The following is a 57,671-nucleotide window of genomic DNA, read 5'->3' as shown; positions in this document are numbered from 1 at the left end:
TGCCGCTATCGTAACCGCAGCGGCAGGCGATCGCATCCAGCGTTTCGGTCGTTTCCCGAAGTAAGCGCTTTACTTCGGCGAGCCGCAGGCGGGTGGCGTATTCGACGGGAGCAACCCCGTAGGCGAGACGGAATCGACGGGTCAATTCGGAGGGCTTGATGCCAAGCTCCGAGGCGATCCCCTGCATGTTCAGCTCGCCGAACAGCTGGCGGTGGATCCGGCCGGCGGCACGCTGCATCAGGGGATCGGATATTTTAGTGCGGCTCGAAGCGTATTGCCTTTCCAATTCGCACATGTACAGCAGGTCCATCAGCAGATGGCCGGTCAGATCGAACCGTCTGGTGTTGGCGCCGAAATCGCGCCACGATTTGCGCAAGTTCGCGTAGGTCGAGGACAGCCTGCTGACATCGGTGACGGATATTTTTCCGATCGGAAGCTTGTCGAGCAAGGTCGCCTCCGCCGGCGGGGAGAAGTAGAATACATGAAAGGCGATTTCACCAAGCGATTTGCGTCTAAAGACCTCGTCGGGAGGGGCCAAGACGAGATCGCCGAAGGAAGCCCGGCCTGTTTGTTGTCCGATGCCGAAGTCGAACGAGCCGGACTCGACCCCGATCAGTACATACAGCGGCAATGATTCCTCCGCCTTCATGAATCCGGGCTGCGGTCCTGCACACGTATACGTTTGCAAATTCATCGCGCAATTGCACATGCGGTTCACCTCGTTGTCCGTCATCAGACGCTGCGTCGGCAAGCGCCAACCGGAACAGCTTTTTCATCTGCTCTGTTTAGAGCGTATCATATCCAATACGGATGTAAAGACGCACCTCACCAAAAAAAGTGCCTATAATAACTGAAATCCGTGCATTACGTTCCCCGGCGCGCGAGTGTATGCTATAAATGTAAGCGGTTCCGAGCGAGCGGGCATAGGCTTTTTTCGCCGGACGAAGGAGCGGGGGAGCGCTTACCCGGCAAGTCATCGACTGTTATTCGCATACCAAAAAAAAGGGGGAATGAATTTGACGCCAAAGCAAGGATATTGGTTTGCCGGACTGGGCTTGACGGTTGTTTTGCTCGCGTCATGCAACAACGGCCGCGATCCGGCCGGGGAGGGGAGCGGTTCCGCACAGGCACAGGCACAGGCACAGGCGCCGGCGGATATAACCGCGATACCGGCCGAGCTGACGTTTTACAACTCGACGGCGCCGAGCGAATCGGAAGAGCTGTTCATGGCCAAGTACGGGAACGCGATTGCCAAAAAATTTCCGAACTACAAAATCAAATACCATCAAAATACGGGAAAAGGGGCTTCGCTCGCCGATCTGATCGCATCCGGACAGCTGAATATCGACATCGACATTTCGGCCGCCGACATTACGTACAACAGTCTCATTCAATTCGGCTTGCAGGACGACATCAGCGATCTGATCAAAAAGTACAAGTTCGATCTGAACCGGCTGGAGCCGAATGCGGTAGAGGTGCAGCGGAAGTTCGCAAACGGCGGCATTTACGGCATTCCGTTTTCGGTCTCAACGCCGATCTTGTTCTATAACAAGCAAATATTCGATTTGTTCGCCCAGCCGTACCCGAAGGACGGGATGACGTGGGACGACGTATATTCGCTCGCGAAAGCGCTGACCCGGTCGCAGGGCGGTATTCAGTATCGGGGATTTGCCTCGTCGTTCGTCCATGTGCTGCGCTTCAACCAATCGTCCGCGCCGCTCGTCGACCTGAAGACGAACAAATCGCTGATTACGGCCGACAAGTTCAAGCGGGAATTTGACAATATGCTTCAGATGTACCGGATTCCCGGCAATGAAGTGCCCGACATCTCCTTGTCGACGCAAGTCAGCCTGTTCGAGAAAGAACGGACCGCGGCGATGATGGTGCATATTACGCGCTACGCTCCCGCATTATGGACCAAGGTGCAGGATTTCAAGGACTGGGATATGGCGCAAATGCCGCAGTGGAAAGATATGCCGGGGGTCGGTTCGCAGGTGTCCCCGTACTACTTTTACCAGTTTAAAACGAGCAAATCGCGCGAAGCCGCGTTCCAGGTGCTTATGTTCATCGCTTCCGACGAGTTCCAGCAGCATATTATGCGGCAAGGCTACATGTCGTCGTTGAAGGACCCGAGCCATTTGATGAAATATTTGGCCGAGGGCGAGCCGCTGGCCAAAACGCAAAATCTGAAGGCGCTGCTGCCGGCCAAGTATGCGCCGTCCGCAGATATTTACCGATATTCGAACCTCGTGGAAAAAGAACTGACCGGCGCGGCAATCGAGGTATTGAAGAATGGCACCGATACCAATACGGCGTTAAGGACCGCGTCCGATCGGGCGGATAAAGCGGTCGCCGACGAACTGGCCAAGCAAGGCAAATAACCGATAGAGACGTAGAGAACCCATATTCGGACAGGAGTGAAGCCATATGAGTACCATGCAGCAGGATCAGCAAAATACGCCGGATGCAGCTTCGATTAGGAAACGTTCGATTATCGATTGCGATCTTCACCTCGCTCCGCTGCGAGGCGGATACAATGCGCTCAAGCCGTATTTGCCGCGCTTTTACCGCGAGCAGGTGGAAACGTGGGGAGCGCGCGTGCCGGGGCAAAACGCGATGTACAACAACGGCGGCATCAACGGCTCGATGCAGGGCCGCAAAGTGCCGCCGGGAGACGAAGCGGTCATGCTCGATTTTTTGCGGGCCGACCTGCTCGACAAGTACAATATCGAGCACGGCATTATAACCGGGATGGATTACGGGATCAATACGACCCCGGATACGGAATATGCCGCGGCGATCTGTTCGGCCTGCAACGATTACACGATCGAGCACATACTCGACAAAGAGCCGCGATTCAAGGCATCGATCATGATTCCGAAGCAGGACCCGGTCAAATCGGCGCGGGAAATCGATCGCGTCGGCTCGCATCCCGGCTATGTTCAGGTAATCGTGTCGAACGGAGCGGATAAGCCTTACGGGCATCGCCACTATTATCCGATCTACGAAGCATGCGTCAGGCACAATATGCCCTTCGGCATTCACGTCAGCATGGAGGGGATCGGCATCAATCCGCCGCCGACCGGAGCCGGTTACGTGTCGCACTATGCGGAGTATCGGCTGGCCCGCGCGGGCATTATGATGACGCATCTGGCCAGCTTCATCTATGAAGGGGTATTCGAGCTGTTCCCGACGCTAAAGGTCGTCATGATCGAAGCCGGCACGCTATGGATCGCTCCGGCGATCTGGAGAATGGACGAGGACTGGAAGGCGCTGCGCCACCATACGCCGTGGGTAAAGAAGCGCCCGAGCGAATATTACCGCGAGCATGTGCGCGTCACGTCCCAGCCGATCGAAATGCCGCACAAGAAGGACATGTTTTTGCCGATGCTTGAAGCGATCCATGCCGACGAGTGTCTGATGTTTTCCAGCGATTACCCGCATTGGGACTTCGATTCTCCGGTGCAAGCTTTTCCGAAGCTGCCCGACGAGCTGCGCGAGCGCATTTTTTATCAGAACGCCGCCGAACTGTACGGCTTGCCGCAAAGGGCCGATAACGTCGACGGAGGGCAAGGCTGATGGCTGATTACGCGGTTGGTCACGTATCGGAAATACCGCCGGGTTCGAGCAAGGTAATCGAGGCGGACAGACGGAGCATCGGCGTATTCAACATCGCGGGGCAGTTTTACGCGATACGCAATCTGTGTCCCCATCAAGGCGCCGCTTTATGCGACGGGCTCGTTACGTCGTATGTCACCTCCGACCGGCCCGGGGAGTTCGCCTATGAGAAGGAAGGCGAAATTATTCGTTGTCCGTGGCATTTCTGGGAGTTCGACATCAAGACCGGCTGCATGATCGTCGATCCGAAGACGAGAACGAAGACATACGACGTAACCGTGGAGAGATACGATGTGACGGTCGACGAGGAGATTGTGATCGTGCATGTCTAGAAAACTGGTGGGAAGCGTGGCCTTCCGGCTAGGCTACACTTGATGGATGCGGCGGTACTGAGAGGGACTCATCTTCATCGCTTTGGAGAACACGCGGCTCAAGTAGTAGGCGTTCTGGTAGCCGCTCTGGTGCGCGATTTTTTCCAAAGAATCGTCCGTTTCGACCAGCAGCGCCGCTATTTTCTCAAGACGAAGCCCGGCAATGTACCCGCTTGGCGAGGTTCCCATCTCTTTCTGGAATTTGCGGGTAAATTGAGACTGGTACATCCCGACGTGATCGGCTGCGGACTTTGTCGATACTTCGTCGAAGACATGCTGATGAATAAAGCGGACCGCTTCTGCCATGGCAGGATCGGTCGCTTTTTTTTGTTTTTGCCGGATTGTTTTTTCCCGAACGATCTGATATAGCGCGTCGTTCAGCAGATGCTCCGTGTAGCTTTCTGAAATGAGCTCGCGCGAGCTTTTCAGCTTCTCGGCAAAAACAAGGAACTGGGACATTTGGGGAAACGAGTGTTTTCCGTAATACGGGAACGGTATTTCTTTCTCCTCTGAAAAGGAGCGCAGCTCAAATATGGCAAATTGAAAGGAAACGATTGTTAGCGCATTGCGGTGAAGAACTTCTCCGGGCGGACAGAGCACGATATCTCCCGCCCGCGCTTCTCCGGACCGGTTCCCGACACGATATTCGACCAAGCCGTCCTCGCAGATCAGCATGGTCCAATCGTCGTAAGGCGCATCCGGGCTGTATACGAAAGCGTTCCGTTGGGCCAGATGGATATATCTCTTGAGTTTTGTCGCACAGGACGTGAACGGGGGGACGGCACTCATTCGGCTCGATTCTCCTTCTCTTGTTTTCATCGATCATTCGGCGGGATTTTCTGCATGAAAGTATATCTATATTGATATAGTATTGCATTGTATTCCAAAATGGCAAGTTATATCATAGAACCGACAGATGCGGATGCTGCTTGTGAAGTGCGATATTATCAATATTTTTAAAGTTCGAGTTGTTATGTCTCGGCTGTCGGGAGAAGAAGCGAGGAGGTGCGCACGAGAAGGGGACGTGACGATTATTCTGCATAATTATACATGGTTGTTTGTTTGCGCTTGATCATTTGGCGGAGGAGCAGAAAGATGAGAGAAAACGATGCGATCTACGAAGCGGCGGAGATAATCGCAGCGCCGGTTCTGGCGTTGCCGGAACAGAAAAGAGTCCCGCGGGGCTGGTCGGCCGTTCCGATCGGCGTGACCGGCAACGAACTGAAGCTGAAGTGGAGCGGCTTGAGCCTGCAGCCCTTTCTGGACAATCCCGGGATGTCGGCGAGACTGCGGGTTTCAATCGCCGTGGAGATCAGGGAAGCGCTGCGCGTTGAAGCTTGCTTGCTTGACTCCGGTCGGCGTCTCGGCATATTCGACATCCGTTACGCTTACGTATTCGAGCCATTCGAGCTGCCGTTGAGTCTTGCGCAAGTCAAAGCGGCGATTCAGGAAGGAATCGGTTTAAACATTGTTGACGCAGAGGCGGCCCTGTGGGTATTCGACGATTTGGCCAAAGACGACGCTCGCCGTTTCTTCACTCCCCACCTCATGCTGGCGGAGGAAGGCGGGCGAACGGAGCAATTTCGAAAGCGCCTGCTCTCTCTCGACAGTCTGCAGCCATTCGGCTGGTTTGAGGGATGTGTACTCGACGGGCTGTACGATATGAGGCCAATTGCGGAACCGGGACATGCGGATCAAGCGTTGTCCGGCCATTTGCGGCAATATTTCGATGATGAAGGGAAGCTTCGCTACGAGGATCTGATGGGAAGGCCGGCGGACGGTCGATTTTCCGGCATGGAAAGCACATTGCCGGTCGCGGTCGTGGCGAAACGGCAGCCCGATCATCCGGTCGTAGACCAGTTGATTTCCTATTGGGATGCCAATCTCAGCGCGGAGAAAGGCACGCTATCCAGAGAGTCCGCGATTACGGCGGAAGGCGCCTATACGATGGGATACCCGATGGCGGTGATTGCCTCGAAACGCCAAAATGAGCAGCTGGCCCGGATGGCGGTGCGGCAAGCGCTTGTCCGTCGGGACAAATTGACGGATGGCCGCGACCTGTATGGCATTGTCAGAGAGAGCGGCCAGCGGGAAATGCGCAACTGGGCGCGATCCTATACGTGGTATATGCTCGGGCTGGTGCGTACGTGGATTCAACTCCGTGCTTCGCGGCAGTATGCCGAACTTCCCGGCGTGCGGGAGATAGAGGAGGAAATCAAACGTATTTCCGAGGTCGCACTATCCCGGCGGGAAGCAGGCGGGCTGTGGTCCTGCTTTCTCGGCGAACCCGAAACCGGCATCGAGACTTCCGGATCGGCGGGGATTGCCGCCGCCCTGGCCTTGGGGGCGCGGCACGGCTTGCTGCCGCAAGCTTCGTTTGATATCGCGAGGGAAGCGCTTCAAGCGCTGGAGCGATATTTGACGCCGGACGGGATTTTGGCGGGCGTCTGCCAGCACAATTGCGGCGGTCTCCAGCTGCAGCGAGGCGGATACAGAGTGTTGTCGCAGATGGGGATGGGATTGATGGCGCAGCTTTATGCGGCGATACATTCCGAGCGGTAGCGTAAAGGCTTTCGAGGATCGAGGCGAATCGCCTTGCGGGAGGCGGAAGAGCGGATCAACAATTAGATCGCCGCGGAGATGGGCAAGCAGGCGGAACGGACTTTGCAACGCGCTGTTCCGGTCCGGCTTCGGAAGTTTGTATCGGGACTTGCTTTTCGGTATACTACAGGTGGAACGAGATTCCATCGTGCAACCGAAGGAGGCAAGACAGTCGTGTATCAAACGATGTACGTCATTCATGTTCTTTCCGCGCTAGCCCTTATTTTCTACATTCTGCTTCCGTTTTTGGCGGGAGGGGCGACCAACCGTTCCACGGCCATCGCGCTGAGCAGAGGGAACCGGATCGGACAGTACGTGTTGGTGTTGGCTTTTCTGTCGGGGGGGTACATGGTCAGCAAGGCGGACTATTCGGTTATTTGGATGGTGCTGGCCGTCGTGCTCATTCTCGTCATGTTCGCCATGACGGGGATGGCTTCGAAGCCTTTCAAGAAGCTGATTGCCGGAGATAACGGGGGAGGCGCGCTGCGCAAGCTGCGGACATTTACCCTGATCTCGGGACTGAGCTACGTTCTGCTTATGGCTATGATGCTCGGACCTAAATAACGGAAAAAAAGGAAACCGGACTGTCCTTCAAGGACAGTCCGGTTTTTTGAATGGCCGAACGTTAGACGCTCAGACGTTGTCCGATTCGTTCAATTCGTCCAGCGTCTTCTCGAAGCTCGGGGCGAGGTGCTGCAGGAAGTAGCGGATTTCCGGCATATCGAGCTTCTCGATCGATTGCTCGATCTGTTTTTTGGCGACCGTAAATTCGCGGTTGCCGGCCGAAAGCTCCGAGACGCATTTCAAATATGCGTCCAGCAGATCGGCGGCTTTGATATAGCGGCTGTGCTCGGGGTTCGTTTTCTTCGCTTCGATGAGCGGCCGGTACACCGGCTGGAGCTCGTCCGGCACCATATTGACGAGCCGCTCCGCGGCGATCTGCTCGATCTCGCGGAAGTTGCGCAAAATGTTCGGATTGTGATGCTTGACCGGCGTCGGGATATCTCCCGTAAACACCTCGGTCGTATCGTGGAACAGCGCTTCGGTTACGATCGTCTCCGTAGGGAGCTCGCGGCCGTATACGGTGTTGGCGATCGTGCACAGCGCGTGAGTGAGCAGCGAGACGTGGAACGAATGCTCTGCGACGTTTTCCTTCAATACGTTGCGCATCAGGCTCCAGCGCTCGATATAGCGAAGCCGGTACAAATAGGCGAAAAAATGGCTTTCCATGGGCGGACTCCCCTCGGGTTACGGGATAACGGAAGTTATGGCGCGGTAATTTGAATACGCCTTTTTATCGTCTCGTGCAGCACTTCCGGCGAAATGTTCGGATTTCCCGCGTTGATTCGCGGAATTTGCAGCGGATTGACGTTCCGCTTCGCCATCTCCGGCACGATCGTGAACGCGTACCGGATTCCGGCGGCATGGACGAGCTGTGCCGAAGCTTTATCGAAAACCCCGTACGGGTAAGCCATGGCGTTTACTATCTCCGGACCTAGCGGACTCATGCTGCGGATACAGGCCTCCGTGTCAGCGACAATTCTGGCGCGGTATTGCTCCTCCGTCTCCTGAACGCCGTCGACGATAATGCGGTTCGTCATGTAGGGCGTTACCGGATCGTTATGCATGCCGTTCGTATGGCATTGCGCGCTGATCATGCCCGGATGGGCCGAGGTCATCGTCTTGATTTGTTCGACGCTCATGAACGGCGGCGCATAGGCTTGCGGATCGCTGTGCTTGTCCGTAATGACGAAGCTGGTCGCTGGAATGCGAAGCTTCTCCAACACCGGGTATGCGTGAGTATAGAAGCTTTCGTAGCCGTCGTCGAACGTGACGAATACGGCATTGTCCGGCACGTCCGCTCCTTGCATAAAGCTTTCGAACTGCCCGAGCGATATGAAATGATAGCCGTTGTTTTGCAAATAAACAAGCTGATCCTCGAACAGCTTCGTCGAAATGGTAGAGGAGCTCGTGTCCTCGTCATGCACGTGATGGTACATGAGAACGGCGACTTGGTCGGAGTACAGCGCTTTTCCGTCCGAGGCGCTTAATGCGGGAAGCAGAAGCGTGACGCCTATCAAGAACAGGAGCATCGCGCTCGCGATCGGTTTGTTCAAGTTGTTCTACTCCTTGCTTGTTTGAAAATAATCCGGCGCGTGAACGATAAGGTATTCGCGAATGTTGTCGGAAATCCTTCCCGATCGTTGTAAACAATTATTCTAAAGTGGTATGATCGGGGTAGAGCATTCATTATAGCATTTTTACGTCCGAAAGGAGCAACAACCCCGTATGCAGCAGTTTCGAGAAAGCATGTATAAACTGATCGTAGAGACATCCACCAATTTGCCCGCCGACGTTCGCCGGGCGATTCAGCGCGCTCAGGAGCAGGAAGACGAGGGCACTCGCGCGGCATTGTCGCTGTCCACCATTTCCGAGAACATTACGATGGCGGAATGCAACGTCTCGCCGATCTGCCAGGATACCGGCATGCCTACGTTCATCATTCATTGTCCCGTAGGAGCCAACCAAATCGAGATGAAGAAACACATCGTGGAAGCGGTCCGCCAAGCGACGAAGGACAGCAAGCTGCGCCCGAACTCGGTCGATTCGCTGACCGGCGCGAACAGCGGCGACAATATCGGTCCCGGCGTTCCGGTCATCCATTTCGAGCAGTGGGAGAAGGACGACATCGACGTCCGGCTCATTTTGAAGGGCGGCGGCTGCGAGAACAAAAACATTCAATACAGCCTTCCGGCCGAGCTTGAAGGCGTAGGCAAAGCCGGCCGCGACCTCGACGGCATCCGCAAATGCATCATGCATGCGGTATATCAGGCGCAGGGGCAAGGCTGCAGCGCGGGCTTCATCGGCGTCGGCATCGGCGGCGACCGTACTACGGGTTATGAATTGGCCAAGCATCAGCTGTTCCGCCAATCGGACGATGTCAATCCGAATCCGGAGCTGCAGAAGCTCGAGGAATACGTGCTCGCGAATGCGAACAAGCTCGGCATCGGCACGATGGGCTTCGGCGGTCAGGTAACGCTGCTGGGCTGCAAGGTCGGTGTCATGGACCGATTGCCGGCAAGCTTTTTCGTATCGGTCGCTTACAACTGTTGGGCGTTCCGCCGTCAAGGCGTCGTGCTTGATTCCGCTACCGGCGCAATCAAGGATTGGGTGTACGAGGGCGGCAGCAACGTGGCGATGGCCGACCCGGCCGAGAAGAAGAAAGACGACAGCCGCCGCGAGGTCGTCCTGCAGGCTCCGATTACGGAGGAGCAGATCCGCGAGCTTCGCGTGGGCGACGTCGTCGTTATCAACGGTGCCATGCATACCGGCCGCGATGCGCTGCACAAATATTTGATGGATCACGACGCGCCGATCGATTTGAACGGGCATGTCATCTACCACTGCGGTCCCGTCATGTCGAAGGACGAGAGCGGGGAGTGGCACGTCCGCGCGGCCGGACCGACTACGAGCATCCGCGAGGAGCCGTACCAGGGCGATATTTTGAAGAAATTCGGTCTTCGCGCCGTTATCGGCAAAGGCGGCATGGGTCCGAAGACGCTCGCCGCGCTGAAGGAGCATGGCGGCGTCTACTTGAATGCGATAGGCGGCGCCGCGCAATACTATGCGGAATGCATCAAGAAGGTGGACAGCGTACATTTCATGGAGTTCGGCATTCCCGAGGCCATGTGGCACCTGCAGGTGGAAGGGTTCGCGGCGATCGTCACGATGGATTCGCACGGCAACAGCCTCCACGCCGAGGTGGACAAGAGCTCGCTCGAGAAGCTGGCCGAATTCAAAGAGCCTGTGTTCAAATAAGCGAAACGGACGGGAAACGATAATGGAAACGACCAGCGCTAAACCGTTCGGCCTCCGCTTCAGCGATTGGTTTGAGGCGAAAATGTTCGTCATTACCCCGGTATCGATGATACTCGGGTTTTTCTTTTACAAGTGGCTGGAGGATGCGGCCGTTCTTGTCCCTTACTTGTTCGCGTATATAACGTTCGTGATGGCGCTCGGCTGCAATCCGCGGCAAATGCGCGGCGCGCTCGGGATGCCGCTGCCGATTATGATGACACTGGCACTGGTCCACTTCGTGGCTCCCCTGGTCGCTTACGCGACCGGAACGCTGCTGTTCGGGGCAGGCTCCCCTTACATCGTGGGACTCGTGCTGTTCGCCGTTATTCCGTTGGGGGTTTCTTCCGTAATCTGGGTAGGGCTGTCGGGAGGCAACGTTCCGCTCGTCTTGGCGATGATCGTCATCGACTCGCTGATCAGTCCGTTCGTCGTTCCGTTAGCCGTCGATTTCTTGTTCGGGGCGGACATTCATTTCAATCATTGGAAGGTCATGCGCGATTTGCTCGTCATCATTTTCATACCGACGGTGCTGGGCGTAGCGGTCAACGCATGGAGCAGAGGCAGGGCAAAGCTTTGGTCGGCACCGTATTCGATGCCGATTTCGAAGCTCGCTTTCGCCGCCGTCATCCTGATCAATGCGGCCGCCATTGCTCCTCATGTGTTCGCGATGAAGGGGGAGCTGTTCAAGCTCGTGCCGACGGTGCTCCTGTTCGTCGCCTTTTGCTACGCGCTCGGCTGGTTCGGAGCCTTGCCGTTCCGCAATCGCGAAGTAACGGTGACGATCACGTACAGCTCGGGGATGCGCAACATTTCGCTCGGCATCGTCATCGCCCTGCAATATTTCGAGCCGGCGGCCGCCATTCCCGTCGTCATGGGCATCCTGATCCAGCAGCCGATGGCCACGCTGCAAAACCATTTACAAAAACTTTACTGGAAAAAGCGGGAGGCCCAAGTTACGATATCATAACTGGCATGGGAGCCGACGAAGCCGGACTGGATTTTCCCATATACTCTCGATAGAGGAACTGGGCTTACGAATCGCATCAGTCGCGTATAGTTGAACAAATGCACGACCCTAATAGCGAAAGTTCGTGTGCGGATTAAACAGCGCTTTGATAGCCCGACAAGGATCGCGAAGGAGTGAACGTTAGTTCCATGAATAAATTTCGGACACGGCTGGCACTGCTGTTTATCGTCCTGATCGGCTGCTCGGTGCTGTCCGCGGGCGTGCTTGTCGCTTTCCTGCTGGAGCGGTCGTATTTGAACGCCCTTCAGGACAGCATGAAGCGGGAAATCCAGATTATGCTGGCAACGATACAAGGAAGCAAAGAGCAATACGAGCGCCGCAACAGCCCGTTTTTCTCCGAGCAGGCCCGTTATTTGAAGCAATCCGCCGACGCCCGGGTCACGTTTATTACGGCGGACGGGGTCGTGCTGGGCGATTCCGATCTCGATCCGCAGCAAATGGACAACCATTTGACAAGAGAGGAAGTACGGGAAGCTGCCGCGGACGGGGTCGGCTACTCGAAGCGGTACAGCGACTCCACCGGCGGGAACATGCTGTATGTGGCTATGGCGGTCCGTAACGGTCCGGATGTCATAGGCTATTTGCGGTTGTCGATGGGGCTCGGGGAAATCGAAACGACGGTCCGCCATTTATGGTGGGGACTGCTCGGCGGGCTTCTTGTCGTCTTCATAATAGCGGGGCTGATCAGCTACCGGGTCGCCTACCAGCTGACGCGGCCGATCGAGAAAATTACGCGGGTAGCGCGGCAAATAACGAAGATGAATTACAAATCGCGGGTGTACTTGCGCAACCGAGACGAAATCGGCGAGCTCGGACAGGCGATCAATACGATGGCGGACAGCCTGCAGCAGCAGATGCATCGCATTCTGGAAAACGAGAGCCAGTTGTCCGGCGTACTGGACAATATGGTGAGCGGCGTAGTCATGATCGACGAGGAAGGCCGCATCGTGCTGTTGAACCGGTCGGCGGAGGAAATATTGGGCTTCGTGTCCAAAGATTTGATCGGCAAAAAGTACGACGGCGCGAAGCATCCGTTCGAGCTGATTCAGCTGATCAAGCAATGCATCGACCGGGGGGAGCATATCCGCGATGAAATCATGTTTTACTTCCCGGAGGAACGCATTCTCGAGGTCAACCTGGTGCCGATGAAGGCGGTCGAGGAAGAATGGCTCGGCATGGTCATCGTGCTTCACGATATAACGGCGATCCGCCGCCTCGAGAAGGTGCGAAGCGAATTCGTCGCCAACGTTTCCCACGAGCTGAAAACGCCGATAGCGGCGGTAAAAGGCTTCGCCGAGACGCTGCTTGCCGGGGCAATGAACGATACGGAAACCGCGAAGTCGTTTCTGCAAATCATATATGACGAGAGCGAGCGGCTGAATCGGCTCATCGGCGACATCCTGGAGCTGTCCAAGGTCGAATCGAAGCGGGTTCCGCTGCAGTTCTCGCCCGTCCATCTGAGCAGCTTCGTCGGCAAGACGCTGGATATGATGCGTTCGTCGGCGGACAAGAAAGAAATCGAGCTGGAGATGAGAGTAGACGAAGAGCTGTACATGGAGGCGGACGAGGACCGGCTGCGTCAAATCATGTTCAACCTGCTCTCCAACGGGATCAATTATACGCCGGAAGGCGGCAAGGTGAAGGTCGATGTCGAGGAGGTGCCGGCCGAGGGAGAAGGTGAAGTCGAGAAAATTCGCATCGTCATTTCCGATACGGGCATCGGCATTCCGAAGAAGGATTTGCCGCGCATTTTCGAACGGTTTTACCGCGTAGACAAGGCCCGATCCCGCAGTTCGGGCGGCACGGGACTCGGTCTCTCGATCGTCAAGCATCTGGTCGATCTGCACAAAGGCTCCATTCGCGTGGAAAGCGATCTGGGGTTCGGTTCGCGGTTTATTTTGGAGCTGCCGGTTATTCAAAGCTGACTTCAACAAAGGGCAGGCGGCGCAATAGTCCCTATCCGGAGCAGAGTTCCGATAGCCGGGGTGGCGCTTCGGTTTGAAATACCTATCATCCCACGCCTTCAGGCGTTGTGGAACGTCCACAACTTGTGTTAAGCTTGGGTAGCGCGGACAAATTACGATGCGCAGGGGGAAGACAATGCCGAAACACATACTCGTTGTCGAAGACGAACCGACACTAGCCAGACTTCTATCGTACAACTTGTCGCAGGAAGGATACCAGACGAAGCTGGTCGATCACGGGGGGGAAGGGCTGCAAGCCGCCCAGCAAGGCTCGTTCGATCTGATCATCCTCGATATTATGCTTCCCGGCATGAACGGGTTCGAGGTGTTGGCGAAGCTGCGCCAGAAGGGCGACAAGACGCCTGTTATTATTTTAACGGCAAGAAATGCGGAGGAAGAAGTCGTGCAAGGCTTGAAGGCGGGAGCCGACGACTATATTACGAAACCGTTCGGGGTCGCCGAATTGCTGGCCCGCGTATCGGCAGTCATGCGTAGATCCGGAGCCGAGAGCGCGCCAATCGCCGATGAGCCGGATTCGGGTAAAGTGATCCAGGCGGCCGATTTGAAAATATATCCCGAAAAATACGAAGTCGTCCTGAACGGCGAACAAATCCAGCTCCGTCCGAAGGAATTCGAGGTGCTGCTGTATTTGGTGCAGAGACCGGGCGTCGTCGTATCGAGAGACGACTTGATGAACGTCGTTTGGGGCTTCGATTATGTCGGAGGACAGCGTACGGTGGACGTCCACGTCAGCTCGCTCCGCAAAAAGCTGGAAATGAATCAGGAAACGGTCCAAATCGACTCCATTCGCGGCTTGGGCTATAAACTGGTCATTCATACGAACAAAAAATGACATTTCCCGGGAAATGCGGGCGATGGAAGTAGGTCGGACGGCACGCGTCCGGCTTTTTTTGCGTTTGCGCGCCTATCCGAACCGGGTATAACGAGCCGGTACGAGTCCCGCCAGGCAAGCGCCCAGTCGCCTCGCGGATGTCAGGCAACTGGCGGGGAGCCTTAAATGACCGTTTGAATCGAGAATAAGTGCTGCAGATCACCTTTATTCGATTGTTCCGACTATGCAAAGCGCGAATCACGCATGAAGCGATTCAGCCCGCGCTGTCATTCAAAGCTCCGCAGTTGCCGCATGAACGCTTCCGCGATCCTCCGGTCGATGCCAGGCTTGAAGCCGCCCTTCAGCCCGTACTCCAAGGCGGATTCCGACGCCTCGTATCCGCCTTCCGCGATAATACTGTCATCGGGAATGTAGGCGGTTGAATCCATATAACCGACAAAGATCAGGCGCCCGACGCCGAGCGCGGCTTCCAGCTTTTTCTTGACTTCATAACAGGGCTCGCCGCCCATCCAGGCCATATAACGCCCCTCCGCCAGACGGACAAGACCTGCGGGAAGCAATGCTTCATCCGGCAAGCGTTCGTACTGCTCGAGTACTTTGGACGCGATGCGCCGTGTGCCGGGGAAGCATTTGTCGTCCAAGGCGATCCGTTCAATATGCGCTTTGGAGAAAGGCTCTATCTCGATCGGGATCTGAAATTGTCTGGCCTCAAGCTGCAAGGCGAGTGGAGAGAATACATGGCAGGCGTGAAGGGCGTCCTTGATCCGCTGCGCGATGGAAAGGGACAGTTCGTTCATGTCTCCATAGGTGCATGTCGCGAATTCGCTGCCTTTGGCGGTAATCTTCGGCCGGGCATTGCCCCCCGCTCCCTGGAAAAATATCGCCGTACTGCCGAACAGCTCCGCCTCCAGAAGGTGGCAAACTCTCGCCGGGAAATCCCCGGAGATGTACATCGTGTCCCGTACGGTAACCGGATGGCAGGCATAATGAACCAAAATGGCTTTGGTGTCCCCGACTCGATTGCGTATCCGCAGCAAATGCAGCCCGTCGTCCTTCTCTCCGTCCGGATTCGGCTTGTTCTCGATTTTGCCGCCTACCATCCTGCGGCGGTTAATATTCCAGTCGCCTTCGATGGCTCCGTGTTCGATCGTGCCCTCGAACAGGTTTACCATAGCCCGGTTGATGCTGCTGCATATTCGCTGCAGCAGGAAAGCTTCATATGGCTCCGAATGCTGGCTGGAGTCATCGTAGCCTCTCACGGCAGGGCCGCCGTGCGTATGGCTGTAGGACAAGAACACGTAATCGGGGTCAATGGCGAATTTCTCCCGGGCATAATCTTTGACTGTTTCCGTCAGGGCATAATCATGAAACAACAAATCCAGGGATATCATGAGCATACGGTTTACTCCATCATCCAGCAGAAGCGTCCGCACGTACAGGTCGTCATGGATGCCCTGAAAGCAGTTGTCGAAAAACGATCCGTACCCGCCCATATGCGTCAACAAATCCGGCGTGATCAAATCTTTGGCAACTCCGAATTTCATCCGTATTTCCTCCTGACGTTCCGTTCAACATATTTGGCTGCATAGGTTTCGTTCTTTTGTTAAAATAAACACAATCGATTGTTCCATTCTCATTTCAATTTCGACTTGTATATCATGCGGCAAGGAGCGAACCCAACGATGCAGCGCTTCCATCTACAGGTGACGATCGGAGCCTTGCGCTTTGACATCAGTCTGGACGACGGCTTCAACCGGGCAATGTACCGCAGTACCGACAAGCACAACCACTCCGTATACGAAATTCATTTCATTACCGGCGGCTCCGGCACGCTGCTAATAAATAACGCCGAGCTGACCGTCGGCCAAAATACGTGGTATGCGGTCGGCCCGGGCGTTTACCATGCGATCAAACCGAACGGCGAAGACCCGCTGACCCGTTGTTATTTGCAATTTACATTCGATGAGCCGTCTGCTCGCGACCGCGGTCATTGCGCTGAACCGAGCGAGACGGAGCATATACGGAGCGTTTTGAAGCAATTGTCTTTTTTTCGAAAAGACACCGGTGCCATTCCGATTGAAACGATCGGCGCCATTCATCGGGAAATCAAGTGCCGCCCTGTCGGTTTCTACTCGAGAATTCAAGCGCTGTTCACGTTATTGCTGACCGATCTGATCCGCGAGATGATCCCGGAAACGACCGCCGATTATACGATGCCGGCGGCTATTCGAGACGATATGAGAAGCAGCCTGATCGACGCTTTCTTCGACAGGTACGACGAACAGCTGACCATCGCCGAGCTGGCCAAGCAATTGCATTTGAGCACCAAACAGACAGGTCGTGTCATTGAAGAGTTATACAAGACGACGTTCAAGCAGAAGCTGCTGGACACGCGCATTGAAGTCGCGAAGGACTTGCTGGTCAGGACGCCCCTTGCCGTTGGCGACATTGCGGAGAGGGTAGGGTATTCCCTGCAGCGCAACTTCGGACAAGTCTTTCGCAACAAAACCGGGTTTTCTCCGTCCGCCTACAGAAGAAGCGCCCGGAACGGATTCGGGGGACAGCGTTGAAAGCCCGGCGTTAACGGCCATCACGCCAGAAGCGAAATGGCCGCATTCCCGTGGCATAAGCCCAGGCGAATCAGTGACCGGAGTCATTCGACGGGCTTTCTAACGATGGATCGGCTGGAGCTTGGCCGGTCTGTCGGGCCAATTGGCCACGCAAATGTATTCAAGCGGCTCCACGGAATTGCATGTTACCTGATGAAACGTATTTCTTGGAATGTAGACCATGTCCCCCGCCTGAACCTCTCTTATCCGATCGGCCAGCATGATCGTTCCCTTCCCGCCAGTGACAACATAAACTTCTTCTTCGTCGTCATGGTATCCCGCCGAAGTGGATTGTCCGCGCTGGACCCGAACGTAGTTTGCGGACAGCGTCTCTGCATCCGCCTCTTCCAAAAACGTGACGCCTTCCTTCTCATACCCTTCCATCTCGGAAATTCGCTTAACGAACGGCTGTATCCCTGACATGCAATCTCCTCCTGTATAGTTGCTTTGTTTTTGCTGCATCGCCATTGTAGCATCGCAGAGTTCGGCTCCGACATCACCGAACGAGACCAGTTGGGAGGTCGGAATGTCCGTTTTCGAGAAGTCGGCATCTTAAGGCGGTGCTGGCCGATGGAACCGATATGGGCGGATGCGAATATAGATGTGAGTATAAAGTATCGGCAGGGAGGAACTGCGAATGTATTGGGTGAACCCGTATTGGGTGCGGGCCGAGTTTATGCCTATATGGGCAACGAGCTTGCCGCAGGCGCTGGAGATGATCAAGGAAGCGGTACAGGGTGAGCGGAACGACGAACTGTTTTACGATGAACTGATCAAGCTGGCTCCTTCGCAAGAGCAGGCGAAGATTATCGAATCGATCCGCAACGACGAACGCGGTCATAACAAGATGTTTCGCGAGATGTACAGAGCTTTGACCGGCCACGAGATTACGGGAATAAGCAACGAGCAGTATACGAAGGTTCAATCTTACCCGGAAGGCTTGCAGCGGGCGCTGCAAGGAGAGCTTTCGGCGGTGGAGAAATACCGGAACATCTGGTTCGGCTTGCCTGCCGGTATTTACAAGGATACGGTCTATGGCATTATTTTGGATGAGTTGAAGCATGCAAGCAAATACAACTACTTGCTGACAATGAACATGGCCAAAGGCTAGACTGAATTGTGAAGGAGGGGGCTTGACGGCATCCCTCCGCTTCACTGTCGGCAACCAACAAATTTCGGACTGAAAAGGATCGTTCCAAGACATACTAACTTACGGCGGGCTGCCTGATTCTGGCATGTAGGAGAGTGTTGCTTATGCATGAATACATAAATATTTTGTTCCGTACGATCGTTTCGTTCTTCGCGCTTCTCGTCATCGCCAGAATATTGGGCAAGCAGGTTTTATCCAACATGACGTTCCACGACTTCGTAACGGGGATTACATTAGGCGCCATAGCGGCCAACCTGGCGTTCAACCCCAAAATCGAATCTCCGTATTTGTTTTTGTCGCTCATCGTGTTCACCGCCACTTCGTTCGCGATCTCGGTCGTATCGATCCGGAACAGAAAGGTGAGGAAGTGGATTACGGGTTCGCCTACCGTATTGATCGAGAACGGAAAAATTCTCGAGCAAAATATGAAGCACGTAAAATACTCTTTGGATTCGCTTATCCAGTCACTGAGGGAGAAAGATATATTCGATCTGGAAGAAGTCGAGTATGCGATTTTGGAAAATAACGGGAAACTATCGGTGTTGAAAAAGCCGCCTTACCGGAACTTAACCCAAAAGGACATGCACATAAAAGGACAAGGCGCGGTCGATTTTCCGATCGAACTGATCATGGACGGGCAACTGATCGAAAACAACTTGAACAATAACGACGTATCGAGACGTTGGCTCGAAGCGGAATTGGAGAAGAGGGAGAAGAACATTGCGGATGTGTTCTATGCCGTAAAGAGCACGAACGGCAAATTGATGCTCGACTTTTACGAGGACGGATTGAAGCGGCCTATTGATAAGGAAAGTTAGATGGTTGCAGCATTTATTCCCGCTTGTTGGCGGAAGTGGTGCCGCCGATGTGAAGCTCGCCCTGAATGCGGATATGCTCATACGGAAGGGCCGGGTTGGCGATGCGCCATAGCATCCGGTCGGCGGCTCTATAGCCGGTTTCGCGGATTGCGAGAAGCGGCATCGTGAAAGGGGGCAGCGAGTCGGGTTGTTCATTCAGCAGGCCGATCATGGAAATGTCGTCCGGGATGCGCAGCCCGAGCTGCAAGCATAGCTGATAGACGCTCGGCACCTCCCCATCGATTCCGCATATAATCGCTGTCGGGGTATAACGGACAAGCTTCTCCGATAAATCTTCCAGCCACGCGGGACGGGCTGTTCGTACGATCGAATGAGCAGCCTGGTCGACAGGGGCGCCGAATTCGTTCATGGCGTGAAGAAACGCCTGCCAGCGCAAAATATACCCTCGTTGTTGACGAGTGTCTCCCACATACATGATATTGGTGTGACCGAGCGACCGCAAGTAGGCGACAGCTTGAAACGTCGCTTCGTATATGTCCCATATCACGCTGTCCACTTTCGTACCAAGCGGGGGATAGCTCAGCAAAATTTTCGGCAGCGGCAGGCGAAGCAGCTTCGGTTCCCACTCTCTCGGGGTAATGCTGGGCGCGATGAACAAGCCGTCCGCATAGGCGAGGCCGCGCCGCTCGATCCATTCGTCCATCGCTTTTTCCTTGACCGGGTCGGGCAGCATGACTACCTCGATATGATGGCCGAAGGAAGCGAAGCGCTCGTAAAGCCCTGCCAACAATAGCCGATAGTAGCTGACGGATTGCGTCGTCTGGATAAGCAGAAACCTTTTCCGCTCGAGCGGATATGGAATGATATGCTCCGCCTTCAAGCTGCGAATTTGCTCTTTCGTGAAATAGCCCAGCCTCTCCGCCGTCTGAACGATCTGCTGGCGGGTCATCTCGGACATCCCCGGCCGGCCCTTCAAAGCTTTGGATACGGTTTGGACGGTCAGTCCGAGCTCGTTTGCTATCGTGCGAAGCGTAATCGGTTTGATAACGGGCATGGAACCACCTCGGCATGAAAAATCGTATACCGTCATCGTACCATTGATTCCTTGCCCGGGAAAGCGTTAAACCTGTTTAAAAAACCGCGATCCAAAAGCTTTTTTCGTTAAACTAAAATGAAACTGGAAGCGTTCCGGAAGACGCTTATAATGAGTAACAGATGAAATTCACCATGTCCTCGCATCATACATGCAAAGAGGAGGGGCTTGGTATGACGGCAAAATGGGGAAAAGCCGCTGCATGCTTTCTGGTATCGGCTGCAATTGTAAGCGGTTGCGGAAAAGGGGGTGACGGAGGCTCGGGAGCACAGAAGGAGACAGCGGAAGCGAAGCCGGCCAAGCCGGTTACACTGACGCTGTACAATGCGCAGCCGGGGGCGCTGGATTTCGAGAAAGCGGGCATCGTCGAGGCCGTTAAGCAGAAATATCCTCATATTACGCTTAATTTGTTCAAAAGAGAGAAAGGGATGGAATACGCGGACTGGGTCACCGGGCAAACCCCGGTGGACATCATTTACGAATCGACCGCCTTCACGGTGAGCTCGATCAAGCAGTTCGGCTTGCATGTCGACTTGCAGGAGCAGATCAAGCTTCACGGCTTCAAGCCGGAAACTTTCGAGCCGAATGTGCTTGCCCACGCCTACTCGACCAACAGCGAGCGCAAGCTGTACGGTCTTCCGTTTACGATGAACCGGTATGCGCTTTACTACAACAAAAATTTGTTCGACCGGTTCGGAGCGGCTTATCCGAAAGACGGCCTGACCTGGGACGAAACGTACGAGCTGGCGAAAAAGATGACGCGGGCAGACGCCGGTGCGGCTTATAACGGGTTTACGGCGTTGCCCAACAACATTCTGCTCAACAACCAGCTTTCGCTGAACCCGCTCAATGCCAAGGAAGACAAGGCGGCGATGAACACGGACGAATGGAAGCTGTTGTTTAACAATTTGCGCAGGTTCGGCGAAATTCCGAACAATAAATTCGTTCCCGTCACGGATTCCGTCAAAGGCACCGTTGCAATGATTCTCGATTCGGGATCGATCAGCCAAGCGGGTGCGGAGCTCGACTGGGACCTCGTCTCGGTGCCCGAATTGCCGCAAAAGCCGAAGACGGGGTTCAAGCCGGCCTCGCTCTCCTTGTTCCTCTCCGCAACGTCGGAACATAAGGAGGAAGCCTTCAAGGTAATGGCCTTTCTCGTATCCGCGGAATTCCAAACGAAGCTGACCAAGCAGGCGGTCGGTACGCCCCTTGCCGATCCGGAGGTACGCAAAGCGTTCGGCCAAGACTTGCCGCAGTGGAAGGGCAAAAACGTTAAAGCGCTTTACTACTACCCGGATGCGCCGGCAATACCACCGCGGGCCGAGCATCTGACGAACGTAGCCGTCAATTTCTCCAAGCTGTTCACGAGCGAGGCCGATTCGAACACGATCTTGCGTGACTTCGACGAGGAAATCAATAAAGCGATCCAAACCGAGAAGATGAAAACGCAGACCAAATAAAAGAGAAGATGAGTTCGGAGAGGAAAGCGGTTTACCGGCCGGTTTGATCATTTCGGAAAAGAAGAGATAAACCATTCTGTACTAGGAAGGTGTGTCAACTATGAATAAGCAGGCAGATTTGATCGTATACGGAGGAACGCCCGCCGGTATCGGAGCGGCCATCGCGGCGGCGAGGCGCGGGAAGCGCGTACTCATGGTGGAGCCATCCGCTTTTATCGGCGGTTTGATGACAAGCGGTCTCGGAGAGACGGATATTCGCTCCGTCGATACATCGGGGTCGATATTCGGCGAATTTCTCGCCCATGTTTACGAGCATTACGTTTCCGTATATGGGGAGAACTCGAAGCAGACGAAGGAGTGCAACGGGGGATTGCGATTCGAGCCATCCGTGGCGAGAACGGTGATGCACAAGCTGCTCGGCAGCGAGCCCGGTATCGAGGCAGTTTGCCTTAGGGAGATCGTCTCCGTGCAGATGGATGACGATAGAATCGTAAGCATCGAAGTCGAGGATGTGCAGACCGGAGCGAAAGCGGTCTACGGCGCGCAACAGTTTATCGATGCCATGTACGAAGGGGATTTGGCCGCCATGGCCGGCGTCCCTTACCGGCTCGGGCGCGAATCCCGGGACGAATGGAACGAGGAGTTCGCCGGGAAGCTGTATTGCGAGTATCGTACCAAGGAAGTGCTGCCGGGAAGTACCGGCGAAGGCGACGATCTGCTGCAGGCATACAATTTCCGGCTGTGCATGACCGATAATCCGGACAACCGCGTGCCGTTCGCCAAGCCCGACAACTACAATCGCGGCGATTATACGAGCCTGTTGGACGATATAGCGGCAGGCCGGCTGTCCTCCTTCGGCGAAATCGTCAAGCTGTCGAGGATCCCGAACGGCAAAACCGATACGAACAACCATCACAACTGTTCATGCTCGACCGACCTGCCCGGCGAAAATCTCGAATACCCGGAGGGCAAGCGCGAGGTGCGGGAGCGGATCGCCCGGCGCCACAAGGAATATATTCAGGGGCTGCTCTGGTTTTTGCAAGAGGACGAAGCGCTGCCGGACAAGATTCGGTTGGAGGCGAGCCGCTGGGGCTTTGCGGCGGACGAATTTCCGGAAACCGATCACTTCCCTCCGCAAATTTACGTAAGGGAAGCGCGGCGAATCATAGGCCGGTATGTGTTCACGGAAAACGACGCGAGGCTCGCACCCGGCACGCAGCGGTCGCCGATACATTTCGACAGTATCGCCACGGGTGATTACGCCATTGATTCCCACGCGACGCGCAAACGGGAGGAAATCGGGCAAAACCGCGCATTGGAAGGCTTCCTCGGGTTCGGTGCGCTGACGGAGGTTTATCAAATTCCGTTTGGCGTGATTTTGCCGGAAACGGTGAGCAATTTGCTCGTTCCGGTAGCCGTCTCGGCTACTCATATGGGCTTCGGCACGATCCGCATGGAACCGTTCTGGATGCAGCTCGGCTTTGCGGCGGGAGTTGCGGCGGATATGTCCCAATCGTCCGCGATACCGGTCCAACAGTTGTGCGTCGACCGTCTGCAAGACGAATTGATCGAGGCGCGTCAGATCATTACGTATTTCCGCGATGTGAAAGCCGATCATGAAGCGCACCAAGCCATGCAATATTTCGGGACGAAGTCGGTTTTCACCAGTTATGAAGCGAATCCGGACGCAGCCTGCACCGTCGCCGACGCCTCGATGTGGCTAAACATGGCCAGAGCGCTGCCGGGCGGGGCCAGATTGCCGGCGCTGCCCGCGACGGATCGGATCGCCCCTGCGGGAGTGGATATCGGTCCGAGAAAGCTGGCGAAAGAGCAGCCGTACCGGTTGTACTGGGCCGAGAAGCCCGAATTGTCCCGCGCGATGGCCGTTCGTTGGTTGGACGCAACCTGCCGCTCGCTCGGAGTCGAGTATCGCGGCCGGTTCGCGGATGGAAGCGGGCATTCGGTAACCCGGGGCGAATTTGTAACGGCGCTGTACAAGCTGCTGAAGCTTTCGCGCAGGAAGCGGTAACGGTGCCTCACGGCGCCGATCATAATTTTTAACATTTTGCTAACAATTCGTCTTCATTCGATCATAGTTTCCTCATCTTTCCCTTGTATACTGAACCTTGTCAGACGCTTCGGCGTTCGGCATGCCAGTATTCCGAAAGCATATGCTTTCGAACAAACTTCGCTTATGCGAAGTCTCGGGAGGAAATGGTATGATGAGGAAAAAGTGGTCCTTGGCTCTTCTAATCGGTGTTTTCGGTGCAGCGATGTTGACGGGGTGTTCAGGGGGGGCCGAACCGACGATGCAGAACGACTCGGGCGGCAAGAAAGTGGAAACGCCGTCTTCCGGCAGTACGGGCGGAAGCACATCAGGCGGCTCGACCGGCGGCAGCACCGGTTCGGATTCTTCTAAAGGCAGTTCCGGTTCTACCGGGTCCGGTTCCAGCGGCTCGACAGGATCTTCCGGAACATCCGGAACTCCGGGGTCTTCCGGAACATCGGGATCTTCCGGTTCTTCGGGTTCATCCGGCACTTCCGCCGACAAATCTACCGATAGCGGAAAAACGTCCGGTTCCTCGAGTACGGGAACTTCGGGCTCGGGCACGTCGGGCGCCGACAAATCGCCTTCCGGTTCGGACGCGTCAAGCAAATCTGATACGACGACAGGCGGAAGTACCGGCAGCAGCGGCGCTTCTACGAAATAATAATTTCCGATAGGCAGCGGTTCGAATCGCTTATACAAGCGATCGAGCCGCTGTTTTTTATGGAAAAAATCTATAAAACTTATATTTTGTCTCCTTTTTTAATACAATGGTAGGGAGGTGATCAAAAGCGATGAACCGTTTGAAAGTGCTCGTAGCCGATGATGATCCAAACGTTAGGGAAATTTTGCGAATCTTTTTCCAGAGCCACCAGTACGATTTGATAGAAGCTCAGAACGGCGCGGAAGCTGTGGAGCTAGTGGAGAGGGAAGCTCCGGATGTCGTCATACTCGATGTGATGATGCCGGTTATGGACGGATTTACGGCATGCCGGGAAATTTTGAAGAAACGCGACATTCCGATCATCATGCTGTCCGCCAAGGGCGAAGAATTCGACCGGGTGCTCGGCTTGGAGCTGGGAGCCGACGACTATGTGACCAAGCCGTTCAGTCCGAGGGAGCTGATGTCGCGGATCAAAGCGATTTTCCGCCGTATTCAGCGAAAACCGGTGCCGGAGGAGGAGAACGGGACGGTATACGATTTCGGGGAGCTGTCGATCCATTTGGAACGGCGGGAAGTACTCGTAAACGGGGAAAAAAGCGTCTTCCGACCGAAGGAATTCGACTTGCTGGCGCATTTGGCCAAATCGCCGGGAACGGTCTATTCCCGGGAACAGCTGCTCGAACAGGTGTGGGGCTACGATTTCTATGGCGATATTCGCACGGTGGACGTGCATATCAAGAAGCTGAGGGAAAAGCTTGCAATTTTGAAGCATCCATATATTCAGACGATCTGGGGGGTTGGATACAAATTCGAGGCGGTGACGGGCGATGCTGAGAACGATTAACAAAAGCATATTCCGCCGACTGCTGTTCAGTTATTTGTTGACGGTGCTGCTCGGACTCGGGGTTGTCGGCTTGCTGATCTCGTTTTTTGCCAAAGGATATATTTACGACAGCAAAAAGGAAGAGCTGCTGCGCAAGGCGAAAAAAGTGAATCTCGCCATCCAGGAGACGCAAAGCATCGACTCGTCGGTGGAGTCGATGCTCGTATTTTTCGATCAGACGTTCGATTCCAGAATATGGATTTTCGATAGCAACGGCAAAATTATCGCGACGTCGACGAAGGACGAGGTATTCATTGGAAAGTCCGTCGCGATGTCCATCGCCAAAAAAGTGGCGAGAGGCGAAACGGCGGTGAGCGAGTTGTCGTTCGAAGGACTGACGCAGCCGATGCTGTCGGTTACCGTCCCTTGGGGCAAAGACAATCGGATTTACGGGGGAATCGTACTGCATGCTCCTGTCAATGGCATTAATGAAACGGTCAGCAATATCCGCGAGACGATTTTGTGGGGAACGTTAATCGGCGTCCTCATTTCCACGGCGATGGTTTCTTATTTATCTTGGTCGATCTCCCGGCCTCTGCAGGCGATAGACCGCGCCGCTTCGGAAATCGGCTTGGGCAACTATACGAAGCGGATTGAAATCGACTCGGCCGACGAAATCGGAGATTTGGCGCAGACGATCAATTCGATGGCCGGCAAGCTGGAGCTGACCGAGCGCGAGCGAAGCAAATCGGAGCAGATCCGAAACGATTTTTTGGCCAACGTATCGCATGAGCTGCGGACTCCGCTCACGGCCATGCAAGGATTTTTGGAGGCGCTGCAGGACGGCTTGATCGACGAGGACCGGCGTCAATCGTATTACGACATCATGGTGCAGGAGACGCTGCACATGAATCGGCTGCTCGACGATATTACGATGCTGGATAAGCTTAAGAATGATGAAATCGCGCTTTCGCGGCATCCGGTGGACGTCTGTTCGTTTTTGCGCAATATAGCGCTGAAATTCGAGGCTATTGCGCTGTCCAAGCGGCTGGAGTTCCGAGTCGAATGCGCCGAAGGGTTGCCCCCGGCATTCGCGGATCTGGATCGGCTGGAGCAAATTATAAGCAATGTGGTGAATAATGCGATCAAATTTACAGAGCGGGGGCATGTTCGCATTTCTGCCCGGCGGGACGACGCTTTCATCGAGTTTGTCGTGACCGACACCGGAATCGGCATATCCCAATCTGACCGGGAATTGATCTGGGAACGATTTTTCAAAGCCGATCGAGGGCGGGCGAAAAATCAGAAGGGCACCGGACTCGGGCTTGCGATCGTCAAGGAGCTGGTCGAGCTGCATGGCGGGACGATCGACGTCGAGAGCGAGCCGGACCAGGGGGCGGCGTTCCGAATCCGCCTTCCGGTGCAACCATCTTAAAATGGGTTTCTTGATCTTTATTTCGGATAACCCGGAAGCAATAATGTAGTTGCTGCATCCGAAAACCCGGACATATGGCGGCTTCCCCGCACCTGCTATGCTGATGACGAATCACCATATCAGCGTATCAAGGGGAGGAAGCAAGATGAAGAAGAGATGGGTTGCCCTCATGCTCGGCACCGCGATCGCGGTCACGGCAGGCTGCGGAGGAGCGGCGACGGGGACGAAGGAAGAGGCCGGCTCGGCGAACGGGGACAAGAAAGGGACCGCAGAGCCGGCGGCTGGCTTGGACAAAATCGACAAGCCGGTAACGCTGGTCGTGTTCGATACGACCGGCAATTGGACGAAGGACAATTTCGCCGAAGCGTTCAGCGGCAGCAACATTATGCAGAAGTTTCCGAACGTCACTTTGAAATTCATGCCGTTCCATAAAACGCGGGGCGGGCTTACGACCGACGAGATGATTGCCGCCGGCGAACAGATCGATCTGATCGTCGGTTCTCCCGGTACGGTCGGCGCGGGCATGTACAACCAGAAGCTCGAGGCGGACATAGCCCCGCTCGTCAAAACGTTGGGCTTCGATCTGTCGCGCCTGAACCCCGGAGCGGTATCGATCGTCAAAGAAGTCGGCAACGGCACGCTGCACGGCATTCCGTTCGCCATGAGCCATACCGCGATGATGTACAACAAAGACATATTCGACAAGTTCGGGGTGGCGTACCCGAAGGACGGAATGACTTGGGACGATACGTATGAGCTGGCCAAGAAGCTGACCCGTACCGACGGGGGCAAAGCCTATTACGGCATGTTCGTCTCGTTCTATCATGCCGCTCTGCGCAATCAGTCTAGCCTCAACCTGTTCGATCCGAATTCCGGGAAGTCTGCGTTCGACAGTGCCGCTTGGAAATCGTTCTACGGCAATTTCTCCCGCTTCTACGATTTGTACGATTTGAACGCTACGCAGGTCGTAGCCGCCCAACAGAAAAAAATGTGGGACGAGGAGCAAGTCGTGGCGATGTATATGCCGGGCTCCGGCGATCCGGCGGTCAAAGGGCTGAAAAATTACGATTACGTACAATCACCCGTATTCAAGGAAAAGCCCGGCGTCGGTCCGCAAGCGTATCCGTTTACGATGTACATCTCGCAGACGAGCAAGCATAAGGAAGAAGCGCTGAAGGTGATCAACTACCTCGTATCGGACGAGTACCAGAAGGCGAAAGCGGAGGAAGGCACGTTTATCCCCGCGCTGAAGGACAACAAGTATTTGGACGTGTTCGGCAAATCGAACCCGAGCTATCAGGGCAAAAACGTCAAGGCGCTGCTGCCGGCCGTTCATGCCGATTCGAGCAAATGGAACGCATTTACGGGCACGTACGCCAAGGAAGCGCTTAATGCTTTCATCGACATCGCGATTAAGACGAAGGATGCCAACACGGCGCTGCGCGAAGGCGTGGAGCGGGCGGACAAGGCGGTACAGACTTCCACGTTCAAATAAATCGGCGAAAAATGGCTTCCCCGCGGTGTACCTGCAGGGAAGCCATTTTTTTAAACGATAAGAAGGATTACGGTTTTCTTGCCAGTTTGCCTATGAGGATTGCGGGGGAGAGATATACCCCGAAAGGTACAAGGGTGTGCCTGGCTACGAGTATCGGTCTAGGTCTAGGACCGGTTAAAGCGGGTTGAAGTCGAAGGCAGCCCGTAGGAGTTCAAAGGGAATGGGTATTGGAGCCCAATATCCATTCCCTCCATAGACCCGGGAACATGCCGGGAGTCGAAAGGGCGAGCGCTAAAGGTCGGGCTTGCGCACGATAGGACCGTCAGGGTGCAGTTCCTGACGTTTTTTTCTACAGTGTAATTCGCGTACAGGAGTGCGTGTACCGCATGATCGGTAAAGGCGGGCTTCCTATGTCGGCGCCTTGCGGGAACGCAGATCCAACAAATACCGGAACTGGAGTACGCTATTGACCCGAGTACTCGTGTCGATTTCAAAATAACGGAGAATCGTTCCTTTATTCAGTAGTTCACGATCATTTTCACCCCGAAAGCTCGATATAGCGGAAGCCTGTTCCGTTATCTTCAAATGGGCAACGGAATTGGGGATAATAACGGAATACAGTTCCTCTATTTACGGGCAACGTCATGTCATGCCGATCAAAAAAGCCTCCGGGCTGTATGCGGATCAGGCGTCGTAGTTTTTTTTACGGAACGGCTCCGAGCATAGGGCTCAAATAAGGATTGGCCGTAAACTGGTCGGCCTGATAGACGAAAATGCCGTCTACGCCCCGGGCCGTATAAGCATCGATCGCTTCGGCCAGCTGTTTCGGGGTATGGTGCATCGTCATCGCCCCGATACGGGGATCAGACGACAGGAAGGCGGTCCAGCCGTCGATGCATCCGTACACCTTGATTCCCGTGCCGCGGCATAGACGGATGTAAGGCTCGACGGAAGGCAGCGGAAAGGTCGTGTTCAGGTTGGACGGAATCAGCCCGTCGACGAAACCCTCGAGCACGCACGCCTCCATCCCTTTATAATAGTGCCACTGGTTGGCCGGAAAGCGTATCTTCAGCTCCCGCTTCTTCCCGTCCACACGATCTTTTCGATCCAGCATTCGCTTTGTGCTCCCTATTACTTCGATAAGCGTTTCCGGCGTTTGGTGGAGACAGTGGCGCATATAGTCGAGCACGATCCCGTCCAGATCGTAGCTGTCGATCAATTCCCCGATGAGGCGCAGGGCGTATTCCCGTACTTCCGGTGAGGCGTAGTCGAAATCGCTGCCCCGGATCAGCTCCGGATGCTCTCTCGTAAATTTCTCCGAAAACGTCGGATTCCACAAATAAGGCCGGTTCATGCCGATGCAGGAGGTGATGCGGACATCCCGTCCGCGCGCATATTGCAGCGTCTCCCGCAAAATATCGCAATTTTGCGCCAGCTTGACGAAATCGTCGTTGACCGTATTGTCGTCGGCTTTCGCGGCCATGTCATAGCTCTCCAAAAATTCGCTGCGGTGCAGCACCTTCGAGCCGATGCGGGCCGTTTGGCAAGCGATCTCGCGCGGCCGCACTCGAAGAAATTCCTCCAGCATATGCCGGTTCATCGTATCTGCGTCATGTATGCCGCCGATGACCGCATAGCTCAGCGGTTCGTAGTATAAAATCAAATCATCGATTTGCCGTCTGCCATATTGGGCGGCCGATGAATGGACCGGCACCGCGTCGGGCTCCCGGCAAGGCACGAGCTTCACATAGGAAAGATAGCCGAAATCGTGATGGCCGCCTGGCGTCCGGTGCGTCGCGGCGATTTCCAGGCAATCTCCGTCTCTCAAGCGGCGTCTCGCCCAGTACAGCTCTACGTTATATTTTCCTTCGGGGCCGGCCGTATAGCGGGAACCGTTGCCCTCGAAGCGGGAGTAAGGCTCGTCGCCGATCTTGACGAGACAGCGCAGCCCCCCTTTGGCGATGCCGAAATAAATGTCGTACAAGCCTTCCGCGGGCAGCGGAATTTGCAGCGGGAGCGGCGGTTCGCCGTCCTTGTCTTTTTTCTTCAAGCATAAGGCCGAGCCAGGCATCGCCGGGACTACATCCCATCTGCGCTGCTCCGGGATCGGTTCTCCGTCGGGCCGGTTCTCCGCCCGCCGTTTCCAATCCGCCACGAACACGACGCCCTTCCGGCCGATGTGCAGTCCGCATTCCTCTTCATAGCTGTCCTCCGTCGTAATGAACGACGCCTTGAGCTTGACGAAGCCTTCATATTCGCCGAACTGGATGTAGGGATTCCAGAAAAGGCTCCGGTCGGTGTTGCCGTCGAGCCGTACAGTACCGATCGTCTGTCCGTCGTTCCATAGAAACGTATTCCCGTTCAGGACCGATTCCGGGTCCAAATCGGCGTATAGGGAGGCCGGTTTCCACGAGCTTCCGTCCTTGCTGCATTGAATCCGGCAAGCCGTGTAAGGGCGGCCGGGCCGGAGCCTTATTTCCACCAAATGATAGTCTGTCTGTCTTGCCGTCTCGATCATTGTAAGGATGCCTCCTGCCTATTGGGCGGTACCGTTCGCGTCTTTCCAATGGCCGTCATGCGACCACAGCGGCTTGCCGAGCGTCGTATCGAATATCATCGTGCCGACCGGAAGCGTCGATGGATCGGGTCGACCGGTCGACGCGAAAGCTCCGCCGGCGACGCCGTTCGCGAACGAGCCGGTTCCGGTTGCCGATAACCGGACCGCATCCGCGGCTGAATTGGACCTCGTAATGACGAGATCTCCGTTGTCGTCCTCCAGCTTGAATTTCCTTTCGTTCGTTTTCGTTCTCAGGATGAGGTATACGTCTCCCCCGGCCTTCGTCTGCTGGATCAGAAACTCGGTGTCCGCCTGCCGGCCGGCGAACGTGAATTCCTTCGTCGGCGCGTTGTTGTTGAAGCCGAAGTATCCGTTCGTCTTCAATATCGTAAACATCGTGGTCAGTCCGGTTCCGCCGTTTATGTTATTGCCGACGATTTTGAAATGGCTGAGCTGGTCGTCGGTGCCTCCGGCAATCGAATTCGTGCCTTGCCCGATCCCCCAGTTCACCTTGCCGCGGTTGCCGAAAAAGACCGTCGCCTGCCGGTTGTTGGAAGTCGCGTTATTGTGCATGAGCGCTAGAGCCGGATGGTGGTTGCCCATAAGCCATGTCGTATTGCCGTCATGCTGGCCGTCCGACTCGTTGCCCCCCGTGCCTGAGAAGTAGCGGACCTGCATGCCGTCGCGGGACAATGGATTCGTGCTCGTCGCATACGTCGAGCCTTTCGAATAGTCGATAACCAAAATGTCGGTGGAAGTCGCGGAAAAATCGGGATGGGTCGATACCGTGTTCCGCTTGTAGCCGTACTCGATGTTGTACGGTACGACGAGCACGCCCCCGCCCTCGGCGTCGATCGCCGCGATCGCATCCTGCAGCGCCTGCTTGTTCTGCGCGGGCGTATTGGACGGCGAAGCTCCGTATAACGTCACCTCCTTGTAAGCCGTATTGCCGTAGGTCGAGACGGACACGGACGACTCCTTCTCCTTCTTGCCCTTATCGGCATAAGCGGTCAATCCGGCAAATCCCGCTGCGAGAATGCAGCCTGCCAATACGAGCGAAATCGGTTTGGCCATTTTCATGTTCAACGCCGTTCCCCTTCCTTTCGTTCCTGCGTTGGATTGGACTTCAATACCATCATAGAAAGCCGGTCTGTCCTTATAAAGCGTATGTTCCGAATTCCGGTATACGTTTTTCCGTTCGGGCAGCAACTAGTTTTAAGGTGCGGTATCCGATTTTAGGCAGAAGCTTTCTAGCCCTCCGCCGAGCTGTTATAGTAATAAGGTGAAGCGAGGCAACCAACGTTCGGAGGGATTCCCACATCATGCTGCGTCGAAAAAGCGTATTCGTCACCATTCTGATCTCCTACTGCCTGCTGCTCGTTATACCGCTTACCGCAGGCTGGATCGGATACCGGATTATGGAGAACGCCTTGACCCGCAACGTCAATCGGGCCAACTTCGGGATGCTCGAGCAGGTACAGCAAACGGTGGACGGCCGACTGCGGGAATTGGACCGGATGATGCTGCAGCTTGCCATGAATACGGATGTGCAATGGCTGCTGCACAATGCGGAGAGCGATTACGGGACCGTCCAGATGCGATCGATCAGTTTAATGAAAAGCTTGAGCGGTCTACTGAATGTAAGCGATTTCTTCAACTCCGCTTTCATTTCGTTCAGAGAGCGGGACATGGTTGTTACGCCGACGGCGCAAACCGGACATGATTTGTATTTCAAGCGCATCCAGCAGTTCGGTCAATCGGGAGAGCTTAGGATGCTGCTGGCCGAGCGCAACTATAAATCGTTTCTGCCCGCTGTCGAAGTGATCGACAACGGTTCGACGAAGACGATGCTCGCTTATGTGCAGTCTCTGCCGCTGGACGAGACGGCGAATCCGAAAGGCTCCGTCGTGTTTCTTGTCGACGAGCAACAAGTTATCGAACTGCTGAAGCGGGTCGAATGGAACGGCAACAGCTTGAACTACGTTCTCGATCAAGACGGGAAGGTGATCGTCTCGACGCCGGAACGCAGAGAGCTGGCGGCGGATATTCGGACCCGACTGTCGACTGGCCGCGATTCGTTCATGCTCGAGCACGAGGGAACGAGCATGATGGTATCGTTTACGACGGGAGAGAACGGGTGGAAATACGTGTCGGTCGTGCCGAAACATATCGTCATGAGTCCGATCCGACAAGTCAAAACGTTGTTTCTGCAGTTGTTCTGCTTCGGCGCGGCAGCCGGTCTTGCCGTTTCCTGCATGCTGGCTTACCGCAATTACAAGCCGGTGCGGGACATGATCCGTGTCATTACGGGACGCAAGAGCGGCTCCGGCGCGGACTCGATGAACGAGTACGATTACATCCGCAGCGCCTTGATCCGCTCGTTCGACGAGGAGCGCGCGCTTAAGCAAACGATCGAGATGCAGGCGCCGATCATCCGGGCCAATTTCCTGTCCCGATTAATCAAAGGGAACGTCGACGTATCGGTGCTGGATCGGGAGTCGTTGGAATTTATGCAGGTAAAGCTGGATTACCGGACGTACAGAGTCGTGCTCATCGATATTGAAGACGGCAGCAAATTCATGATAACCGAGACGGAGCGCGAATGGGCGCTGCTCCGGTTCATCGTCGCCAATCTGAGCGGCGAGCTTTTGCAGGGCAACGGCTTCGTCGTGGAATTGGAGCGGAATCGGATCGCGGTATTGGAGTTCGGGGCCGAGGACGGAAGCGATGACGCGTGGATCGTCGAGCTGAAGCGGGCAGTGGAGGAAAGGTTCCGCATGAGCGTCGCGATCTCGGTCAGCCCGACCCGGGACAAGCCGGAACATATATGGAGATGCTATACCGACGCTTTGCTTGCTTTGGACCGCCGCATGCTTCAGGGTACGAACGACATTTTGTACCACGCGGACCCGGCATCGGGGAGCCGGTCGATTTACCGGTATCCGCCTGAACTGGAAGTTCAACTGATCAATTACGCCAAAACCGGAGATTACGACAAGGCGGAGAGTCTGCTTGGCCAAATCGTCGACGACAATTTGACTGACGGCCGACTTTCGCCCGAGATGGGCCGGTTTCTGTTTTTTGACATATTGGGCTCGCTGCTCAGAGCGGTGCATGCGTCGGATGGGGGGCAAACGCCCCCCGAAGGCTTCGGCGATCCGATCGCTTATTTCGTCGACTGCTCTACGGCGGAACAGATGCTCGAGCGGCTGAAGGGGACGCTTCGCGAAATATGCGCCTCGGCCAAAGGAGCGCGTACCGACCAGGGGGAGCGGCTGTATGCCGGCATCGTGAAATTTATCGGGGAGCAGTACGGAAACGGGAATTTGAGCCTGACGTTGATCGCCGACTATCTCGGCATTACGCCGCAATATTGCTCCGCGTTTTTCAAGAAGTACGGCGGCGGCAACATCTCCGATTACATCGCGGAATACCGGATCGCCCAAGCGAAGACGATGCTCGCGGGAACCCGGCTTACGATCGGCGACATTTCCCGCAAGGTCGGGTATGCGAACCATATCGGCTTCGGCCGGGTTTTCAAAAAAATCGAAGGCATTACGCCGGGGCAGTACCGGGAAATGGCCGAACGGGAGAGAACGTCCGATGCGGCCGCGTCGCCGTAGCCTATGGAAAGGGGAGTGCCGCCATGAAGAGGAAACCGTTCGTCCCTTTGCTGCTGGCATCCGCCCTGGCGGCCGGAGCGATAGGGGGCTGCAGCGAATCGTCCACGGGCGGGAAGGGAACCGCGGAAACGGCTCCCGCCAAGCATACGAACTATCCCGAAGCTTTGACGTATTGGGTTCCGATGACCGCAGGCGTGGCGGCTACGATGAAAAGCTTCAACGAAATAGCGGCTTACAAGGAGATGGAGCGTATAACCGGTGCGAAGGTCGACTTCCGGCATCCGGCCATCGGGCAGGAAAAGGATCAGTTCAACTTGATGATCGCTTCCGGGAACTTGCCGGACGTCATCGAATATGTATGGGCCAGCGTTCCGAAAGGACCGGATAATGCGATCAAGGAAAAGCGGATCATCCGCCTGAACGAGCTGATCGAGAAGCACGCCCCCAACCTGTCGAAGGTGCTGAGAGAAAACCCCGAGTTCAAGAAGCTGGCGACGACCGACGAAGGCAATCTGTATATGTTCCCTTATTTCGCCGACGTCCCCGATGCGCTCGTCTACAACGGTCCGGCGCTCAGGCAGGATTGGCTCGACAAGCTCGGCCTGCAAGTGCCGGCTACGCTGCAGGAATGGGAGAGCGTATTGACCGCCTTTCGCGACAACGATCCGAACGGCAACGGCAGGAAGGACGAAATCCCGCTTCTGTTCGACGTCAGGGTGATGAATTTCGGACACGCTTTTGTAGGCGCGTATGGAATTACTTCGGTGTTCTATCAGGATGCCGGCACAGTGAAATACGGTCCGATCGATCCGAGGTTCAAAGACTTTCTCGCGATGATGAACCGGTGGTACAAGGAAGGCTTGATCGACAAAGACTATGCCACGCTCGACCAGAAGCTGAAGGATGCGAAGATGACGGAAGGTCTCGTAGGTTCGATGGCGATGAATACCGGCTACGGAATCGGGACGTACACGTCCATCATGTCGAAGACCGACCCGGGCTTCAAGCTGGTGGCCGCTCCGTATCCGTCACTTGAACCGGGCGGCCGGTCGATCGGTCATAAGGAAAGTTCGTTTAACGGCCGGGGAGCCGCGATCTCCGCGACGGCGGAGCAGCCGGAGAAAATCGTCAGGTGGCTGGATTACGCGTATAGCGAGGCAGGCCGGCTGCTGTTCAATTTCGGCATCGAGAATGTCAGCTACAGGCTGGAAAACGGGTATCCGAAGCTGACCGACCGGATCACGAATCATCCGGACAACCTGAGCATGGGCTTGGCCATAACGCGGTATTCGCACGGCACTTTCGCGGGGCCTTTCGTATACGATAAGCGGTTCGCCGAGCAATATATGCCGATGCCGGAGCAGAAGCATGCGGTCGCCGTCTGGACGAAGGCGGATCATTCGAAGCTGCTGCCGCCTTTTACGATGAATTCCGGACAAAGCTCGAAGCAGACCTCGATCATGAACGACGTAAACGCCTATTTCGATGAAATGGTCAACAAGTTTATTATGGGCGTGGAGCCGATCGACAACTTCGACAAGTTCGTGGCGACAATCCGTAAAATGGGCATAGACGAGGTAATCCGGCTGAAGCAGGATGCGCTCGACCGGTTCGTCAAGAGATAGAGCGATACGGCAGCTTAGCAAAACAAGCCCCGCTTCTCGCGAAAGAGGCGGGGCTTTTCCCGTTCGCGCTCAGAACGGCGCGCTATCCGGGGCGATATCGATGCGGCCGTCCCGTTCCATATCGGTCGGGTCGTCGTTTTTGTCGTTTATTCTCATGCCGAGGCGTTCGTGCGCGGACAAATCCTCGCCGACGTCACGTTGTACGGCTTCCTCCCGCTTGTCCATCGTTTTCCTCCTTTCCTTTTCGAGCATTAGCTTATCCACGGGCGGGATGAAACATACCGGAAGTCAGTCTCGTAGTATGTAACATAACGGATCGGAGGGATCGCGATGTGGGAAACGTTGAACCGGAGATTGGCCGAGGCGAATGAGAAACGGCAGCACAAGCTGAAATGGGAACGGAGGCTGAATGAAGTGCAGGCGCGAATCCGGGAGCTGCAAAAAACGTTGCCCGCGCTGGAACTTCGGCTGGAACGGGAAAACCGCGACGTGGAGCAGTTGACCAATCTGACGATGACGAATTTGTTCCACACGATTTTGCGAAGCAAGGACGAACAGCTGGAGCTGGAGCGCCAGCAGGCGCTGCACGCCGCTTTGAAGCTGCAGGAAGCGCGGGAACAGCTTGCAACGCTTGAGCTCGAGCGGAGCGAGGCGGGGACGGCGCTGGCCGACGTGCGATTCGCCGAGGACGAGTACGAGGCGCTGCTGCGCGAGAAGGAGGCGAAGCTGCTGGCCCATTCGACGGAATCGGCCCGGCTCATCGACGAGCTTGACGATGCGGCTCTCGAATGCGGCATGAAGCTGGGCGAGCTGCGCGAAGCCGTCGATGCGGGCGGAAAGGCGCTGGCGCTGCTGCGGGAGGCGGAAGCGAGCTTGGACAAGGCGGAAGGCTGGGGGACATGGGATATGATCGGCGGCGGCACGATCAGCACGTATATCAAGCACGGCCATATCGATGACGCCCGCGCCGTCGTGCAGGAAGCGCAGCGCAAACTGAGGCTGTTCGAGAAGGAATTGGCCGACCTCGACCGCCGTTCGGATATTCATATCGAGATCGGCGGGTCGTTGGAGTTCGCGGACTACTTCTTCGACGGGCTCATTACGGACTGGATCGTGCAAGGTCGGATCGAGCGATCGCTCGAACAAGTCCGGGGCGTTCGGCAAAATATGGAGCGAATCGTTTCCGGGCTGCGTCGCGAAGTAAGCGCGGCGGAAGGCGAGCTCGTCTCGCTGCAAGCTAGAAGGGCGGCGCTGATCGAGAAAGCATGAGCTTTCAATATGACAAAAGGTGTCGTCAGTGGCGGGTATACTAAAAGAGTAAAGAAGGTGAACATGAATCGAATACAAGGAGTGAGTCGAAAAATGAGCAGCAACAAACCGCTTGCGGGAAAAGTAGCCGTAGTGACCGGAGCGACGCGCGGGGGAGGCAGAGGCATAGCCGTCATGCTGGGAGAAGCCGGCGCGACCGTATACGTAACGGGACGCAGCGTCAAGGGCAATCCCGCGACGGACGGAAGAAGCGAGACGATCGACGAAACCGCCGCGCTGGTGAATGCTAGAGGCGGCATCGGAATAGCGGTCCGAACCGACCATACGGTGGAAGAGGACGTGAAGGCGCTGTTCGGGCGCATCGGCCGAGAGCAGGACGGAAGGCTGGACATTCTCGTCAATGACGTATGGGGCGGGGATTCGTTGACCCAGTGGGAGACGCCGTTCTGGGAGCATTCGTTGGACAACGGGCTGCTCATGCAGCGGCGCGCCGTGCATTCCCATATCATCACGAGCCATTACGGCGTCCCGATGATGGTCGCCCGCCGACAAGGTCTCGTGATCGAAGTGACGGACGGCACCGATTACCGGTACAGGGGCACGCTTTATTACAGCTTGGCCAAAGTGTCGACGATCCATTTGGCGGAGGGGATGGCGGCCGACTTGAAGCCGCACGGCGTGACGGCTCTGGCGCTCACTCCGGGGTTTCTTCGCTCCGAGGCGGTACTCGATCATTTCGGCGTATCCGAAACGAATTGGCGGGATGCGGTAGCCAAGGACGTGCACTTCGCGCAGTCGGAGACGCCTTATTATATCGGCAAAGCCGTAGCCGCTTTGGCAAGCGACCCGAATGTTGCGGCCAAGGCGGGAAAGGCACTTATGTCGGGGGACTTGGCGGAGGAGTACGGCTTCACGGATGTCGACGGCTCGCAGCCGAACTGGAACGCGTACTACAAACGAACGTTTGAACGGCAGTAAGCGGCGTCAAGACGCTTGTCTGACATCCGACATGCAGCGAGGCAACGCGTGGCGGGAGAAGTAAATGGGGAAGATTTCTGACGGCTTCGACAATATTCGAGCATGTTCCTTCGGATCTCCTGATACAATGAAAGCGCTACTCTGAACTCGACGGTCCGAAGGAGCGCGTTCGCATGCTAATGATTGCTCAAATTCATGACGGTTGGCTTATGGTTCTGTCTTATGTGATCGCATTCGCGGCTTCTTACACGGTAATTACGCTGATCGGAGAGATGAGTGTCCACAAAGACCGTCTACGTCTGTTTTATTCGGCGTTTACGACCGGAATCGGCTTATGGGCGGCCCAATTTTTCGCCATGATGGCGTATCGGACGCCGCTCTCCGCGAACCACCATTTCTACGTTTTTCTGTTGTCCGCGGCCGTGCCGTTTTTCGCGTTTTTGGCCGCCTTCAGCATTTTATCCGATACTTCTCCGAGCTCAAGCAAAGGACGGCTTGCGGCGGGAAGCCTCGTTGCGGGGACAGGCGTATGCGCCATGCACTTTGTAGGCGTGCATGCCATCCATTTGCAAGCGGATTTGACGTACGATTCCGTGTGGATTTTTGTCTCATGGGCACTGGCCGTAACGGCCTCTTACGTTTCCTTCCGGCTGGCATACCGGTTCAGGGGGAACAGCCATGGGTGGAAAGCGCTTTGCTCGCTTATCATGGGACTGGGAGCCGTGGGAGTCCATTATATGGCCATGAACGGTACAACATTCCGCTATGATCAACCGATTGACAATACGCCTATCGTTGCCGTTTCGGATATGTTCGTTGCCAGCACGGTCGGCATCGCAGCGCTGTTCCTGTCCGGGATCAGCGCTATGTCGCTGCTCGTCAACCGGCGGCTGCGGGCGGCCGAGCTGAAGTACAGCTCGTTGTTCGAGCAAAGCCCCGAGCTTGTCATCGTCGCGGACAACCAGGGAAAGGTGCTTCGCTCCAATCGCAGAGCGCTGGAGGTCGCCGGATATGAAGCCGAGGAAATCGTCGGCCGGAACTTGCTCGAATTCGTTTGCCCCGAGGATTTGGCGTCAGCCCAAGAAAGCTTGGACAAATCGTTGGCAGGTCAAGGGCACTCGATGGAAATCGGCATTATAAGCAAAACGGGCAGCCGAAACGATGTCAGCGTATCGTCGATTCCGATGCTCGCTGACGGCGTTTTGCAAGGCGTCTGCATCATTGTGAAAAATATTACATTGGACAAAATGATGAAGGAACAGTTGCGGCAGCTGACCGAGCGTCACGAGCTCATCCTGAACACGATGGTGGAAGGGGTATACGGTTTGGGCGCGGATAGAAAGACCGTGTTCTGGAACAAAGCGGCAGAGGAGATGACCGGCTACTCTTCGGCCGATCTGATCGGTCTGGAAGCGCACGATCTGATCCATCATACGCATTCCGACGGAACGACCAGCAAGCCGGAGCATTGCGCGATTTTTACCGCGATGAAGGAACGGAAGCAGGTTCATATGCCGGATGAATTGTTCTGGAGAAAGGACGGGAGCAGTTTTCCCGTGGAATATACGGTTAATCCGATCGTGTCGGCGGGCTCGGAGACGGCGGCAGCCGTAGTCACTTTCCGCGACATCACGGAGCTGAAGCAGGCGAGGGAGATGATCCGGAGATCCGAGAAGCTGACTATGGCCGGGGAGCTGGCAGCCGGCATCGCCCATGAAATCCGAAACCCGCTTACCGCGATCAAGGGCTTTATCCAGCTTATGAAAGAACGGATGCCCGTAAGCTACTACGATATCATATTGGCCGAAATCGGACGCATCGAGCTCATTACGGGCGAGCTGCTCATGCTCTCGAAGCCGCAGGCGGTGGAATATCAGCCGACCTATGTCCCCGTTATTCTCGACCATGTCGTTACCTTGCTCGAATCGGAAGCGATCATGCATGACGTACAAATCGTCCGAAGCTACGAAGGGCCTTCCCTGCAAGTAAGCTGCGATCCGAACCAGCTCAAGCAGGTTTTTATCAATATGGTGAAAAATTCGATCGAAGCGATGCCCACGGGCGGCACGATTACGATCGAAGCCAAAGCAGACCGGTCCGACATCGTAATCGTCGTTCGCGATGAAGGCGTGGGGATTTCGGAGGATAAAATCCGGATGCTCGGCCAGCCGTTCTATACGACGAAGGAAAAAGGAACGGGGCTGGGCATGATGGTCAGCTTGAACATTGTCGAAAATCATGGCGGGCGCGTCAACGTAACGAGCGAGCCCGGTCTCGGTACGGAAATCCGCGTGTTTCTGCCCTCATGCCTCGCCTCCTGAGTGAGGCCGTCCGGCGCCGTCGAATAGCCGCTGCCGGACATTTAGCGGCACGTGAGCGCATGCGGGTAAGCAGCTGCCGCTCACGCTAGCCACCGCTCACGCAGCCACCGCTCACGCAGCCACCGCTCACGCTAACCACCAGTCGATTTCAGGCCGGTGGTTTTCCGTATGGCTTCATCGCATGTGAAATTCGGCTTTCCGAAATAGCAAAAACATCTGGCAGAAGGACAAAGCCTGACCATAGGGTCTCCCTCTATAATGGCAGTAGGCGTCGAGCAGTCGCCGACAATAGAGGGGAGGAATGAAGCAAGATGTCCGATTTTCTTAAGCATGCATCGGATGCGAGCGGCGGAGCGGAGTCGGCCGTGCACGCAGACAAGCAAGCCGCGTCATGGAGTCGCAGAAAAATGCTGACCGCTTTCGGTTTGACCGGAGTTTCGCTTGCGGTAGCCGGCGTGGCACGGGGGCTTACGGCTTCCGCAGACAGTTCGTCCGGTGTGACAGCCTCGGTATACGGGGGGATGGGTCCGGAACCGATCTTGGATTTGCTGGGTGACCGGATTGTCCGCAGATCAAGCCTTGCCGAGCTTCGGGCGCTGACCGTAGCGGAACCGGATGCGATTTATTTTGTGAGCGATTACATGCGGGAAGGGCACTTCTATTATGATCCCGCCGACACCGCATCCCCGGACAATATGGGAACGATTATCGTATCGTCCGGCGGAGCGAGATTCAAGCGGATCGTGAGCAACCGTATCGTGAATGTGCAATGGTTCGGAGCCGTCGGGGATGGCGGCACCGACGATGCACCGGCGATTCAGGCTGCAATCGATGCGATCCCTTCGGAAGGAGGCACGCTGTTTTTTCCGCCTACCTCCGCTTTTTATGCTTTGGAAACATCCGGGCTCGTTGTGGAGAATAGGCACAATATCACGATCAGCGGCTTTGGAGCAACCGTCAAATTTAAGGCCGGCGTACCCGACATTCAAAATACGAACATGCGATTCAGCAATTTTCTCTTGAGAAATTGCAGACGCATTCGAATCGAAGGGCTGATCGTTCACGGCAATTTGTCCGGCCGGACGGCCCATGCCGGAGCGGAAAGCTTTCATTCCGCCATCAGTCTGTTAGGCTGCGCGAATGTTCACGTCTTTCAATGCACCGTCACGGAAGGGATGACGGACGGCATTTATCTGGGGGGCATCAACATTCCGGGAACGCCTTCCTCCGTACAAGTAAACGAAAACGTTCTGATCGACTTTTGCACGATCACTTATTGCCGTCGGAACAATATATCGGTTGTCGCCGCAGACGGGGTCACCATATCGAATTGTATCGCTACTCATGCGGGACAAATCCAGGGGACGGCCCCGAGAGCGGGAATCGATGTCGAACCGAACAAAACCCGGTACGGGACGAGCAAAAACGTTGTTTTGCTCAACAATACAGTGAAAGACAACGCGGGGACATATGGCGTCACGTTCGGAGGCAGCGGCACGGAACGGGCTGTCGTCGAAGGCAATACGATTTCCGGCCATACGACCGGATTGAATTTCAATAACAATAGCGATGCGCCTTACAATACCGATGTGCGGGTTCTGAACAATACGATTCGCAACAACTCCACCGGCATGCGTGTTGTGGGCGAGAACGTAGAACGGATCAGCGGCAATTTGTTCTGCGACAACCAACTCATCGGACTGACTTTGCTGACGAAGACCAACGGCATTCAAATTCAATCCAACCGGTTTGTGCGCAACGGCACCTATGGCATCTCGGCCGGGTACCCCACAACGACGCCATCGCCTAACAACGTTGCCGCGATTTATATGACGGATAATTTGTTTCAGGACAATGTCGATGCCGAAACGGTCGGGACCGCCGGCGGCGCCTCCGTGCGGCTCTATGTAAAGGATGAGCACGCGGTTGTCGTGTTCAATGATAATATTCAGCTTTCCTCGGACGGAGCGGTTAACAAGATGAAGGGCGTTTTTTTGAATCAGCCGTGCATCGCCAGAGCCAACGGCAATTTTGCCAAAAACTTGCTGGATAACGAGCATCCGCATGACGGATTTGGCGGAGTCGGCAATTATTCCGCAGACGCTCTCGTTCCGGAAATGTAGCCCCGGCGTAAGATGAGAACCGGCGAAATAGCGGCGAAGCTCAAGCGAGCTGCAAACAAAATAGGGATGGCAGGCGCAATAGCGGCATTGCTTGTAGCGGGAGGAATCATAGTGAAACTGGAAGACCGGAACAACATGACGCATGATTTGGTGCAGGATGGAAAACTAAACGCGGTGCTGGTGGGATCCGCCGATGACAGCGATACGGAGCCGGTGAGGCAGCTGCGGCAAAGTGTCTGGCGCGCAACCGGGGAACAAATGGCAATCGTCGAGCCGGGAAGCGAATCGCTGCGCCGTCTGTCCGAGCAGGTGGTGCGCATTTCGCTGGAAATCGCCGATCTGGATCCGGAACGGTATCAGATCGCGACGGAAGGGAAGCGCCTCGTTTTTCGGGGAGGCTCGGAGGACGCGCTGCTGCGGGGAGTCGTTTATTTCCTGGATCGCTTCGTGGGGGTTCGCTGGCTGTGGCCGGGCGAGCTGGGCACGTATGTTCCCAAGGCGGAAACGATCGGGTTCCCCGACCTGCAGGTGGACGAACGGCCGGATCTGGAGTTGCGGCTGCTTCGCGTGCGGCAATCGGCCCCGCTGGAAGGGAGAACCTGGCTGCGGATACACGGCATGGGCAGCCGCACAAGCTATGCATTCGGCCATGCGTTTACGAAGTGGTGGAGCAAATACGGGCAGGAGCACCCGGACTACTTTGCGAGCCCGCCCGAGGGCCAGCAGCAAGTTCGCGAGGACCGGATCAAGCTGGATATTAGCAACGAAGATATCGATGATGTGATCATACGGGAATGGCGGGAAGCCGGCATGCCCGTCAACTGGAATGTCTCGCCCAATGACGGCAGCGGATTTTGCGTCAGTCCCGGCTGCCTGGCGATGGATGAGCCGCCCGATCAGTCCGTCATGTCCATTTGGCGAGCGGAAGGACAACTGACAGCCCGGTACGTCAAGTTTTGGAATCGGCTGCTGAACAAAATGAGAATGATTCGACCGGATGTTACGCTGTCCACTTATGCATACAGCTCGTATAAGTCGCCGCCCCCTCCGGGCCTGAGGGTGGACGGTTTTATTGTTCAGGTGGTCGGCTTCTACACCGACTACGATCAATGGGAAGGCTGGTCCGGTGCCGGAGCGAAGCTGTTTTTGCGGCCAAACTGGTGGCACACCGGGGCGATCGCGCCGAATCTGCCTTTGCATGCCCAGGGCGAATTTTTCAAGTTTGCCCGTCAGCGGAATATGCTGGGCTTTGATTTCGACACCTTGTTCGGCTATTGGGCTACGCAAGGGCCGAATTACTACTTGATTGCCCGGATGTCGACGCGTCCGGACTTGTCGGTAGAAGACGTGCTGGATGAATATGCGAGCGCGTTCGGTCAAGCGGCGCCGGTCATCCGGACTTATTTGGCGTATTGGGAACGATTTGCGGAGGAAGCCGGATTCAACATCCAGATTTACCCGAACGGAAATTATGCCCGGCTGGCCCAGCAATATGATCTGCCCCGGTCGACGCTGAACGGCGCCTGGTATATGCTGCCCTACCTGATGACGGACGCGGTGATGGCGGAGGCGGAAGCGATCCTCGATCGGGCGGTGAAGGCGGCGGGCGCCGAGGATGGGGAGGCGCAGCAGCGGATCGCGTTTTTGCGCGAGGGACTTCGCCATATGGCGGCGACCCGGGAGGTGGTGCGTTACGGTTACGAGAAAAGCAGGCCGGAAGGCGCGACCAAGGAGCAGTATGTACAAATGCGGCAGCAGCTCGACGCCAAGCGCAAGGAATGGTCCGCCAAGCATGTGATCTGGTATGAGTCGCTGGCGGAAGCGGAGAACATGCGAGGGATTCCCACGCATGAATCGCGCACGACCGGCTGGAAAGAAACGGACTCGAAAGGACTTGGTGGCAAGGAAATGGACGAGCGTTTGCTGGGATTGTAGAGCAAGTCCTTCAGCGATCCATAGGCAAAAACGGCCAGCCGGGATGTTCCGGCTGGCTGTTTTTGCGGTACGGGCTTTGCGGCGCGGGCAGAACTCGAAAGCCGCGTTTGTCCGACGGCAATTTCGCTCTCCGCTCCGGGTGCGGTCTAACGGACAAGACTGGAAATTTGGAGATGAATCGATTCCTCCGCCTCGCGCAGAGCGGTGTTGACGTCTTTTTGACCGGTATATACGGCCGGGAGCGCTTTTTTCCACAGCTCGTCTTTGGCGATGCCGTCATAAGGGGTAGCCCGGATCGGCTTGCCGACGCCTTCTTTGAAAAAGGCCGCTATATTTTTTTGCTCTGTTCCTTCGATTTCCGACGCGAACGCCCGGATGGCGGTTTGATCGTTGATGATCGGCATGCGGCCGGTGCGCGATTTGTGCAGCTGCACCTCCGGAGAGAGCAAATAGGCCATGACCCGGAACGCCTCCTCCTTATGCTTGCCCCCGACCGGAATCGAGTAAAAGGGAGCGATCAGCTGCGATCCGCTGCCGGCCGCGCGGTCAAATACCGGCACGGATATAAGGTCCCAATCGAGGCCGGCTTCGGCCGCCGCCTTGGCCACTCTCGCCAAAATATTCGGCCCGACGCGCATCGCCACATTCTGTTTATCGGTGAAACCTTCTGTATCCGAAACCCCGTCGTATTCGTTGCCCGGGATCAGGTAGAAGCGGCCCATGCCCTCCAGGAACGCTTTCCATCCGTCGCCGTTGACAAGCGCTTTTTTGGTCGCGGGGTCCACGAGCGGCAGACCGAGTTGGTTTTTCCAGGTCAAATTTTGTTGCTGGAACTGGAAGCCCTTGTACTGCACGCCGCCTTCCATTTTGGTCAGACGCTTGGCAAGCTCATAGGTTTCTTCCCAGGTCATGCCGTCTTTCGGAAAGGATACGCCAAACTTGTTGAAAATGGTTTTGTTGTAAAACAGCACATTGGCGTTAAGCTCGTAAGGCAGCGCCAGCATCTCCCCTTTGTCCGAGTAGCTGCGCATCGCCTCCGCGACTCCGGGCTGAAACGTCGTCAGGTCAAACTTTTGCGCGTTAATAAACGGCGTCAGGTCGGACATCAGCTGCAGATCGTACAATTTCCAGATGGACCCCATCGAATGATTGATCAAGTCGAGCTGTTGTCCGCTGCTGACGACATTTTCGATTCGCGTGTCCTTGCCGTTTTTGATGATTTCCAGCGTGATATGCGGAAATTTCTTCTTCACCAGCTCCTGCTCGATATCAATGCTGGCGCTGGCATCGGTAAAGACGTGAAGCGTTACCGGCTTCGGCTCCCTTTCCTGCGAAGCGCTTTCCGGATTGGCAGCGCCTTCATTTTGATCGGAACAAGCCGACAGCACGATCAAAACGCCGGCAAACAGCAGAAAGCTTTTGTTCATTTGGCTCAACTCCCCTTTTGTCGAATAGACGGTACAGGGCTATTATAACGAGCCGATTGCCGATCGGGCTTTGTCATTTAGCACGATCTTTTTGTGATCGGGCAGAGCGGTCGGCTCGAATTTGCCGCACCGTGTTGCCGTTGACAAACGTTCCTTGCAAATAAATATGCTCGTAGGGCTGCGACGGATTGGCCAGACGCCAAAGCATCCGCTCCGCTCCCCGCATGCCTGTTTCGTAGATGGGCAGAACCGGTCGGGACAGTTGCGGAACGAACGCGTCTTCTTCATGCTGGATGCTGACCAGCGAGAGATCGCGGGGAATCGATTTGCCGATCGAGCTGCAAACATGGTAAATCCAGGCGGCGTGCTGGTGAACGCCATTCAAAATCGCGGTCGCATCACTGTCGGCGAGATGCTTTTGCACATTGCGCACCCAGCTTCCTTTGCCGCTGAATCCGGCGGTAATGTGCTGTTCCGGCGAAACCGGAAGACCGGCTTCCCGCATCGTGTCCGAAAATGCTTCCCATCGCAAGCCGAATCCGCGAAATCGGCTTGTATTGCCGATGTATACAATGCGTCGGTGTCCGTTGTCCAGCAAATGCCGGACGGACTGGCGAACAGCCCCCTCGATATCCCATATAACGCAATCGACCTCCGGGTCGTCTGCCGGAGGAAAATTAAACAAGATGCGGGGGAGCGGCAGGTGAAGCAGCATCTGCTCCACCTGCGGCAGGATCATGGGGAGAAGAAACAGTCCGTCCGCAAACGCGAGGTCGTGCTGCTCGGCCCATAACTCGATCGCCGCTTGGCTGTTCAAGGCCGGAGGTAGCATGACCATTTCGCCGGTATGCCCGTGTTCCGCGAGCTTTTCCTGCACGCCCTGGAGCAGCAGCTGGTTTAGCCGGGAGGCGCTGGCGTCGGAAGTAACGATTAATTTGAATCTCCGCTTGTTCAGCGGGTAGAGCGGGATATGATCGACATTCAGGCTATGCAGCTGGGCTTTGGTACGATAGCCGAGCCTTCTCGCGGCAACCGCGACTTCATGCCGGGTTTCTTCGGACATGCCGGGCAAGCCGCGCAGCGCCTTGGAGACCGTATGGAGCGAGAGCTGCAATTCGTCGGCAATCATTTGCAGCGTGATTTTCTTTTTTTGAGTCATCGGATGTCCCTGCCTTGTCGGCTTATTTTTTTCATCGTACGGAAATTGAAACCAAATTACAACTAAAATTCAAATAAAAATGTAAGTATAATGAGGAAAAGCAACCGATTTCTGTAGTGTCAATTTCCTTTTGAGATTTGGTATGAAGGGCGTGACAACCAATGAAATTGATTAGCGCACATAGGGAACGGATTGTGGATAGGGAAAGGGTCTTCGATATTGTACGCATGCTGCAATTTCGTTATTTCGAACTGCCTGCCGATGTTTTCGAGAGCAAGCTGCCGCCGGCTTGCTGGGAGATGCTCTATCTCGATCAGGGCGAGGCGCTTCTCGTTTCCGGTGAGCAATCGTTCCCGCTCAAACTGGGCACGCTGCTCGTTCACCGTCCCGGAAGCGCATGGCATGTGACGGCGGAGAAGCAGTGCGCGCCGAATGTGCTGGTCATCCGCTTTCAATGCGGGTCGCCTGCGATGGAGCTTTTGAAAAACAAAGTATGGGGGCTTGGCGATGCGGAGCTGAAGATTTTGAGCGAGATGATGCGGGAAGGAACGCCTGTTGCCGTTGCGCCGGTGCGGACCAGAAAATACGGTCACGTGTTTCGGCCCGGGATCGGCAGCGCACAAATGTTGAAAAACCAGCTGGAGATGCTGTTTATTCGTTTGCTGCGCATGCAGGCCGTTTGCGAGGCGGACAGCAAGCTGTCGTCGGTGCAGAAAGAGCGGTATGAGAGCGGAATTGTCCAAAGTATGGTCCGCTTTATCGAGCAGTCTGATTTGTCGGAATTGTCGCTGGAACGCATCTGCCAACGGTTTGCCTTCAGTCGCAATCATCTGGGCGTGATGTTCAAACGGACGACGGGATACGGCGTGATGGAGTATGTGCGGGAATTGAAAATTGCCAAAGCGAAGTCGATGATTCGCGAAGGCTTATGCAGCTATACCGAAATCGCCGAACGGCTCGGTTATTCCAGTGTTCATTACTTTTCTAAAAATTTCAAAAAGTGGACGGGGACAGCCCCCTCGGAGTATGCAAAGTCGGTCAAAGCCAGAATCTGAATGGCTGGTATGGGATGGGCCGGGCGATCCCGGTCCGGTGCCGATTTCGGATATGCTCTGCAGCCCTAGCTTCGCCGAACCCAAAAGAAACCGCCCGACTGCGAATGTCGGAGCGGTTTTTTCGGGTTCGGCGGGGATCATACTGTAACGAGCTGCTTCCTTTCTTCCTTTTTCGCTTCCCCCGCCTCCGGATTTCCGTTATCTTCGTCCTGGTATGGCTGCGGGAGTTTGTCCGGCTCGATTCCTTCCCTTGCGAGCTCCTCGGGACTGTCCAAAGACGGCTGCTGCTCTATCGCGATTTCCGATTCAGGGTACGCGTCTGCGATAGCTTCCAAATAGTTGGCGTCGTCAGGCGTCTTGAATTTGCCGATCTCCAAGAACAGGCTCTCGGCGAGGGCGTGCATCGCATCGGCTTGCTCGGCTATTTGCCGCACGGATTCGTTCTGCTCGATCGACGTCGAGTTTACTTCCTGAACGCCTGCGGCTGTTTCCTCCGCAATGGCGGCGACGTGCTGAATGGTGTCGATCAAGCTTTCGTTTCCGGCCTCCGCCCGCTTTACCTTCATATGAATAAGGTCCGTTTGTCCGTGCAGGTCGGCGATGGAGCTTTGGATCGTCCGGAACGCCGACAGCGTATCCTGCACTTTCGTACCTTGCATGCGCGCCGCTTCCGAGGCCGCCTCCATATGACCGCGCACTTCGGTTATTTGCTTTTGCAAGGAACCTATCATGTCGGCGATCAGCTTGGCCGACGATTTGGACTGGTCCGACAGCTGTCTCACCTCATGGGCGATGACGAGGAAGCCTTTGCCGTGCTGTCCGGCCCGTGCCGCTTCGATGGAGGCGTTCAGCGACAATACGTTCGTCTGGTTGGCGATTTCCGATATCGTATGTACGATCTTGCTTATGTTCACCGCGTCCTGCACGAACAAGTCGACGGCCGATTCGGCCCTCTGCAGCATGTCGTCCGCGCGCTCGGCCGCTTGGCTGAGCTCGGCCACCGTGTCGGCGCCGTTTTTCGCTTGCGCGTCCGCCGTCTCGCTGAATCGCTTCATCTCGTCGGCCGAGCGGGCGATATCGCTCACCTCGCGTCCCAGCCCGGCTACCAGATGGGCGCTTTTCTCCGTAAAGGCGGCTTGCAGGTCGGCACCGGCTGCAATTTCACCGATCGCCTTCAATATATCCGCATTGGCTGCGGCGGTTGTCTGGGAAAATCCGCGGAATACGGCGGACCTTCCGTTCAGATCGGTACCGACGCCGCGCAACCGTACGAGCATCCCGCTCACGTTGTCCATCATATGATCAAAGCTTGCGCCGAGCAGGCCGAGCTCGTCACGGGCCGGCGAATCGATCCGGTGGCTCAGATCGCCTTCCCCGATCAGGCCCATTGCCCGCTGCATGCGCTTAATGGGCGTCAGAAACGAGCGAATCAGCATAATCGCGATCGCGACGGCGAGGATGAGGGCGGCAGCCATCGTGCCTGCCGCGACTGTTTTCGCTTCGGCGAACAGCCTGTCCGATTCCGCGACGGCGTGCTCGGCTCCTTCTGTATATTTGACATTAAACTGTTCGACCAGCTCGAAAATGAATTCTTTATGCGTCTGCGACAACGCGTACTGCTGCTCCAGCTGCCGGCTCAGATCATCCCCTGCGGCGGTTTTCGCCTTAAGCGTTTCGAGCGCGGCGTCGAAGGTGGCGGTAAATTCCCCGGAGACGTTGTCCAGCTTTGCCTTCCATTTCCGTTCGTCCGAGCTTGAGGCGGTGTCGCCGATCCGCTTTACGTCCTCTATGAAGAGCTTCTTTACAGCCGCGTACTGCTCCTCCGCGCCGGCTTGTTTCGTGACGACTAATCCCGCATGAATGACGGCAAGCTCCTGAACCTCCTGCTTCAGCCGCATCGCCATCCGGCTTTTTTCCGTTTCCGCGTTCTGTATCGTCACTTGCCGGCCGATTTCGTTTTGCATATGAAGATGGAACGACGCGGTACCGGAGAACATCGCCACAATAACCGCAAAGCTCGCGATCAGCTTCGCCTTCATCGTGACCGAATTCATCCCACGTCTGCCTTCCTTAACAAAACGTTTACGTTTCATCGTTGTCTCCCCTATTCGTATCGTTTTGGCGAAAATTGTCTTTCCCCTTCAACTATAGGAGCCGATCGTTAACGGATGGACCGAGTTCTGTTAACGAAGTGTAAATGTTGCAAACCGCCGTGAAAACGAAAAAACGAGTCGAAAGTCCCGTAACAAAAGTCGAATTATTTTACATTCCGTTTACAAAACATCAAAATTGCGAAAACATATGGCCCTTATTATGAGGATGTGACGGAAACAAACACGAAAACAACAAACAAATCGTTGAGGAGTGGTCAAGTTGTTGAACCAAACGATGCGCAAAGGAACGATCCTGATGTCTTCCGCCGTACTGGCGCTCACGCTCGCCGCATGCGGACAAAAGAACGAGGGAGATACGAAGACTAGCGCAAGCGGCGGTACGGGCGCCACGGCTCCCGCCAAACCGGCAGAAACGAAGCTTACCGGGGAAATCAAAATCGACGGTTCTTCCACGGTGTTCCCGATCTCGTCGGCCGTCGCCGAAGAATTTATGAAGAAGTATAAGGACGTGAAAGTATCGGTCGGCGAATCCGGCAGCGGCAACGGCATCAAGAAGCTGATCGGACTCGAGATCGATATCGCGAACTCTTCCCGCAAAATGAAAGACCAGGAAATAGCCGACCTGAAGGCGAAAAACGACGATACGGTCATGATGCCGATCGCGCTTGACGGAATTACCGTCGTCGTCCATAAAGACAACACATGGGCAAAAGAAATGACCGTAGCCGAGTTGAAGAAGATTTGGGATAAAGACAGCAAGGTGAAGAAATGGAGCGATGTCCGCGAAGGATGGCCTGCCGATGACATCAAGCTGTTCGGACCGGGAACCGCTTCGGGCACGTTCGAATATTTCACGGAAGCGATCAACGGCGTGGCGAAAGTATCCCGCACGGACTACACGGCATCCGAAGACGACAATGTTCTCGTCAAAGGCGTATCCGGAGACAAAAACGCGATGGGTTACTTCGGATTCTCGTACTATGAAGAAAACAAAACGAAGCTGAATGCCGTCGGAATCAAAGTTGACGATGCATCGCCGGCCGTTCTTCCAAGCCATGAAACGATCGAGAAGCTGACTTACAAGCCGCTTTCCCGCGAAATCTACATTTACCCGCTGAAGAGCGCGTTGCAAAAACCGCAAGTCAAAGAATTCATTAAATATTACAACAGCGCGGACGGACAAAAGCTCGTAGAGGAAGCAAAATATATTAAGCTTGCCGCAGACAAATACACGAAAAACCTGGAAGCCGTCAAATAACAATCGCTCTTCATAAATCGTGGTGTCCCGCAAGTACGTCTTGCCGGGACATCACGTTTATCATCTTCTCAATTCAATGCTGTCAGGGGGCTCTTGCAATATGGCGGACACGGAGTTGACCACCGGTATAAGCAAACAATTAAAACGAAAAAAAACATGGTTTTCTTCAGACAATCTGATGCCTACGATTTTGTCGGTTTTTGCTCTCATTTCCATACTGACTACGATCGGAATCGTTGCGATACTCGTTTTCGAATCGATCGGATTTTTTCGGGAAATTCCCTTTCTCGACTTTTTGACCGGAACGAAATGGACCCCTTTGTTTGCGGACCCGGAATTCGGCGTCTTGCCGCTTATTACGGGAACGATGATGATTACGTTGATCGGCAGCGTCGTTGCTTTGCCTTTGGGGCTCGGCAGCGCCATTTACTTGAGCGAATATGCGCCGGACCGCGTTCGCGCGGTATTGAAGCCGGTGCTTGAAATATTGGCCGGGATCCCGACCATCGTTTACGGCTTTTTCGCCTTGACGTTCGTCACGCCGATTCTGAAGTGGCTGATGCCGCAAACGGAAGTATTCAACGCGTTAAGCGCGGGTATCGTCGTCGGCATCATGATTATCCCGATGATTTCGTCGCTCAGCGAGGACGCGATGGTCGCTGTGCCCCGCTCCCTTCGCGCGGCCGCTTATGCATTGGGGTCGACGAAGCTCGAGGTGGCGATCAAAATCGTCGTGCCGGCGGCATTCTCGGGCATCGTCTCCTCGTTCGTGCTGGGACTGTCCCGCGCCGTAGGGGAGACGATGATCGTTACGCTGGCCGCGGGCAATTTGGCGCATATGTCCTATAACCCTCTCGAGAGCATCCAGACGCTGACCGCTTATATCGTTTCGGTCAGTTCCGGGGATACGCAGCACGGCACGGTCGAATATTTGACCATCTATGCAGTAGGCATAACGCTGTTCGTCATCACATTGATCATGAACATTCTCGCAAGCTATATCTCCAGGAAGTTCAGGGAGGAATATTGATGCTCCAGCAGATGGAAACGAAACGGATCATGCAGCGCAAGCGGACGAACAAAGTGTTCCATTCCCTGTTCTTCGTGTCGACGATTATCGGCGTTCTCGCGCTCGTGATGCTGCTCATACAAGTTTTGTCCAAAGGAATCGGGTGGCTGGACTGGGATTTCCTGACCAATTTCTCGTCCCGGAAGCCGGAAAACGCAGGCATTAAAGCGGCATTCGTCGGCACGCTGTGGCTGATGGCGATCACCGCGCCGCTTACTTTTATTATTGGCGTCTCTACCGCAATTTATTTGGAGGAGTATGCGAAGGACACTTGGTTCAGCCGGTTGATCCAAACGAACATCGCCAATCTGGCCGGCGTTCCTTCGATCGTATACGGCTTGCTCGGTCTTACCGTGTTCGTCCGCTTGCTCCACTTTGACAGAAGCATCCTTTCGGGGGCGCTTACGATGACGCTTCTCGTGCTGCCGATTATTATCGTATCTTCGCAGGAAGCGATCCGGGCCATTCCGATCAACCAACGCCACGCCTCATTCGCGCTTGGCGCCAACCGTTGGCAGACGATCGTGCGGGTCGTGCTCCCTTCGGCAATTCCCGGCATTTTGACGGGGGCGATATTGTCCCTTTCCCGCGCCATCGGGGAAACGGCGCCGCTCATCGTCATCGGGGCCGTCTCGTTTATCGCGCATTTGCCGGAAACGTGGTTCGATACGTTTACCGTTATGCCGATCCAAATTTTCAACTGGTCCAGCTTGCCGCAGGCCGAGTTCCAAAATGTCGCGGCCGCAGGCATACTCGTGCTGCTCATCATGCTGCTCAGCATGAACGCCTTCGCTATTTATTTGCGCAATAAATACCAGAAGAAACAATAGGAGTGAATCCGATATGCCTATCGTCGACATCGAACGCCTGAACCTGCACTACAGCGAGTTCCACGCGTTGAAAAACATACAAATGGCCGTAGAGGAAAAGTCCATCACCGCTTTTATCGGTCCTTCGGGCTGCGGGAAATCGACTTTGCTGCGCACGCTCAACCGGATGAACGATATGATCAAGGGGGTGCGCATCGACGGGAAAATCGCCGTCAACGGCACAAACATTTACGATTCCGACGTCAATGTCGAGATGCTTCGCAAAAACGTCGGCATGGTATTCCAGCAGCCGAATCCGTTTCCGAAATCGATCTACGACAATGTCGCGTACGGGCCGCGCATTCATGGCATAACGAAAAAAACCGAGCTTGACGACATTGTCGAGAAAAGCTTGCGCTCCTCCGCTTTGTGGGAAGAAGTGAAGGATTATTTGAAGAAATCGGCATACGGCTTGTCCGGCGGCCAGCAGCAGCGTCTGTGCATTGCCCGCGCGCTCGCGATCGGCCCGCAAATATTGCTGATGGACGAACCGACGTCCGCTCTCGACCCGATTTCAACGCTTAAGATCGAAGAGCTCATTCAAGAGCTCAAAGAACAGTACACGATCGTCATCGTCACGCACAATATGCAGCAAGCCGCGCGCGTATCGAACCAGACGGCCTTTTTCCTGAACGGCGAGGTGGTCGAATTCGCGGATACGGTCAAGCTGTTCTCGAATCCGGAGGATCAGCGCACGGAAGATTACATTACCGGTAGATTCGGTTAATCGGGGGGAACTATAGACTTATGATGACCAAACGTCAAAATTTCGACTCGTCGTTGAACGAGCTGCGCAAGGAACTGATCGACATGGGCGGCAAGGTGGAGCAGGCGATTGTCAAATCCGTCCAATCGCTCAAGGACGGCAATCTCGATCTGGCCCGGGAAGTGATCGCCGGGGATGCGCTCGTGAATGCGATCGAGGAGCATATCGACGATATCGGCACGCGTTTGATCGCGACACAGCAGCCGGTGGCCAAAGATTTGCGCCGGATCCTGATCGCCTTCCGCATGGCGAGCGATTTGGAACGGATGGCCGACCTGGCCGTGGACATTGCCAAGGTGACGCTGCGCATAGGCGAGGAGCCGCTCATCAAGCCGCTCGTGGACATTCCCCGCATGGCCGAAATCGTACAAAAGATGACGCGCGACAGCATCGAGTCGTATGTAAACGAGAACGTGGATCTCGCTTACCGGATGGCAAAAATGGATGACGATGTCGATCATCTGCACAGCCAAATTTTGCGCGAGCTGTTCGTGTTCATGGTCGATAACCCGAAGACGGTCAACCAGTCGCTGCTCATTTGCTTCGTCAGCCGGTATTTGGAACGGATGGCCGATCACGCGACGAATATCGGCGAGAGCGTCGTTTATTTGGTCAAAGGCAAACGCCCCGATTTGAACGCTTGACAGTACAGCTACTGCCGTCGAACCGGAAACGCTTCTTATAACGGCATATCGGGCTTTCCGGTTCGACCCCATACAAGTATGCGGGTGAGGGATGGTCATGCTCGGCTTGAGCAAACAGGAACTGGATTTGATCGCAAACCGGATGCTGAGGGGAATCGCGGGACTCGTCGTCCTGGATATCGCCCGATATCCCGAGCCGGAGGAGTCGGGGGACCGGCCCCTCGGCGAACGGATCATCGCTTACATCGAGTCGGCTTTTGCAGCGTACAGAGTGGAGTGGCCTTCCTTATTTTTGCATAAAACGATCGGTGAAGATTTTTTCTTGTACATAGGATTGGAAGCCGGCATACCCGATGCCGGACTGCACATCCGTGAGGTGGGCATGCAGATCAAGCTGCGGCTCGAGCAGCGGCTGTCCGCAACATTCGGCGAGGACGCCTTGATCTTCCAGATGGGCTGCGCCTATATGATGCCGGCAGACCACGCGGACACGGGCAAAATCGTATACGATGCCGCCAAACGGGCGATCCGCGAGGCGAGGCGTTCATCGGTTCCGCGCTCGGGCGAAAGCGTGTCGAGGACGGAGCGATTTCTGTCCATTCTCGAGAATCAGGCGATACACGCCGTATACCAGCCGATCGTGTCGTTTGCCGATGGAAACGTTTTTGGCTATGAGTCGCTAACCCGCGGACCGAAAGGCTCCGATTTTCAATCTCCGCTCGAATTGTTCAAATTCGCCGAAGGAGAGGGCTTGCTCTACACGCTGGACCGGCTGGCGAGGGAAAAGGCCATCGCGGGCTGCGGCGATTTGCAGAAGGAGCAGCGCGTCTTCATCAATATTCCCGCGCATGTCATCCACGATCCGCATTTTACGCCGGGACGGACGCTCAAGCTGCTGGAGGAGCGCGGATTGTCGCCGCATAACGTCGTATTTGAAATAACCGAACGCAGCTCGATCGAAGATTTTTCGACGGCCAAAAAAATATTGCAGCACTACCGCAGCCAAGGCTATCAGATCGCCATCGACGATGCGGGAGCGGGCTATTCCTCGCTGCAGGCGATCGCGGAGCTGCACCCGGATTTCATCAAGGTGGACCGCTCGCTCATTCACAACATCCAGAAAGACAAAATCAAGGAACATATGCTCGAAACGTTCGTTGCCTTCGCCGATAAAATGAACATCCGGATTATCGCCGAAGGAATCGAGCAAACGGACGAGCTGTACAAGCTGATGCAGATGGGCATTCATTTCGGCCAAGGGTATTTGCTTGCCCGTCCCTCATCGAAGATGGAGCCGATCGAGCCAAGGCTCGTCGAGCAAATCCGTCACCAGCACCGGCTCCGCGGGTCGGGCGGCTTCCCGACGATCGGCGCGATTGCGGCGCCGATCCGGATATTCGAGCCGGGAACGAACATTTCCGAAGCGGCCGGCTTCTTCAAGGAGAACGAAAACGAGCTGGCGGCGGTCGTCGTGTCGGCGGGAGTACCGGTAGGACTGGTCATGCGGGAGAAGCTGTTCCAGCAGTTGGCCGGGCAGTACGGCATACCGCTTTATTGGAACAGGCCGATATACCGCCTTATGGACCCGAGCCCGTTGATCGTGGACGAGCAGCTTACGCTCGATCAAGTATCGCAGATGTCGACTGCGCGCGAGACGAAAAATTTGTACGATTACGTCATCGTAACGAGCGGGGAACGTTTTATCGGAGTCGCCTCCGTCCGTTCGATACTGGAATCGATCACAAAGGTGCGCATCGAGCATGCACGCACCGCCAACCCGTTGACCGGACTGCCCGGCAACCTGCAAATTCAGCGCGAGCTGAACCGGCGCATTATGGACAACCGCGATTTTTCGGTCATTTATGCCGATCTCGATTTTTTTAAATGGTTCAACGACCGGTACGGGTTTCAAAAAGGGGACGAGCTGATCCAGTATACGGCGGAGCTTCTGCGGGAGACATCCGGCCTATACGGGGAGCCGGACGATTTTGTCGGCCATATCGGCGGAGACGATTTCATCGTCTTGTCGCGGACGGAATCGCCGAACCGGCTGTGCGAGGAAATGATCCGCAGATTCGATGCGGGCGTAACCGCCTTTCTCGATCCGACGGAACCGGTCCGGGTGCTGGACCGCGAAGGCAATCGGGTGCAGACGGACCGGGTCAATATTTCCTTGTCGCTGATCGTATGCGAGTGCTGCTCGTCGATCACGGCCGAATACATCTCGAGCGCGGCGGCGAAGCTGAAGAAGCGTGCCAAGGCCCATATGGGCAGCGTGTATTTCCATGAGCGGATCGGGCAGCGGGTCGCGGAATGTTAAGGGGCCGCTGCCTCGATTGACGGCTTGGCAGGGAGCTGACGCGAGTGCGGCGGACTGCGGCGGGGAGACGGAGCCGAGGCGGTGGGGTGGAGCTGAGGCGGTGGGACTGGGCCGAAGTGAGTATGGACGGAGCTGAGGCTGGGGGACGGGGCCGAAGTGGTATGGACGGAGCTGAGGCGGTGGGATGGCTGAGGCTGGGCGAACGTGGCCGAGACGAGACGCGCCCTGTGGCGCGGTGACTGGAGCTTTGGCCCAAGTACGGCCCGTGCCGGAGTGCGAACGGGAGTCGAACGCATTAATACATGGAAAACCTCCAGTTAATAGTTGCTCGGAAGGTCAAAAACAAACTTTACCTGGAAAAAGTACAGCTATTTCATCGTTATGAAGGACAGAAGATGAAAATAGGATAAATAGCTGTATCTTTTCCAGTTATCGGATATGAAAAGTACTGTAGCCAAAGAAATAACTGCATGTTTTCCATTTGCGATCCGGCACTGGAACACCTGAGTCACCGGACCCACCCGACCGGACCAAACCCACCGGCCCCAACCCACCGGACCGAACCGACCTGACCAAACCCCACCGGACCGAACCGACCGGACCAAACCCACCGGACCCACCCGACGGTACCCACCCGACCGGACTCAACCCACTGGCCCCAACCCGACCGGAC

At 55.5% G+C, this 57,671-nt stretch carries 45 protein-coding genes (1 of these 45 running past the window's edge); 31 read left to right on the top strand and 14 right to left on the bottom strand.

Features of this window, described 5'->3' with window-relative positions; translation table 11 throughout:
• Window positions 1–709 carry the 5' portion of an AraC family transcriptional regulator gene (locus FE784_RS28945; RefSeq protein ID WP_176706606.1) on the bottom strand. The gene continues 74 nt to the left of window position 1, outside the view, so only the first 709 of its 783 coding nucleotides appear in the window; the start codon lies at window positions 707–709; the stop codon falls past the left edge of the window.
• Between the two features lie 307 nt (window positions 710–1,016).
• Here FE784_RS28945 and FE784_RS28940 point away from each other — a divergent pair, with 307 nt between their 5' ends.
• The 3 genes from FE784_RS28940 to FE784_RS28930 are packed head-to-tail and all read left to right on the top strand — an operon-like array spanning window position 1,017 to window position 3,950.
• Complete coding sequence (locus FE784_RS28940) at window positions 1,017–2,381, top strand: ABC transporter substrate-binding protein (RefSeq protein ID WP_176706605.1); 1,365 nt, start codon at window positions 1,017–1,019, stop codon at window positions 2,379–2,381.
• Window positions 2,382–2,427: 46 nt separating this feature from the next.
• Window positions 2,428–3,579, top strand: coding sequence for an amidohydrolase family protein (locus tag FE784_RS28935; RefSeq protein ID WP_139605739.1), 1,152 nt, complete (start codon window positions 2,428–2,430; stop codon window positions 3,577–3,579).
• Window positions 3,579–3,950: a Rieske (2Fe-2S) protein gene (locus FE784_RS28930; RefSeq protein ID WP_176706604.1), complete on the top strand. Its 372-nt coding sequence runs from the start codon at window positions 3,579–3,581 to the stop codon at window positions 3,948–3,950. The genes FE784_RS28935 and FE784_RS28930 overlap by 1 nt, the downstream gene beginning before the upstream one ends.
• Window positions 3,951–3,983: 33 nt before the next feature.
• On the opposite strand, the gene FE784_RS28925 is transcribed toward FE784_RS28930, so the two are convergent.
• Complete coding sequence (locus FE784_RS28925) at window positions 3,984–4,778, bottom strand: AraC family transcriptional regulator (protein WP_176706603.1); 795 nt, start codon at window positions 4,776–4,778, stop codon at window positions 3,984–3,986.
• Between the two features lie 306 nt (window positions 4,779–5,084).
• Here FE784_RS28925 and FE784_RS28920 point away from each other — a divergent pair, with 306 nt between their 5' ends.
• Both FE784_RS28920 and FE784_RS28915 read left to right on the top strand, forming a co-directional pair.
• Window positions 5,085–6,551 (top strand): glycoside hydrolase family 88 protein, encoded by a 1,467-nt coding sequence (locus tag FE784_RS28920; protein ID WP_176706602.1) that lies wholly within the window; start codon window positions 5,085–5,087, stop codon window positions 6,549–6,551.
• Window positions 6,552–6,764: 213 nt separating this feature from the next.
• Window positions 6,765–7,154 (top strand): hypothetical protein, encoded by a 390-nt coding sequence (locus tag FE784_RS28915; RefSeq protein WP_139605735.1) that lies wholly within the window; start codon window positions 6,765–6,767, stop codon window positions 7,152–7,154.
• Between the two features lie 69 nt (window positions 7,155–7,223).
• Here the strand turns inward: FE784_RS28915 and yfbR are convergent, their stop codons facing one another.
• Both yfbR and FE784_RS28905 read right to left on the bottom strand, forming a co-directional pair.
• The gene (yfbR, locus tag FE784_RS28910; RefSeq protein ID WP_139605734.1) at window positions 7,224–7,820 is read right to left on the bottom strand and encodes a 5'-deoxynucleotidase; all 597 of its coding nucleotides are present in this window, start codon (window positions 7,818–7,820) and stop codon (window positions 7,224–7,226) included.
• A 35-nt stretch (window positions 7,821–7,855) separates the two neighbouring features.
• Window positions 7,856–8,707 carry a polysaccharide deacetylase family protein gene (locus FE784_RS28905; RefSeq protein ID WP_139605733.1) on the bottom strand — a complete coding sequence of 284 codons (852 nt, stop codon included), beginning with the start codon at window positions 8,705–8,707 and terminating at the stop codon, window positions 7,856–7,858.
• Between the two features lie 172 nt (window positions 8,708–8,879).
• On the opposite strand from FE784_RS28905, the gene FE784_RS28900 reads away from it, so the two are divergent.
• The 4 genes from FE784_RS28900 (at window position 8,880) to FE784_RS28885 (ending at window position 14,292) form a co-directional block, all read left to right on the top strand.
• Entirely contained in the window at window positions 8,880–10,409 is a 1,530-nt protein-coding gene (locus tag FE784_RS28900) for a fumarate hydratase (RefSeq protein ID WP_139605732.1), read from the top strand.
• Between the two features lie 22 nt (window positions 10,410–10,431).
• A complete protein-coding gene (locus tag FE784_RS28895) occupies window positions 10,432–11,415 on the top strand; it encodes a bile acid:sodium symporter family protein (RefSeq protein ID WP_246132237.1) in 984 nt (327 codons plus the stop codon).
• Between the two features lie 188 nt (window positions 11,416–11,603).
• Complete coding sequence (gene pnpS / locus FE784_RS28890) at window positions 11,604–13,400, top strand: two-component system histidine kinase PnpS (RefSeq protein WP_139605731.1); 1,797 nt, start codon at window positions 11,604–11,606, stop codon at window positions 13,398–13,400.
• 175 nt (window positions 13,401–13,575) lie between these two features.
• Complete coding sequence (locus FE784_RS28885; protein ID WP_139605730.1) at window positions 13,576–14,292, top strand: response regulator transcription factor; 717 nt, start codon at window positions 13,576–13,578, stop codon at window positions 14,290–14,292.
• Between the two features lie 266 nt (window positions 14,293–14,558).
• On the opposite strand, the gene FE784_RS28880 is transcribed toward FE784_RS28885, so the two are convergent.
• Entirely contained in the window at window positions 14,559–15,836 is a 1,278-nt protein-coding gene (locus FE784_RS28880; protein ID WP_139605729.1) for a neutral/alkaline non-lysosomal ceramidase N-terminal domain-containing protein, read from the bottom strand.
• Between the two features lie 138 nt (window positions 15,837–15,974).
• On the opposite strand from FE784_RS28880, the gene FE784_RS28875 reads away from it, so the two are divergent.
• Window positions 15,975–16,862, top strand: a complete 888-nt coding sequence (locus FE784_RS28875; protein ID WP_176706601.1) for an AraC family transcriptional regulator — start codon at window positions 15,975–15,977, stop codon at window positions 16,860–16,862.
• A 99-nt stretch (window positions 16,863–16,961) separates the two neighbouring features.
• On the opposite strand, the gene FE784_RS28870 is transcribed toward FE784_RS28875, so the two are convergent.
• Window positions 16,962–17,324, bottom strand: coding sequence for a cupin domain-containing protein (locus FE784_RS28870; protein WP_176706600.1), 363 nt, complete (start codon window positions 17,322–17,324; stop codon window positions 16,962–16,964).
• 214 nt (window positions 17,325–17,538) lie between these two features.
• Here FE784_RS28870 and FE784_RS28865 point away from each other — a divergent pair, with 214 nt between their 5' ends.
• Window positions 17,539–18,012, top strand: coding sequence for a ferritin family protein (locus tag FE784_RS28865; protein WP_139605726.1), 474 nt, complete (start codon window positions 17,539–17,541; stop codon window positions 18,010–18,012).
• A gap of 143 nt (window positions 18,013–18,155) precedes the next feature.
• The gene (locus tag FE784_RS28860) at window positions 18,156–18,869 is read left to right on the top strand and encodes a DUF421 domain-containing protein (RefSeq protein ID WP_139605725.1); all 714 of its coding nucleotides are present in this window, start codon (window positions 18,156–18,158) and stop codon (window positions 18,867–18,869) included.
• 13 nt (window positions 18,870–18,882) lie between these two features.
• Here the strand turns inward: FE784_RS28860 and FE784_RS28855 are convergent, their stop codons facing one another.
• The gene (locus FE784_RS28855; protein ID WP_176706599.1) at window positions 18,883–19,923 is read right to left on the bottom strand and encodes a LacI family DNA-binding transcriptional regulator; all 1,041 of its coding nucleotides are present in this window, start codon (window positions 19,921–19,923) and stop codon (window positions 18,883–18,885) included.
• A 212-nt stretch (window positions 19,924–20,135) separates the two neighbouring features.
• Here FE784_RS28855 and FE784_RS28850 point away from each other — a divergent pair, with 212 nt between their 5' ends.
• A complete protein-coding gene (locus FE784_RS28850) occupies window positions 20,136–21,422 on the top strand; it encodes an ABC transporter substrate-binding protein (protein ID WP_176706598.1) in 1,287 nt (428 codons plus the stop codon).
• A gap of 100 nt (window positions 21,423–21,522) precedes the next feature.
• Complete coding sequence (locus tag FE784_RS28845) at window positions 21,523–23,451, top strand: FAD-dependent oxidoreductase (protein WP_139605722.1); 1,929 nt, start codon at window positions 21,523–21,525, stop codon at window positions 23,449–23,451.
• Between the two features lie 72 nt (window positions 23,452–23,523).
• On the opposite strand, the gene FE784_RS28840 is transcribed toward FE784_RS28845, so the two are convergent.
• A complete protein-coding gene (locus FE784_RS28840) occupies window positions 23,524–24,171 on the bottom strand; it encodes a hypothetical protein (protein ID WP_139605721.1) in 648 nt (215 codons plus the stop codon).
• Window positions 24,172–24,263: 92 nt separating this feature from the next.
• Between FE784_RS28840 and FE784_RS28835 the strand changes: the two genes are divergently transcribed.
• The 3 genes from FE784_RS28835 to FE784_RS28825 all read left to right on the top strand — a co-directional run bounded on the left by FE784_RS28835 (window position 24,264) and on the right by FE784_RS28825 (window position 27,886).
• Window positions 24,264–24,977, top strand: coding sequence for a response regulator transcription factor (locus FE784_RS28835; RefSeq protein ID WP_139605720.1), 714 nt, complete (start codon window positions 24,264–24,266; stop codon window positions 24,975–24,977).
• Window positions 24,961–26,391 (top strand): sensor histidine kinase, encoded by a 1,431-nt coding sequence (locus tag FE784_RS28830; protein WP_139605719.1) that lies wholly within the window; start codon window positions 24,961–24,963, stop codon window positions 26,389–26,391. Before FE784_RS28835 ends, FE784_RS28830 begins: the two co-directional genes overlap by 17 nt.
• 145 nt (window positions 26,392–26,536) lie before the next feature.
• A complete protein-coding gene (locus tag FE784_RS28825) occupies window positions 26,537–27,886 on the top strand; it encodes an ABC transporter substrate-binding protein (protein WP_176706597.1) in 1,350 nt (449 codons plus the stop codon).
• Window positions 27,887–28,589: 703 nt separating this feature from the next.
• Here the strand turns inward: FE784_RS28825 and FE784_RS28820 are convergent.
• Together FE784_RS28820 and FE784_RS28815 are read right to left on the bottom strand one after the other, a co-directional pair.
• Window positions 28,590–30,404, bottom strand: coding sequence for a hypothetical protein (locus FE784_RS28820; RefSeq protein WP_139605717.1), 1,815 nt, complete (start codon window positions 30,402–30,404; stop codon window positions 28,590–28,592).
• An 18-nt stretch (window positions 30,405–30,422) separates the two neighbouring features.
• On the bottom strand, window positions 30,423–31,529 hold the full coding sequence (locus FE784_RS28815) for a hypothetical protein (protein ID WP_218103831.1): 1,107 nt from the start codon (window positions 31,527–31,529) through the stop codon (window positions 30,423–30,425).
• Between the two features lie 236 nt (window positions 31,530–31,765).
• Here FE784_RS28815 and FE784_RS28810 point away from each other — a divergent pair, with 236 nt between their 5' ends.
• Together FE784_RS28810 and FE784_RS28805 are read left to right on the top strand one after the other, a co-directional pair.
• Entirely contained in the window at window positions 31,766–34,066 is a 2,301-nt protein-coding gene (locus tag FE784_RS28810; RefSeq protein WP_139605715.1) for a helix-turn-helix domain-containing protein, read from the top strand.
• A 23-nt stretch (window positions 34,067–34,089) separates the two neighbouring features.
• A complete protein-coding gene (locus tag FE784_RS28805) occupies window positions 34,090–35,691 on the top strand; it encodes an extracellular solute-binding protein (RefSeq protein WP_139605714.1) in 1,602 nt (533 codons plus the stop codon).
• Between the two features lie 69 nt (window positions 35,692–35,760).
• Here FE784_RS28805 and FE784_RS41195 read toward each other — a convergent pair whose 3' ends face one another.
• Complete coding sequence (locus FE784_RS41195) at window positions 35,761–35,916, bottom strand: hypothetical protein (protein ID WP_176706596.1); 156 nt, start codon at window positions 35,914–35,916, stop codon at window positions 35,761–35,763.
• Window positions 35,917–36,021: 105 nt separating this feature from the next.
• Between FE784_RS41195 and FE784_RS28800 the strand changes: the two genes are divergently transcribed.
• From FE784_RS28800 to FE784_RS28780, 5 genes are all read left to right on the top strand, one after another.
• A complete protein-coding gene (locus tag FE784_RS28800) occupies window positions 36,022–36,960 on the top strand; it encodes a hypothetical protein (protein WP_139605713.1) in 939 nt (312 codons plus the stop codon).
• Between the two features lie 93 nt (window positions 36,961–37,053).
• Entirely contained in the window at window positions 37,054–37,938 is an 885-nt protein-coding gene (locus FE784_RS28795) for an SDR family oxidoreductase (protein ID WP_139605712.1), read from the top strand.
• 173 nt (window positions 37,939–38,111) lie between these two features.
• Window positions 38,112–40,259, top strand: a complete 2,148-nt coding sequence (locus tag FE784_RS28790) for a PAS domain S-box protein (RefSeq protein ID WP_139605711.1) — start codon at window positions 38,112–38,114, stop codon at window positions 40,257–40,259.
• 311 nt (window positions 40,260–40,570) lie between these two features.
• A complete protein-coding gene (locus FE784_RS28785; RefSeq protein ID WP_139605710.1) occupies window positions 40,571–42,382 on the top strand; it encodes a right-handed parallel beta-helix repeat-containing protein in 1,812 nt (603 codons plus the stop codon).
• 111 nt (window positions 42,383–42,493) lie between these two features.
• Window positions 42,494–44,317 carry a DUF4838 domain-containing protein gene (locus FE784_RS28780; protein ID WP_176706595.1) on the top strand — a complete coding sequence of 608 codons (1,824 nt, stop codon included), beginning with the start codon at window positions 42,494–42,496 and terminating at the stop codon, window positions 44,315–44,317.
• A gap of 146 nt (window positions 44,318–44,463) precedes the next feature.
• Here the strand turns inward: FE784_RS28780 and FE784_RS28775 are convergent, their stop codons facing one another.
• Window positions 44,464–45,744 (bottom strand): ABC transporter substrate-binding protein, encoded by a 1,281-nt coding sequence (locus tag FE784_RS28775; protein ID WP_139605708.1) that lies wholly within the window; start codon window positions 45,742–45,744, stop codon window positions 44,464–44,466.
• A 73-nt stretch (window positions 45,745–45,817) separates the two neighbouring features.
• A complete protein-coding gene (locus FE784_RS28770) occupies window positions 45,818–46,903 on the bottom strand; it encodes a LacI family DNA-binding transcriptional regulator (RefSeq protein ID WP_139605707.1) in 1,086 nt (361 codons plus the stop codon).
• A 161-nt stretch (window positions 46,904–47,064) separates the two neighbouring features.
• On the opposite strand from FE784_RS28770, the gene FE784_RS28765 reads away from it, so the two are divergent.
• Window positions 47,065–47,958 (top strand): helix-turn-helix transcriptional regulator, encoded by an 894-nt coding sequence (locus FE784_RS28765; protein ID WP_139605706.1) that lies wholly within the window; start codon window positions 47,065–47,067, stop codon window positions 47,956–47,958.
• 137 nt (window positions 47,959–48,095) lie between these two features.
• On the opposite strand, the gene FE784_RS28760 is transcribed toward FE784_RS28765, so the two are convergent.
• Window positions 48,096–50,051, bottom strand: a complete 1,956-nt coding sequence (locus tag FE784_RS28760; protein ID WP_139605705.1) for a methyl-accepting chemotaxis protein — start codon at window positions 50,049–50,051, stop codon at window positions 48,096–48,098.
• Between the two features lie 280 nt (window positions 50,052–50,331).
• On the opposite strand from FE784_RS28760, the gene FE784_RS28755 reads away from it, so the two are divergent.
• From FE784_RS28755 to FE784_RS28730, 6 genes are all read left to right on the top strand, one after another.
• Window positions 50,332–51,330, top strand: a complete 999-nt coding sequence (locus tag FE784_RS28755; protein WP_246132236.1) for a PstS family phosphate ABC transporter substrate-binding protein — start codon at window positions 50,332–50,334, stop codon at window positions 51,328–51,330.
• Window positions 51,331–51,430: 100 nt separating this feature from the next.
• Complete coding sequence (pstC, locus tag FE784_RS28750) at window positions 51,431–52,360, top strand: phosphate ABC transporter permease subunit PstC (protein ID WP_139605703.1); 930 nt, start codon at window positions 51,431–51,433, stop codon at window positions 52,358–52,360.
• Window positions 52,360–53,229, top strand: coding sequence for a phosphate ABC transporter permease PstA (gene pstA / locus FE784_RS28745; protein ID WP_139605702.1), 870 nt, complete (start codon window positions 52,360–52,362; stop codon window positions 53,227–53,229). Before pstC ends, pstA begins: the two co-directional genes overlap by 1 nt.
• Window positions 53,230–53,242: 13 nt before the next feature.
• The gene (gene pstB / locus FE784_RS28740) at window positions 53,243–53,995 is read left to right on the top strand and encodes a phosphate ABC transporter ATP-binding protein PstB (RefSeq protein ID WP_139605701.1); all 753 of its coding nucleotides are present in this window, start codon (window positions 53,243–53,245) and stop codon (window positions 53,993–53,995) included.
• Between the two features lie 23 nt (window positions 53,996–54,018).
• Window positions 54,019–54,678 carry a phosphate signaling complex protein PhoU gene (gene phoU / locus FE784_RS28735; RefSeq protein ID WP_139605756.1) on the top strand — a complete coding sequence of 220 codons (660 nt, stop codon included), beginning with the start codon at window positions 54,019–54,021 and terminating at the stop codon, window positions 54,676–54,678.
• A 106-nt stretch (window positions 54,679–54,784) separates the two neighbouring features.
• The gene (locus tag FE784_RS28730) at window positions 54,785–56,998 is read left to right on the top strand and encodes a GGDEF domain-containing protein (RefSeq protein WP_176706594.1); all 2,214 of its coding nucleotides are present in this window, start codon (window positions 54,785–54,787) and stop codon (window positions 56,996–56,998) included.
• The last annotated feature ends 673 nt before the right edge of the window (window positions 56,999–57,671 follow it).

Origin of the sequence: Paenibacillus hemerocallicola (assembly GCF_006265175.1) — a bacterium.
In the GTDB taxonomy this organism is placed as follows: domain Bacteria; phylum Bacillota; class Bacilli; order Paenibacillales; family NBRC-103111; genus Paenibacillus_AB; species Paenibacillus_AB hemerocallicola.
The sequence above is the reverse complement of the archived record's forward strand: the minus strand, read 5'-3'. Positions and strand labels throughout refer to the sequence as shown.

Excerpts from the sequence above, each read along its gene's own strand:
- FE784_RS28935 (WP_139605739.1), top strand. The coding sequence starts at position 2,428 with ATGAGTACCATGCAGCAGGATCAGCAAAATACGCCGGATGCAGCTTCG.
- FE784_RS28930 (WP_176706604.1), top strand. The coding sequence starts at position 3,579 with ATGGCTGATTACGCGGTTGGTCACGTATCGGAAATACCGCCGGGTTCG.
- FE784_RS28925 (WP_176706603.1), bottom strand. The coding sequence starts at position 4,778 with ATGAGTGCCGTCCCCCCGTTCACGTCCTGTGCGACAAAACTCAAGAGA.
- FE784_RS28920 (WP_176706602.1), top strand. The coding sequence starts at position 5,085 with ATGAGAGAAAACGATGCGATCTACGAAGCGGCGGAGATAATCGCAGCG.
- yfbR (WP_139605734.1), bottom strand. The coding sequence starts at position 7,820 with ATGGAAAGCCATTTTTTCGCCTATTTGTACCGGCTTCGCTATATCGAG.
- FE784_RS28900 (WP_139605732.1), top strand. The coding sequence starts at position 8,880 with ATGCAGCAGTTTCGAGAAAGCATGTATAAACTGATCGTAGAGACATCC.
- FE784_RS28895 (WP_246132237.1), top strand. The coding sequence starts at position 10,432 with ATGGAAACGACCAGCGCTAAACCGTTCGGCCTCCGCTTCAGCGATTGG.
- pnpS (WP_139605731.1), top strand. The coding sequence starts at position 11,604 with ATGAATAAATTTCGGACACGGCTGGCACTGCTGTTTATCGTCCTGATC.
- FE784_RS28885 (WP_139605730.1), top strand. The coding sequence starts at position 13,576 with ATGCCGAAACACATACTCGTTGTCGAAGACGAACCGACACTAGCCAGA.
- FE784_RS28880 (WP_139605729.1), bottom strand. The coding sequence starts at position 15,836 with ATGAAATTCGGAGTTGCCAAAGATTTGATCACGCCGGATTTGTTGACG.
- FE784_RS28875 (WP_176706601.1), top strand. The coding sequence starts at position 15,975 with ATGCAGCGCTTCCATCTACAGGTGACGATCGGAGCCTTGCGCTTTGAC.
- FE784_RS28870 (WP_176706600.1), bottom strand. The coding sequence starts at position 17,324 with ATGTCAGGGATACAGCCGTTCGTTAAGCGAATTTCCGAGATGGAAGGG.
- FE784_RS28865 (WP_139605726.1), top strand. The coding sequence starts at position 17,539 with ATGTATTGGGTGAACCCGTATTGGGTGCGGGCCGAGTTTATGCCTATA.
- FE784_RS28860 (WP_139605725.1), top strand. The coding sequence starts at position 18,156 with ATGCATGAATACATAAATATTTTGTTCCGTACGATCGTTTCGTTCTTC.
- FE784_RS28855 (WP_176706599.1), bottom strand. The coding sequence starts at position 19,923 with ATGCCCGTTATCAAACCGATTACGCTTCGCACGATAGCAAACGAGCTC.
- FE784_RS28850 (WP_176706598.1), top strand. The coding sequence starts at position 20,136 with ATGACGGCAAAATGGGGAAAAGCCGCTGCATGCTTTCTGGTATCGGCT.
- FE784_RS28845 (WP_139605722.1), top strand. The coding sequence starts at position 21,523 with ATGAATAAGCAGGCAGATTTGATCGTATACGGAGGAACGCCCGCCGGT.
- FE784_RS28835 (WP_139605720.1), top strand. The coding sequence starts at position 24,264 with ATGAACCGTTTGAAAGTGCTCGTAGCCGATGATGATCCAAACGTTAGG.
- FE784_RS28830 (WP_139605719.1), top strand. The coding sequence starts at position 24,961 with ATGCTGAGAACGATTAACAAAAGCATATTCCGCCGACTGCTGTTCAGT.
- FE784_RS28825 (WP_176706597.1), top strand. The coding sequence starts at position 26,537 with ATGAAGAAGAGATGGGTTGCCCTCATGCTCGGCACCGCGATCGCGGTC.
- FE784_RS28820 (WP_139605717.1), bottom strand. The coding sequence starts at position 30,404 with ATGATCGAGACGGCAAGACAGACAGACTATCATTTGGTGGAAATAAGG.
- FE784_RS28810 (WP_139605715.1), top strand. The coding sequence starts at position 31,766 with ATGCTGCGTCGAAAAAGCGTATTCGTCACCATTCTGATCTCCTACTGC.
- FE784_RS28805 (WP_139605714.1), top strand. The coding sequence starts at position 34,090 with ATGAAGAGGAAACCGTTCGTCCCTTTGCTGCTGGCATCCGCCCTGGCG.
- FE784_RS41195 (WP_176706596.1), bottom strand. The coding sequence starts at position 35,916 with ATGGACAAGCGGGAGGAAGCCGTACAACGTGACGTCGGCGAGGATTTG.
- FE784_RS28800 (WP_139605713.1), top strand. The coding sequence starts at position 36,022 with ATGTGGGAAACGTTGAACCGGAGATTGGCCGAGGCGAATGAGAAACGG.
- FE784_RS28795 (WP_139605712.1), top strand. The coding sequence starts at position 37,054 with ATGAGCAGCAACAAACCGCTTGCGGGAAAAGTAGCCGTAGTGACCGGA.
- FE784_RS28790 (WP_139605711.1), top strand. The coding sequence starts at position 38,112 with ATGCTAATGATTGCTCAAATTCATGACGGTTGGCTTATGGTTCTGTCT.
- FE784_RS28785 (WP_139605710.1), top strand. The coding sequence starts at position 40,571 with ATGTCCGATTTTCTTAAGCATGCATCGGATGCGAGCGGCGGAGCGGAG.
- FE784_RS28775 (WP_139605708.1), bottom strand. The coding sequence starts at position 45,744 with ATGAACAAAAGCTTTCTGCTGTTTGCCGGCGTTTTGATCGTGCTGTCG.
- FE784_RS28770 (WP_139605707.1), bottom strand. The coding sequence starts at position 46,903 with ATGACTCAAAAAAAGAAAATCACGCTGCAAATGATTGCCGACGAATTG.
- FE784_RS28765 (WP_139605706.1), top strand. The coding sequence starts at position 47,065 with ATGAAATTGATTAGCGCACATAGGGAACGGATTGTGGATAGGGAAAGG.
- FE784_RS28760 (WP_139605705.1), bottom strand. The coding sequence starts at position 50,051 with ATGAAACGTAAACGTTTTGTTAAGGAAGGCAGACGTGGGATGAATTCG.
- pstC (WP_139605703.1), top strand. The coding sequence starts at position 51,431 with ATGGCGGACACGGAGTTGACCACCGGTATAAGCAAACAATTAAAACGA.
- pstA (WP_139605702.1), top strand. The coding sequence starts at position 52,360 with ATGCTCCAGCAGATGGAAACGAAACGGATCATGCAGCGCAAGCGGACG.
- pstB (WP_139605701.1), top strand. The coding sequence starts at position 53,243 with ATGCCTATCGTCGACATCGAACGCCTGAACCTGCACTACAGCGAGTTC.
- phoU (WP_139605756.1), top strand. The coding sequence starts at position 54,019 with ATGACCAAACGTCAAAATTTCGACTCGTCGTTGAACGAGCTGCGCAAG.